This window comes from Streptomyces sp. NPDC048442, from assembly GCF_040651475.1.
GTDB lineage: Bacteria > Actinomycetota > Actinomycetes > Streptomycetales > Streptomycetaceae > Streptomyces.
The window spans coordinates 114,088-163,596 of sequence record NZ_JBEZKB010000024.1; the positions used below are offsets into that span (position 1 = coordinate 114,088).

Genomic DNA, 49,509 nt, shown 5'->3' on the forward strand with positions numbered 1-49,509 from the left:
GCTGCCCAAGGAGGCTAGGGGGTAAGGGGCAGGCTTTTAGGGGCGCGGGGAACTGCGCGACCAGCCACGACGCACCCGCACATCCCACCCGCCAGCAAGCTTCCTACCGCCGCCCCCGCAGCCACATCAGCCCGGTGACCGGCAGGATCACGGGGATCAGCAGGTATCCCGCCCCGTACTTCGACCACACCGTCGCATCCGGGAACGCCCCCGGTGCCACCAGCGTCCACGTCCCCACCACCAGCACCCCCAAAAGCTCCACCGCACAGCAGGCCAGCGCCACCCGACGGGCCGTCTCCCCGCCCCGTACCAGCGTGTACGTGATGAATGCGTAGACCGCCGCCGCCACCGCCGACAGCGTGTACGCCAGCGGCGCCCGGTCGAACTCCGTCGCGATCTGGTACGCCGAGCGCGACACCGCGCCCACGGACATCACCCCGTACAGCCACACCAGCAGCAGTCCGGGCCCCTTGACCAGGCGCTTGCGCTCGCCCGGTGCCGTCTCGGCAGTCATCAGCCGCTCCAGATGTCGTACAGACGGACTTCGAGCACGGCCAGTACGACCGCGCCCGCCGCCACCGTGATCGAGCCCCACCTGGTCCGCTCGGCCAGCGACATGAACCCGGCGGCCGGTACCGCGGCGAACGCGCCGATCAGGTACGACACGAAGATCACGTTGCCCTCGGCGGGCTTCTCGCCGCGTGCCAGCTGCACGATGCCGATCACCAGCTGGGCGAGTGCGAGGACCGTCACCACGGCCATGCCGATGAAGTGCCAGTCCTTGGTGGGCTGGTCGCGGAAGGCGGCGTAACCGCACCACGCGGCGAGGGCGAGCGCGGCCACGGAGACCGCGACCGTCAGGGCGTCAAGCATGAGAAGGAGCGTACTGGGCGCTTCCGGGCACCCGTCGCGGGCCCCCGGCCCCACCGCGCGGCGTGGCGTTGGCCACAGCCGGTGCGCCGGAGGCCGCCCGAGGCACGGATCCCGGCCGCTCCCGTGTCCAGGGATGGACACTTTCTGTCCGCTATTCGGACAGGAGTGATCGGCTCGTACGCACTTCTGGTTTACTCGTTCCCATGACCACGACGAGCAGCCGCACCCTTGCGACCGAGGCGATGACGACGCCCGGTGCTCGTTGTATGTGTCGAATGTGCGACTTCTGAGGGCCCCCGCCTGAGCCTCGCGCCCCGAAGCGAGACCTGGTCCGGCCGCGTTCGTACGTATCCGCAATGCCTGCGGACGTACGCACCGCGCCGCCCGCCCCACGCGCCCCCGGTTCCCCGAGTTCCCCGAGCCGAGCTGTGGCGCGCCCCCGGACATCTGCCCCGTGCGCCCGGCGGAGAAGAACCGCCGCGCACTCGACAACAGTGATGGAAACCCTGTGATCACCACTACTGGCCTGACCAAGGTCTACGCCTCGCGCGGCCGTGAGGTCACCGCCCTCGACGGCGTCGACCTGCACGTCCGCGAGGGCGAGGTGTTCGGCGTGATCGGTCAGAGCGGCGCCGGCAAGTCCTCGCTCATCCGCTGCGTCAACCTGCTGGAGCGCCCCACCTCCGGCACCGTGACCGTCGACGGCACGGACCTCACCGCACTCGCCGGTCGCGGCCCGCGCGCCGGCAAGGAGCTGCGCGAGGCCCGCTCCCGCATCGGGATGGTCTTCCAGCACTTCAACCTGCTGTCCTCGCGCACCGTGCAGGGCAACATCGAGCTGCCGCTGGAGATCCTCGGCGTCTCCGGCAAGGAGCGCAGCCGCAAGGCTCTGGAACTGCTCGACCTGGTCGGTCTCGCCGACAAGGCGAAGTCCTACCCCGGTCAGCTGTCCGGCGGTCAGAAGCAGCGCGTCGGCATCGCCCGCGCCCTCGCAGGTGACCCGAAGGTGCTGCTCTCCGACGAGGCGACCAGCGCCCTCGACCCGGAGACCACCCGCTCGATCCTCCAGCTGCTGCGCGACCTCAACCGCCAGCTCGGCCTGACCGTCCTGCTCATCACGCACGAGATGGACGTCGTCAAGACGATCTGCGACTCGGCCGCCCTGATGAAGCGCGGACGTGTCGTCGAGACCGGCACGGTCTCCGAGCTGCTCGCCACCCCCGGCTCCGAGCTGGCCTCCGAGCTGTTCCCGGTGACCGGACGCGCGACCGGCCCCGGCCGCACCGTCATCGACGTGACCTTCCAGGGCGAGAGCGCCAGTCAGCCGGTCATCTCCCAGCTCTCCCGTACGTACAACATCGACATCTCGATCCTGGGCGCCGCGATGGACACCGTCGCCGGCAAGCAGATCGGCCGGATGCGCATCGAGCTCCCCGGCCAGTACGAGGAGAACGTCGTCCCGGTCGGCTTCCTGCGCGAGCAGGGCCTCCAGGTCGACGTCGTCGAGGACGACGGCGAGAGCGCCGACGTACCGGCGCAGATCCCCGCCCTGACGAAGCCCGCGGCCGAAGCCCTGGTCAAGGAGCCCGCCCTGGTCAAGGAGAACGTGAAGTGACCTGGTCCGAGATGCAGCCACTGCTGTCGCAGGGCATCATCGACACGCTGTACATGGTCCTGTGGGCCACCGTCGTCTCCGTCCTCGGAGGCCTGCCGCTGGGCCTGCTGCTCGTCCTCACGGACAAGGGCGGCCTGCTCCAGAACGCGGTCGTCAACAAGATCGTCGGCGTGATCGTGAACATCGGCCGGTCGCTGCCGTTCATCGTGCTGCTGATCGCGCTGATCCCCTTCACGACCCTCGTGGTCGGTACGTTCATCGGCCCCAGCGCCATGGTCGTCCCGCTCGCCATCGGCGCGATCCCCTTCTTCGCCCGGCTCGTCGAGACCGCCGTCCGCGAGGTCGACCACGGGCTCGTCGAGGCCGCCCAGGCCATGGGCGGGTCAGTGCCGACCGTCGTCTTCAAGGTGCTGCTCCCGCAGGCCCTGCCCTCACTGGTCTCCGCCGTCACCACCACGGTGATCGTCCTCGTCGGCTACTCGGCGATGGCCGGAGCGGTCGGCGGCGGCGGACTCGGCAGCGTGGCCGTCTCGTACGGCTACCAGCGCTTCGAGACCACCTTCATGCTCGCCACCGTCGTGATCCTGGTCCTCCTGGTCACGGTCGTCCAGCTGATCGGCGACGGCGCCGTACGCCTGCTCGCCCGCCGCGGCCGTACCGCCTAGGTCCTCTCCGTACCACCTGGGCCTCTCCGTACCGCCTAGGCCTCTCCGTACCGCAGAGGATCTCCCCGAACTTTCCTTCCGCAGAGCCCGCACTCCTTGTCCGGGCGAACCATCCACCAGATCAAGAAAGAGGCACTTTTCGTGCGCAAGAACATCAAGATCTCCGTCGCCGCCGCTGCCGTCACCGCGCTCGCCCTGGGCGCCACCGCCTGCGGCACCGCCTCCGACCCCGCCGCGAAGTCGGCGGACGGCAAGGTCGACACCAGCAAGCCGCTCGTCGTCGCCGCGTCCCCGACGCCGCACGCCGACATCCTCAACTACGTGAAGAAGGAACTTGCCGACAAGGCCGGACTCAAGCTGGAGGTGAAGGAGTTCACGGACTACGTCCTGCCGAACACCGCCACCCAGTCCGGCGAGGTCGACGCCAACTTCTTCCAGCACAAGCCCTACCTCGACGACTTCAACAAGAAGCAGAAGACCGACATCGTCCCGGTCGTCAACGTCGAGCTGGAGCCGCTGGCCCTTTACTCCAAGAAGGTCAAGGACCTCAAGGACCTCAAGGCCGGCCAGACCGTCGCCGTCCCCAACGACACCACCAACGAGGGCCGCGCGCTGCACCTGCTCGCGGACAACGGTGTGATCGTCCTGAAGGACGGCGTCGGCACCGACGCCAAGCTGTCCGACATCAAGGACAAGAAGGGCCTCAACTTCCAGGACCTGGAGGCGGCCACGCTGCCCCGCGCCCTGGACCAGGTGGACGCCGCCGTCATCAACGGCAACTACGCCATCGAGGCCGACCTCAAGCCGGCCAAGGACTCCCTGGTGATCGAGAAGGCAGACGGCAACCCGTACGCCAACTTCCTCGCCGTCAAGAAGGGCAACGAGAAGGACCCGCGCGTCGAGAAGCTCGCCAAGCTGCTCAACTCGGACGAGGTCAAGAAGTTCATCGCGGCCAAGTACAACGGCGCGGTCGTTCCCGCCTTCGGCGCCGTCAAGTAGTAGATTTCGTACGATACTTGTCGCCCTGCGGTGCTGAAGCCCCGTACTCCCGCGCGGAGTACGGGGCTTCGGTCCGTGGGACGGCCGTCACTCGCAGCACGGACCCGGTCATGCGCATCGCCCGCCCCATGCTGCATGCTGTGCGTTCACGCCCCTTCGGTATGGAGCAGCGCATGACTACCACCTTTCCGGACGTCTCGATCAGCACGGACCGGCTGGTGCTGCGCCCCTACGAGGAGGCGGACATCCCGGCGCACATCGAGATGATGAACGACGAGGCCGTCACCGCCTGGACGACCGCCCCGCACCCCTACACCGCGCGCGACGCGGAACGCTGGGTACGCCGCATCGCGCCCACCGAGCGCACCCAGGGGCGCGGCATCGTCTTCGCCGTCACCGAGTTCCTCACCCAGCGCCTCGTCGGTTTCGTGCACCTCTCCCGCACCGACTGGCACATCCAGGCCGCGGAGATCTCCTACGTCATTGCCCCGTGGGCGCGCGGCGAGGGGTACGCCACCGAGTCCGTGCTCGCCGTCGCCCAGTGGCTCTTCCGCGACCAGCGCTTCGAGCGCATCGAGGTACGCACGCCGGCCGACAACACCGCCGCCCAGCAGGTCGCCCAGAAGATGGGCTGCATCAGCGAGGGGGTCCTGCGCAACTCCTGGATAGCGCGTACGCGCACCGAGAACGGTACCGACGGCGGCTGGACGAACATCCGCACCGACCTGATCGTGTGGAGCCTGCTCCCCGAGGACCTCGAAGGCGCCGCCGACCAGATGGCGGACGCGGGCGGCTACGCGTCCGCCTACACCGACTGGAACTGACCTTCTCCCAGACCGCAGAAGTGGTCTGGACCAGGTAGTCTCAGCCTCCCCCGACCACTGATCGCTCCAGGAGACAAGCCACGATGGCCGACCGCGTCACGGTGATCGGCTGGGACGGCTCGCCCCTCACCGAGACGGCCAGGTCCGCCCTCTCGGCGGCCACCCTCGTCGCGGGCGCCCCGCACCACCTCGCCCTGGGCGAGGTGCCGCCGGGCGCCGAACGCATCCGGCTCGGCAGCGTCGACCTCGCCGCCCGCCGGATCGCGGGCCACCGCGGCACCGCCGTCGTCCTGGCCGACGGCGACCCCGGCTTCTTCGGCGTCGTACGGACCCTGCGCGCACCCGCGTTCGGACTGGAGGTCGAGGTCGTACCCGCCGTGTCGGCCGTCGCCGCAGCCTTCGCCCGTGCCGGAATGCCGTGGGACGACGCCCAGGTGGTCGCCGCCCACCGCCGCACGCTGCGCCGCGCGGTCAACGTCTGCCGGGCGCACACCAAGGTCGCCGTCCTCACCTCGCCGGGAGCGGGACCCGCCGAACTCGCGCTGCTCCTCGCCGGTGTGCACCGCACCTTCGTCATCTGCGAGGAACTCGGCACCGACCGCGAGAGCATCACCGTCCTCACCTCCGACCGGGTCGCCGACCACGTCTGGCGCGACCCCAACGTCGTCATCGTCATCGGCGGCAGCCAGGCCCCCGCCCAGGGCAGCGGCTGGCTGGCCGGCAGCGAGCCCGGCTACCCGCAGGAACTGCGCGGCTGGGCGCTGAGGTCGGACGAGTACGGCGAGGACCTGGCCGACGGCGAGACCCCCGGCCTGCGCGCCGCCCAGCTCGCCAGGCTCGGCCCGCGCACCGGGGACCTCGTGTGGGACATCGGCTCCGGCAGCGGCGCTCTCGCCGTCGAGGCCGCCCGGTTCGGTGCGGCGGTCATCGCCGTCGACGCGAGCGCGGACGCCTGCGTACGGACCGCGGCCGCCGCGCGGCGGTTCGGCGTACAGCTCCAGGTGGTGCAGGGCCACGCCCCGTACGTACTGGAAGACCTCCCCGAGCCGGATGTCGTACGCATCGGGGGCGGCGGCGCCCCCGTCGTCCAGGCCTGCGTCGACCGGCGGCCCGAGCGGATCGTCACGCACGCGCAGAACCGCGACGACGCCGAGGCGATCGCCCGCACCCTCGGCGAGGGCGGCTACGCCGTGGAGTGCACGCTGTTCCAGACGGTCGACCTCGACCCGGCGGAGGACTTCGAGGAGCGCAGGCGGTCGGTGGTGTTCCTGGTGGCGGGGCGCCGCAAGGAGCGCACGACGCGGGACGCCCGCACGTGACCGGGGTTGCCCACGTACCTGACCTGGGCTGTCCACGTACCTGACCTGGCCCCGCCCGTGTATCTGACCGAGGGCCGTCCGCGGGGCATTTCAGGGCCCTCGTACCTGATCCGGCGGGACCATGTCCCCTTCTTCGCACGGATGTTCTGCTGATCGCTCCCCAGGGCGAGCGCTGTCGGTGGCGCGGGGTAGGCTGGCCGATCGTTGTACCGCAGATGGGCGGTTGGTGGATCGTTCGCCAATGTCTGGAAAAGGGGCCCTCTTTGGGGTCGCGTGCGGTACGGCACACCCGGGACGTGCGCGACGTGGCGCAGCCCACAGCGGGCCGTGGCAGTTCTCCCTGCACCGGCTCCGAAGGGCCGCGACAATGCTTGGTGTCCGCGGAACCTTTCGTGCCGCGCGGCACCCCCGCTCGTTCAACCAGTGACGGGCGCGGTCGTGTCGAGTGGTCGTTCCGGGCGACGGGGTCCTGCCGGCGGAAGGTGGCCGGGCCGAAGAAGCGCTGGCGCTACAGATGGGCGAGGGGTACGCATGACTGACACCGGCCAGGTCCCGGGCGAGGGACTGCCGGAGAACGCAGGCATGGTGGAGCAGCCGGGCGTCCCCGCCCCAGGCGCCTACACCTTCCTCGACCCCTCCGATCCTTCAGGGAACGCCACGGAGTCCGCACTTGAGGACGACGACCTCCTGCTGATGCCTGCCTCGCAGGGTGCGTGGAGCGACCCGCAGGTGGTGCCCGCACAGGCGGCCCCCCTCGCGTCCGCCCCGCACCTCGCGGAAACGGCCGTGCACTTCGCCGATGCGGCACCGCAATACGCTCAGGCGGCTCAGCACCTTGCCGGGGCCGCTCCGCAGCTCGTGGAGTCCGGTGCGCACGAGGCCGGTGGCCGGGACTCCGGTTCGGTCGACTTCTCGGGCGTACGGATGCCTCCGCCGCCCGCGTCCACGGCTGCCCCGACACCTCCGCCGGCCCGTCGCCCGCTGCACATGGGCCCGCCCGTCCCGGACGCCTCGGGCGGTGTCGTACGGTCGCTGGCCGACCGCGGACCCGCGGCGGTGCAGAACCCGGCAGGTCCGGCGCAGAACCCGGTCCAGGCTCCGGTTCAGGGCTCTGCCCAGACCCCGGGCCAGTTCCCCACGCCGGTGCCGACGCGCCATGCGGGGCCGCCCACGACGGGCCCCGAGTACCTCGACATCCCGGGTGCGCAGACCGCGCTGCTGCCCGGCCCGCAGCTGGGCGAGATCCCCTCGCAGGGCCCGACGTCGTGGACGCCGCAGCCGCAGGCTCAGGCGGCTCCGGAGCAGGCTCCGACGCAGGCGCCGCAGGTTCAGACCGTGCCGGTGCCGGCACAGGTGGCCCAGGCCCCCGCTGCCCAGGTGGCTCAGGCCCCGGCTCCGGCTCCGGCGGCGGAGATCGTTTCGCCCCAGCCCCAGCCCCAGCCGTCGCAGTCACAGCAGCACCAGGGATCCCAGGGGAGCGTCGCAGAAACGGTCGTTCCGGAACAGATCATTCCGGAAGCCGTTGCTCCGGCTTCGGCCCCTGAGGCCGTCGCGCCGGAAGGTGCTGTTCCCGAGGTCGCTGCCCCGGACGGCATTGTTTCGGACGCCGTGGTCGTCCCGCCCGTGAGCGCGCCCGAAGGCGCTCCGGAATCAGCCGCTCCCGCCCCCGAGCAGACGGCCCCGGAGCAGACTGCCCCCGAGGCCCCGGCGGCCGACGGCCCGGCCCCGGACCAGGCGGCCGCTGAAGCCGCTGCCCCGGCCCCGGTCGCCGCTGTTGCTGCCGCTCCCGAACCCGTCGGTCCGGAGCCGGTGCTCCAGCCGGGCCCGGCTCACGCCACTCCGGCGGCTCCGGTCCCCGCCCAGGCTCCGGCCGGTCTGCAGGCGACGCCGCCCGTCGGGCAGTTCGTACAGGTGGAAGGCTCGGTGCCGGTCGGTGCGCAGTTGGCGCCGGCCCCGGCGCCGCCGGTGCCCGCCGTGACGGAGCCCGCCGCGGCCCCCGCCCAGGCAGCAGCGCCCGTCGTCGCAGTGGTCCCTGAGCAGGAGCTCGGTGCCGTACCCGTACCTGCGGAGCCCGCGCCTGCCACCCTGCCCGAGCCCGCAGCTGCCCCCACTGCCCCCGCCGAAGCGGCTCCCGGACCCGACGCCTCCGCACAGCCGGTGCCCGAGGCCGCCGCCGTACCGGAGGAGCCCGTTCAGTCTGCTCCCGCCGAGGCCGAGGCGGAAACCAGTCCCGAGCCGGTTGTCGCCCAGGCCGAGCCCGCGGCCGCCCCCGCCGCAACTACTCCCGCCGTACCGGCGGAGCAGCCCGCGACGGTCCCCGCACCGCGCGACAGCGGCCCGGCCGTGCCGGCGACCCCGCTGCCGCAGCAGGCGGCCGACGAGGCGGAGACGGCTGAAGTCATCGAGACAGCGGAAGTCACGGAGACGGCGGAGGTCATCGAGACGGCGGAAGCCGTCGCGACGCAGGCCGAGCCTGCGCAGACCGAGCCCGCGCAGGCCGAGCCGGTCCAGGCCGGTGCCGCGGACGCCGAGCCCGTACAGGAGGAGCCGGTGCAAGCAGAGACACCGGCCGCCGAAACCGACCCCGCGCCGGAGCAGCCCGCCCCCGAGACCGTCGCCGTCGAGGTTCCGGCGGCTCCCGCCGCCCCCGGCTACGACGACGCCGAGCGCGAAGCGGTCCTGCGCGTGATGCGCGAGCGCCGCGACATCCGCAACGGCTTCCGCAGCGACCCCATCCCGCACGAGGTCCTCCTCCGCGTCCTCGAAGCGGCGCACCACGCGCCGAGCGTCGGCCACTCCCAGCCCTGGGACTTCGTCGTCATCCGCTCGGCCGAGACCCGCCGCGCGATGCACGAACTGGCCGCCCGCCAGCGCGACGCGTACGCCAAGTCGCTGCCCAAGGCCCGTGCCAAGCAGTTCAAGGAACTGAAGATCGAGGCCATCCTCGACACCCCGGTCAACATCGTCGTCACCGCCGATCCGACCCGCGGCGGCCGCCACACCCTCGGCCGCCACACGCAGCCGCAGATGGCCCCGTACTCCTCGGCGCTCGCCGTCGAGAACCTCTGGCTCGCGGCCCGCGCCGAGGGCCTGGGCGTCGGCTGGGTCAGCTTCTTCGACGAGCGCGAGATGGTACGTGCGCTGGGCCTGCCCGAGCACCTCGAAGTCGTCGCGTACCTCTGTGTGGGTTACGTCGACGAGTTCCCGGAGGAGCCGGAACTGCTCCAGGCCGGCTGGTCGAAGCGCCGCCCGCTCTCCTGGGTCGTCCACGAGGAGACGTATGGCCGCCGCGCCCTGCCCGGCGAGGAGCCGCACGACCTCCTCCAGGAGACGATCACCAACATCCGCCCGCTGGACGCCAAGGCGCTCGGCGAGGCGTGGGAACGCCAGAAGCGGATGACCAAGCCCGCGGGCGCGCTCGGCATGCTGGAGATCATCTCCGCGCAGCTCAGCGGCCTGTCCAGGGCCTGCCCGCCGCCGATCCCGGAGCCTGCGGCCGTCGCGATCTTCGCGGGCGACCACGGTGTGCACGCCCAGGGCGTCACGGCGTGGCCCCAGGAGGTCACCATGCAGATGGTGGCCAACTTCCTCGGCGGGGGAGCGGTCTGCAACGCGTTCGCCAACCAGGTCGGCGCCGAGGTCTGCGTGATCGACGTGGGCGTCGCGGGCGAACTCCCCGCCACACCTGGCCTGTTGCCCCGCAAGGTGCGCGCGGGCACGGCCGACTTCACGACCGGTCCCGCACTCACCCGTGAAGAGGTACTTTCCGCGATCGAGGTCGGCATCGAGACCGCCCGCGACCTGGTCACGGCCGGCAACAAGGCCCTCCTCACCGGTGAGATGGGCATTGCCAACACCACCGTCTCCGCCGCCCTGATCTGCGTCTACACGGGTCAGGACCCGGCCGAGGTCACCGGTCGCGGCACCGGCATCAACGACGAGATGCACGCCCGCAAGGTCGACGTCGTCCGACGCGCCCTGGACCTCCACAAGCCGGACCCGGCCGACCCCATCGGCGTCCTCGCCGCCGTCGGCGGACTGGAGCACGCGGCCCTGGTCGGCTTCCTCCTCGGCGGCGCGTCCCTCCGTACTCCCGTCATCCTGGACGGCGTGAGCGCGGGAGCGGCTGCTCTGGTGGCCCGTGCGGTCGCCCCGGAGGCCCTGGCGGCCTGCATCGCCGGCCACCGCAGCGCGGAACCGGGTCACGTCGCGGCCCTCAACAAGCTGGGCCTGCGCCCGCTGGTCGACCTGGACCTCCGCCTCGGCGAGGGAACGGGCGCACTGCTCGCCCTCCCGGTGGTGCAGAGCGCGGCGCGGGCGATGCACGAGGTCGCGACATTCGACTCGGCGGGAGTCACCGAGAAGTAACCGGCTTCCGGGCGGCACGGGCCCGGTGGTCGTCGTGCGGGTGCGTCGTGGCTGATCGCGCAGTTCCCCGCGCCCCTATCGTCAGCCTCCTTGGGCAGCGGGGCCGCCCCCCGGGGGCGGGACGGGTGGGCAAGGGGGCGGCCCCACGCGGAGCGCACCCTCCCCCCGACCGCCCGCCCTCGCGCCCGCCCAGCGCCCCCCAACCCCCGCCCCGTAAAGTAAGGCTCTCAGGGCCCAAAACCCCGCCCCACCAGCGCCGCTCCACCGCCGCAGCGGCCCCCGACCCCTCCCGCGGGAATCGAGCCCGCCCCTCCCGAGGAGCCGCACCCATGACCGCGCACACCGCAGGCGACCCGCACACCCCCGAAACCCCGGCCGGAGAGGCGGAGGCCCCCGCCTACCCCGTCGGCCTCCGCCTCTCCGGCCGCCGCACCGTCGTCATCGGCGGCGGCCAGGTCGCCCAGCGCCGCCTCCCCGCCCTCATAGCGGCCGGCGCGGACATCACCCTGATCTCGCCCTCGGCGACCCCCTCCGTGGAGGCCATGGCCGAGGCCGGCGAGATCGCCTGGGAGCGCCGCCGCTACGAGGACGGCGACCTCGCCGACACCTGGTACGCGCTCGTCGCCTCCAGCGACCCCGCCGCCAACACCGCCGCCTCCGCCGAGGCCGAACGCACCCGCACCTGGTGTGTCCGCTCCGACGACGCCGAAGCCGCCACCGCCTGGACCCCCGCCACCGGCCGCTCCGACGGCGTCACCGTCGCGATCCTCACCGGCCACGACCCGCGCCGCTCCGCCGCGGTCCGCGACGCCGTCGTCGAGGGCCTGCGCGACGGCAGCCTGGCCGCCCCGCACCACCGCGCCCGTACGGTCGGTGAAGCGCCCCGCGTCCACCTGGTCGGCGGCGGCCCCGGCGACCCCGACCTGATCACCGTGCGCGGCCGCCGCCTCCTCGCCGAGGCCGACGTCGTCATCGCCGACCGTCTCGGCCCCCGCGACCTCCTCGACGAGCTCCCGCCGCACGTCGAGGTCATCGACGCGGCGAAGATCCCGTACGGCCGCTTCATGGCCCAGGAGGCCATCAACCAGGCCCTCATCGACCACGCCAAGCAGGGCAAGACGGTCGTACGCCTCAAGGGCGGCGACCCCTTCGTCTTCGGCCGCGGCATGGAAGAGGCCCAGGCGCTCGCCGCCGAGGGCATCGCCTGCACCGTCGTACCCGGCATCTCCAGCACCATCAGCGTCCCCGGGGCGGCCGGCATCCCGGTCACGCACCGCGGCGTCGCCCACGAGTTCACCGTGGTCAGCGGTCACGTCGCCCCCGACGACCCGCGCTCCCTCGTCGACTGGGAAGCCCTCGCACGTCTCCGCGGCACCCTGGTGCTGCTCATGGCGGTCGAGCGCATCGGCGCCATCGCCGAGGCCCTGGTCGCCCACGGCCGCGCCCCCGAGACCCCCGTCGCGATCATCCAGGAGGGCACGATGGCGACCCAGCGCCGCGTCGACGCCACCCTCGCCACGGTCGGTACGACGGCCAAGGCCGAGAACGTACGGCCGCCCGCGGTCATCGTCATCGGCGACGTGGTCTCGCTGAACGGCCCAGGCACGACGCTGAACCCCCTCAGCACCGCCGACCGGCCCCAGCAGCACTGAACGGCCCCGGCACCGCCGAACAGCCCGGGTAACCACGGGTAACAAACCGCTCCCGCCCCCTTGGGCACCGCACCCACGACAAGGCAGTATCACCCTGTGGCCGATCTCCTCACCATCGACGACCCCGACGACCCGCGCCTGAGCGACTACACGGGCCTGACCGACGTGGAGCTCCGGCGCCGCCGCGAGCCCGCCGAGGGCCTGTTCATCGCCGAGGGCGAGAAGGTCATCAGACGGGCCCGCCAGGCCGGTTACGAGATGCGGTCGATGCTGCTCTCCGCCAAGTGGGTCGACGTGATGCGCGACGTCATCGACGAGGTCCCGGCCCCGGTGTACGCGGTGAGCCCGGACCTCGCCGAGCGGGTCACCGGGTACCACGTGCACCGCGGCGCCCTCGCCTCCATGCAGCGCAAGCCACTCCCCACGGCCGCCGAACTCCTCACCACCGCCCGCCGGGTCGTGGTGATGGAGTCCGTGAACGACCACACCAACATCGGCGCGATCTTCCGCAGCGCCGCCGCTCTCGGCATGGACGCCGTCCTGCTCTCCCCGGACTGCGCGGACCCGCTCTACCGGCGATCCGTCAAGGTCTCGATGGGTGCGGTCTTCTCCGTACCGTACGCACGCCTGGAGAGCTGGCCCGGAGACCTGGAAACGGTCCGCGAGGCCGGTTTCACCCTCCTCGCACTCACCCCCGCCGACAAGGCGCGCTCCCTCGACGAGGTGGCCCCGCACACCATGGACCGGGTGGCCCTGATGCTGGGAGCCGAGGGCGACGGCCTGTCCACCCGCGCCCTGCGCGCGGCTGACGAGTGGGTGCGTATCCCCATGGCGCACGGCGTCGATTCGCTCAACGTCGGCGCGGCGGCCGCGGTCTCGTTCTACGCGGTGACCACGGGCCGCCCCCAGGCCTGAACCCGAACCTCCGGGGACCGCCGGGCCCGCCGCGCTACAGCCGCTGGGAGCCCTCGGCCGTCCCGACAGGCATGGCAGGCACGGCAGGCATGGCGTTCATGGCAGACACGGCCTTCACCGGTACGTCGTAACCCAGCCCGCGGGACGGCCCCTGGCACCCCTGTGCGGCGGCGATGCCCAGCGCGACCAGCAGTGTCACCACCACGAACACCACCAGCCGCTGCCGCAGCAGCCGCGGGTTCGCGGGCCGCAGCCTGCCGCCCGAAGTCGGCCTGGCCCCCGGCCGGGTGCCCTTGCGGGCGGCCCCGGACCGCGTGGTGTTCCGCGCGCCGGGCGCCGATCCGTTGCGTGACGAGGAAGGCCCCGTGGTACGGGAGGACGTGCCGCGGGGCGCCTGCGCGGCGGACCCCCGCGACTCCGGCTGGGGCGCACCCTCCGGCCGCTGCTGCTCGCCGGAACGACGCTGCTGGGTGGTCCGCTGGGTCCGCTGGTCGGCGCAGGAGTCGGTGGCCGGAGCGCGCTGGGCCGGAGGCCGCTTCTCCGGTCCGCCGCCCTGCGCCTCCCGCGCCGCGATCTCCTTGAGCCGCATCGACAGCTGGAGCGTGCTGGGACGTTCCTCCTGCTCCTTCGACAGACAGGCCCGGACCAGCGGAGCCAGCGCGTCCGGCACCCCGTCGAGGAGCGGCTCCTCGTGCACGACCCGGTAGAGCATGACCTCGGAACTGCCCTGCCCGAACGGCGAGTCGGCGGTCGCCGCGTACGCCAGCGTGGCGCCCAGCGCGAAGACGTCCGTCGCCGCGGTGACGGCGGCCCCGCGCACCTGCTCGGGTGCCAGGAAGCCGGGCGAGCCCACCGCGGTCCCGACGTGCGTCAGCGTGCTCGCACCCGTCGCCCACGCGATGCCGAAGTCGATGATGCGGGGGCCCTTGGGAGAGAGCAGGATGTTCGACGGCTTCAAGTCGCGGTGCACGACCCCCGCCTCGTGAACGGCCACCAGCCCCTCGGCCAGTGCGGCCCCGATCGACGCGACCTCGGCGGCGATCAGCGAACCTTCCTCGGCCACCCGGTCGTGCAGCGAGGGCCCCGGTACGTACTGCGTCGCGAACCACGGCCGGTCCGCGTCCAGATCGGCGGCCACCAGCCGCGCCGTGCACCCGCCCCTGATCCGCCGGGCGGCGGACACCTCGCGGGCGAAACGCGATCTGAATTCCTGATCCTCCGCCAGGTCCGGCCGGATCACCTTCAGCGCGACCCGCTGGCCCCGCCGGTCCGAGCCCAGGTAGACGACGCCCATGCCGCCCGCACCGAGCCGTCGGTGAATCCTGAACGAGCCGACGACACGCGGGTCCTCGCGCCGGAGCCGCATCATCGCCATGTCCGTCCCCTACCTCCGGTGGGGCCTCCCCCACCCCACTGCTGACCGGTCCGTTCGACGTGGCACAGCTTACGTACCCGTGGCGCGGTGTGCTCATAGGCCACACCCGCCCGAATCGATCGATTGTCAGTGCCGGGTGCGAAACTTGAAGAGTGGTCAGGGAACGTGCGTTCGCATCTTCCTGACCCCTGCTCAATCCCAACGGGCAACAGCAGAAGGGGGATTGGATCAATGAAGGGTGATCGGGTCGAGATAGTGGTGGACGCCGGAGACACCACTCGGACGTACGAAATGGTGGCCAGCAGGGCAGGCCGAAGGGTCGAGACGGCGGTCCGCAGGGGGGTGGTGGAAGTGAGTGAAGTCACCCGCAGCGGAGGCGTCGTGCGCACCGCACGCTTCATGGCCACCCGGGTGCTCGCCCTGGTCGAGCAGCCGGTCCCCAGGGAGGACGCCTCGGAACGGCGCACCACCGCGGAATGACGTCGGGGGAGTGCCCCCTGCCGACCCCTCGGGGAAGACCCCGACAGGTCCACCCCGCTCTCCACCCAGGGGAGTACGCCGTCACCCGGTAGGTCATCCTCCGGGAGGCCAGTCAATCGGTACGAGGGCATGACGACCGGGGCCGCACCCGCCCCTAATCTTGAAATCAAGCGGTGGGTGCAGCACTCGTCCCCCGAGGTCAGACACCCGCCGCTTACCAGACGACAGGAGAGGGACCATGGCGGACACGGCATCGAGGACGATGATTCGCTCGCATGCGATCCGTGTCCGCGGCCGCGCTTTCGCCGCGTTCGGCGGACGCCGCTCGGGCCCGCGCCACCCCCTGGTGGCAACGGCCATGGTCCTCCCCCTGGCGGCCCTGCTCCTCTTCCTCTTCGGAGGCTGGGAAGCGGTGGTCACACAAGCGTCGTCCGTGGGCATGTTGCTGGGGCGCTGAGCGGCGCCCCCGTCCCGGAAGAGCGGTCCGGGACGGGACAACACCAGGCCCATCAGCCCCGTGGGGACGGGGGTGCGGCGGACGGCTGAGTTTGCCCGGACAGCTGGGGAGCTGTCCGGGCAAACGTGTGTCCGGACCCTTCCACCCCAGCCCCGAACCCGGCCCCGCGGTCCCTCCGCGCCCCCGGCCGCCCCCGCGGTCCTCCCCCTGGCGCACCCCGCGGTCCCACCGAACCCGGTACGCACCCCGTTCCCCCAGGCCTACCGCACCCCCGCTCAGGTTCCCCACCCCCGGCCCCTGCCGTGCTCCACGCCCCGCATACGCTCCCGATCGCACCGCATCACCTCCCGGGGGACCCATGGCCACACCCGTCACAGCAACCCTTGCCGCCCTGGCTGCCGCCACCGCGCACCCCTCCGGCGAGGCACTCGCCCCCTGCCCTCACGCTCCCGAGACCCTTCGCGTCCTCGCCGACCGTCCCGACGGGAGCGTTGTCCGGCACGGCCCCCTCGTCGCCAAGGCGCACGCCCCGGACACCGACCCCGCCGCCCTGGCGGTACGTACGGCGGTGGCCGCCCACCCCCTGCTCGCCGGAGTCCTCCTGCCCCCGCTCCCCACCGGCACGGGCACCGGCACCGCACAGGCCGACGGCCGGCCTCTCACCGCGTGGCCCTACGGCGCCCCGGTCGACCCGGAGGATCCGGATGCCGCCCCCTGGGAGGAGACCGCCGCACTCCTCGCCCGCCTGCACCGCACCGACACCGCCGCGCTCCCCGCGCCGCTCCCACCCATGCGCGGCCCCGCCAAAGCGGCCCGTGCAGTGGCCCGCATGCTGGCCGTCCCGCACCCAGCGCCCGGGACAGTCACCCCGCACCAAGCGCCCGGAACAACCACCCCGCACCAAGCGCCCGGAACAACCACCCCGTGCCAGGCGTCCGGAGCAGCCACCCCGCCCGAAGCACCCGGAGCAATCACCCCGTGCCAAACCGTCCTGCACGCCTGGCACCGCCTCCCCGCCTGGGCCAGGAACGAAGTCCCCGCCCCGCGGGGCCAGATGCATGCCGTCCTCTGCCACGGCGACCTCCACCTCGGCCAGCTCGTCCGCCACCCCGCCCCCGACGGTCCCTGGCACCTCATCGACATCGACGACCTCGGCCTCGGCGACCCCACTTGGGACCTGGCCCGTCCCGCCGCCTGGTACGCAGCCGGCCTGCTCCCCCCTGATGTCTGGCAGAGCTTCCTCGCCGCATATCGGGAGGCCGACGGCCCTGCCGTACCTCCGTACGGCGACCCGTGGCCGCAACTCGACGTCGCTGCGCGCGCACTGACGGTCCAGACGGCGGCCCTCGCCCTCGCCAAGTCGGCGGCCGAACAACGCCCCCTCGACGAGGTCGAGCAGCTGATGCTCGACTCCTGTGCCCGGATCGCGGCTCTCCCGCCCGAGTGGGACCGGCATCCTCCGTCGTAGGGTGAATCTCCTGCCGCCGGGCATGCATCCGGGCGGTGCACCAGAACCAGGACTCGCACCCGAGCCCCACCGCACCAACTCCGAGGAGTGAGGACGACCATGCACTGTCCCAAGTGTCACGCCCCCATGCACACGTACAACCGCAACGGCGTCCAGATCGAGCAGTGCAGCAACTGCCGCGGCATTTTCCTGGACTACGGCGAGCTGGAGTCACTGACCCGCATGGAGTCCCAGTGGTCCCAGCAGGCCCCGCCGCCGCCCGTACCCCCGCAGGCGTACCCCGCCGCCCCGGCCCCCGCCTGGGGCGCCCCGCAGCACGGCGGTCACGGCGGTCACGGGAGTCACGGCGGCCACTACGGCAGCCACCACCGCCAGAAGGGCTTCGGCCGGATGCTCTTCTCCTCCTGACGCCTGACGCCTGACGCCTGACGCCCTGACGTTTTGACGCGCTGAGACCCGCCCGCAGCCCGGCCGGGCCGGGGGAATCGTCATCGTCACGACCCCCGGTCCGGGCGCCTGGCCCAACCCCCCTTCTCCTCCCTAGGGTTCGGCCTCATGACCTTCCTCGACAGGGCCCGGACAGTCGCCCCGCCCGGCTGGAGCCGCTGGCTGGTGCCGCCCGCCGCCCTCTCCGTCCACCTCTCCATCGGCCAGGCCTACGCCTGGAGCGTGTTCAAGCCCCCGCTCGAATCGTCGCTCCACCTCTCCGGCACCCAGAGCGCCCTCCCCTTCCAGCTGGGCATCGTCATGCTCGGCCTGTCCGCCGCGTTCGGCGGCACGCTCGTCGAGCGCAACGGCCCCCGCTGGGCCATGTTCGTCTCCCTCGTCTGCTTCTCCTCCGGCTTCCTGATCTCCGCCCTCGGCGCAGCCACCCACCAGTACTGGCTGATCGTCCTCGGCTACGGCTTTGTCGGCGGCATCGGCCTGGGCATCGGTTACATCTCCCCGGTCTCCACCCTCATGAAGTGGTTCCCCGACAGGCCGGGCATGGCCACCGGCATCGCCATCATGGGCTTCGGCGGCGGCGCCCTCATCGCCTCGCCCTGGTCGTCCCAGCTGCTCGAATTCTTCGGCGGCGACAAGCCGGACGGCAGCTCCGGCATCGCCACCACCTTCCTCGTGATGGGCCTGGCGTACGCCGCCTTCATGTCGCTCGGCGTCCTGCTGGTCCGCGTCCCCGCCCCGGACTGGAAACCGGCGGGACGGCAGCCCAGTACCAAGGTCCGCACCCTGGTCACCACCGCCGACGTCTCGGCCCGCAACGCCCTGCGCACCCCGCAGTTCTGGTTCCTGTGGGTGGTCCTGTGCCTGAACGTCACCGCCGGCATCGGCATCCTCGAAAAAGCCGCCCCCATGATCAAGGACTATTTCGCGAGCACCCCCACCCCCGTCTCGGCCTCCGCGGCGGCGGGCTTCGTCGCCCTGCTCTCCCTCGCGAACATGACCGGCCGCATCCTCTGGGCCTCCACCTCCGACCTCATCGGCCGCAAGTCCATGTACCGCGTCTACCTCGGTGCCGGCGCGCTGATGTACCTCGCGCTCGCCCACTTCGGCAACGACTCCAAGCCCCTCTTCATCGTCTGCGCGCTGGTGATCCTGTCCTTCTACGGCGGCGGCTTCGCCACCATTCCCGCGTACCTCAAGGACCTCTTCGGCACCTACCAGGTCGGCGCGATCCACGGCCGCCTGCTCACCGCCTGGTCGACCGCCGGCGTCCTCGGCCCGCTGATCGTCAACCAGGTCGCCGACAGCCAGGAGAAGGCGGGCCACAGCGGCCCCGGCCTCTACACGACCTCGATGTACATCATGATCGGCCTGCTCCTGGTGGGCTTCGCCGCCAATGAGCTCGTACGCCCCGTCAACCCGCGATTCCACGAGCCGCAGCCGCAACCGCGGCCCTCCGAGGAAGGAACCCCCGCCCATGCAGCAGCCCCGCAGCCGTAGCCCCCGGGCCCTCGCCTTCACCGTCTGGCTGTGGGTCCTGCTGCCCTTCGCCTACGGCCTGTACGAACTCATCCGCAAGGCCACCCAGCTCTTCACCGGCTGACGGCGGGGGAGCGGCGCATACGAAGAAGCCCCCGACCGAATCCGGCCGGGGGCTTCAACTGCGGTGCGCGATACTGGGATTGAACCAGTGACCTCTTCCGTGTCAGGGAAGCGCTCTCCCGCTGAGCTAATCGCGCGGGACGGCCTGTGAAGACCTGATCTTGCCTCGTACTGCGTGCGCGATACTGGGATTGAACCAGTGACCTCTTCCGTGTCAGGGAAGCGCTCTCCCGCTGAGCTAATCGCGCGGGACGGCCCATGCGGGCCACATTTTCGGTTGTGCTGCGTGCGCGATACTGGGATTGAACCAGTGACCTCTTCCGTGTCAGGGAAGCGCTCTCCCGCTGAGCTAATCGCGCTTGGAGGTGGAGACGGGATTTGAACCCGTGTAGACGGCTTTGCAGGCCGTTGCCTCGCCTCTCGGCCACTCCACCAGGAGTGTGCAGCAAGGGTATCGGGATGATCCCCCCACTATCGAGCGGACGACGAGATTCGAACTCGCGACATCCACCTTGGCAAGGTGGTGCTCTACCAGCTGAGCTACGTCCGCCTGTCTTGTCCGTTTCACTTGCGTGTCCCGGCGACGTGTTGAACTCTAGCGGATTCCTGGGCCAGCACAAAAACGCGTTTGTGCAGCGTGCTGCGCTGTCTCCGGCGCTCTCGCGCCCGCAGGTGGCGGCTCTGTCCCCGCCATAGACTCGGAGTCGTGTCCGACCTCCCCTCTTTGGCCCGCTTCGGTGGCCTTGTCGCCTCCGATCTGCGTGATGTCACCAGCGATCCGGCGGCCCTCGACTCCACCGGCTTCTGGGCCGTCGCCGCCGACTTCGAAGGCCGGCTCGTCTGTGCCCGCTTCGGCGACGTCCGGACGGAGCCGGTACCTGCCCCCGTCCCCGGCGCCTGGCGTGGCCCCGCCGTCACCGGCTGGACGACTTCCCTGGACCGCGCCTCCTACACCGCGGGCGTACGCCGCATCCGCGAGCACATCGCGAAGGGGGAGGTCTACCAGGCCAACCTCTGCCGGGTGCTGAGCGCGCCCGTCGACCCGGGCGCGGACGTCGACGCCCTGACCGCGCTGCTCGCCCGGGGCAATCCGGCGCCGTACGCAGGAACGATTCGGCTGCCCGCACACGGCGTAGAAATAGCCACCGCGTCCCCCGAGCTGTACCTGCGGCGCGAGGGCAATCTCGTGGAGTCCGGGCCCATCAAGGGGACGGGGAGGACGGCGGCGGACCTCCTGGAGAAGGACCACGCCGAGAACGTGATGATCGTCGACCTGGTCCGCAACGACCTGGGCCGCGTCGCCGTCACCGGATCCGTCACCGTCCCGCAACTCTGCGAGGTCGAGCCGCACCCCGGCCTTGTCCACCTCGTCTCCACCGTGCGCGCCGAGCTGGCCCCCGGGCAGGGCTGGGGCGCTCTGCTGGCCGCCACTTTCCCGCCCGGCTCCGTCACCGGCGCCCCCAAGGCCAGCGCGCTGAAGATCATCGAGGCGCTGGAGACCGCACCGCGCGGCCCCTACTGCGGCGGCATCGGCTGGGTCGACGCCGACCGCGGCACCGGCGCGCTGGCCGTCGGCATCCGTACCTTCTGGATCGACCGTACGGCGCCCGGCGGACCGTTCCTGCGCTTCGGTACGGGAGCGGGCATCACCTGGGGTTCCGACCCCGAGCGGGAGTGGGCGGAGACCGAACTCAAAGCGTCCAGACTGCTCGCGGTAGCGTCGGGTGCGTACGAGGTGACAGTGAGAGAGAAGGCCACGTCATGAAGGTTTGGGTCAATGGGGCACTGGTCGACGCCGACGCTGCCCGCGTTTCCGTCCTCGACCACGGGATGACCGTGGGCGACGGCGTCTTCGAGACGATGAAGGCGGTGGACGGGAAGGCCTTCGCGCTCACCCGCCACCTGAACCGCCTCACCACCTCCGCCCGCGGACTCGGCCTGCCCGACCCCGACCTCGACGAGGTCCGCCGCGCCTGCGCCGTCGTGCTGGACGCCAACCCGATGCCGCTGGGCCGGCTCCGTGTCACGTACACCGGAGGTGTCTCCCCGCTCGGTTCGGACCGCGGCGACGCCGTCCCGACGCTGATCGTCGCCCTCGGCGAGACCGTCCGCCGCCCCGACTCCACCGCCGTCGTCACCGTCCCCTGGACGCGCAACGAGCGCAGCGCCCTCGCCGGGCTCAAGACCACCTCGTACGCCGAAAACGTCGTCGCGCTCGCCCGCGCACGCGAACACGGCGCCTCCGAGGCCCTGTTCGCGAACACCGTCGGACGGCTCTGCGAGGGCACCGGATCCAATGTCTTCGTCGTCCTCGACGGACAGCTCCTCACCCCGCCGGTCGCCTCCGGCTGCCTGGCGGGCATCACCCGGGCGCTCGCCGTCGAATGGGCCGGCGCCCGGGAGGCCGACCTGCCGTTCGACGTGCTGGAACAGGCCGAGGAGATCTTCCTGACCTCCACCCTGCGTGACGTGCAGGCCGTCCACCGCGTCGACGGGCGTGAACTGCCGGGCGTGCCGGGACCGGTGACCGCCAAGGCGATGCGCGTCTTCGACGAGCGCGCGGGCGACGACCTCGACCCGTAAAAGGCGACGACTCCGACCCGTAAAACGTGATGACGAGCGGGCCCGGTAGGGGTACAACTCCCGTGATGACCACGACTCTACGGCCGACCGGGCCGCTCCGGACCAGCGCTGACGGTGCGCGCTCGCGCCACTACGAAGTGTGTGTGAACAGCCGTCCCGTCGGCACCGCGCACATCGAGACCGTGCCCGACTTCGGCACCAAGGTCGGCCGGATCACTTCGCTCCGAATCGACGAGGCGGACCGCCGCCGGGGCCGCGGCACGGTGGCCGCCCTCGCCGCGGAGGAGGTGCTGCGAGGGTGGGGATGCGACCAGGTCACCGTCTCGGTACCGGCGGACGCCGAGCCCGCACGGCAGTTGGTGACGGCCCTCGGCTACGTCGAACGCAGCCGCAACATGGTCAAGACCCTGCCCTCCCAGCCGCCCGCCCTGCCCGCGGACGTGACGGTCCGCCCCCTGTCGCAGGCCGAGTACGACGCCTGGCGGCAGAAGGAGTCGGTGAGCTTCGCGCAGAGCTGGCTCGACCGGGGCCTCTCCGCAGAACAGGCCCGTGCCAAGTCCGAGGCCAGCGAGCGCAAGTTCCTGCCCGGCGGCCTCGCCACCCCGCACACCTGGATCAGCCACCTCCTGCACGACGGCGAGAGCGTCGGCCTGCTGTGGGTCGGACGGCACGAGATCCAGCCAGGCGAGTGGGCCGCCTTCGTGTACGACGTCGAGGTCGTCGAGGAGCAGCGCGGCAGGGGGTACGGGCGAGCCCTGATGGCGCTGGCCGAGCGGATCGCCCTTCAGGTCGGCGAAACCCGGCTCGGCCTGCACGTCTTCACCGGAAACACCCCGGCCCTGCGCCTCTACGAATCCCTCGGATTCCGCACGACGTCCCTGTACACCTACAAGCAGCTGCTCTAGCCGCCGGCCGGGGCCCGTCAGCCGTCGCGTCAGCCGTTCTGCTCGGCCAGCAGCCGGTCGGCGATCTCCTCGATGCGCGTCCGCACACCGCTCTGGTCCTTGCTGGCGTCGAGGAGCTGCCCGCCGATCTCGTACGTCGGCGTGCCCGTCACCTTGATCGCCTTGCCCTCCGCCTGGTCGGCGTCCACGATCAGCATGTGCCGCCCGTCGATCAGGGCGGTGTCGAACTCCTCGGCGTCCAGGCCGAGTTCACGCGCCACGTCCAGCAGGAGCTGCTGCCCGCGTCCGCCCAGCTCTTCGGTGCGCGCGAGCACCGCTTCCACGTACGCCCAGCCCTTGCCCTGTGCGAACGCCTCCTCGGCGGCCTGCGCGGCGTCGTACGCGTGCGCGTGCTTCTCCAGCGGGAAGTGCCGCAGTCGAACGTCCAGCCGGTCGCCGTACCTGGCCCGCAGCGCGGCGAGGTCGGTGAGGGCGGTGTGGCAGTCGGGGCACTGGAGCTCGCACCAGACGTCGAGGACGACGGGGGAGACGGGAGCGGCGGGAGAGGGGGTGCTCATGGGGCCAGTCTCCCAGTCGTACGCCGGCGGCCCCAACCGGGACCTGGGGAGGAGCGCGCCCCGGAGATCTCCCTGAGACCGGGCCCGAGGATGGCCGCACCCGGCGATGGCGGTGCAGGATGGAGGGGACCGTACTTTCCACCGCTGGAGGACCGATGCTGCTGGTCGAGACAGTCTGCTCCGCGGTGTCCGCCGCCGGTCTGGGCATCGCCGCGATCACCGCGTACCGCAAGCGCTTCCTGGCCGCGACCAGGCTGGCCGCCTACTCGCTGGTCCCCGTCGGCCTGGTCATGACCGGGGCCGTGGGCTGGATCTCCGGCATGGTCTTCAAGCCGGTCGTGTGGGCGGGCTTCGGCGTGCTCGGCGTGGCCTGGCTGCTGTTCATGACGACCCGGGCCGTCGAGCGGCGCACCGGCGGCACCCGCAAGGAGCGCAAGGCCGCGAAGGCGGCGCAGCGCGAGGCGGTCGCCCCGGCCGCATCGGCACCCTCGCTGGGCACCGGCCGCCAGGCAGCGGCCCCCGCGGCGGCACCGGCACCGGCCGCCGCTGCCCAACAGCCGAAGAAGGCCGACGAGGACTTCTCCGACATCGAGGCGATCCTGAAGAAGCACGGGATCTGACGGGATCCGCCCGCGAGCCTGGCGGCTCGGACACCGGAGCGATTGTGGATTTACACGGAATCCAATGAACTGCCGCCGATAGTGGGCGTGTTGGTCATTCCGTACCACCGGGCTGCGCCATGATCGCCCGGAGATGCTCCAGACCTCCGCCGACGAAGGCGCCGCTCCCGCACCCGTCCCCGACGAAGAAGCGCGCGGGTGCCTCTTCGCGCTCTCCCAGCCGCCCCTGATGATCTTCCTCGCGCTGATCGGCACGCTGCTCATGATGGGAGCGGTCCATGACCTCTTCCTGGACTGACCCGCGCCTCGACCGACTCAGCCCTGACCGGCCCGGACCTTCGCGGCCCCGACCGGTGCCGTTCAGCCGGAGGCTTCCTTGCGCCGCGCCCGGTAGGCCGCCACGTGCAGCCGGTTCCCGCAGGTGCGGCTGTCGCAGTAGCGCCGCGAGCGGTTGCGCGACAGATCGACGAACGCGCGCCGGCAGTCCGGCGCCTCGCAGCGCCGCAGCCGCTCCTGCTCGCCCGAGACAACGATGAAGGCCAGCGCCATCCCGCAGTCCGCCGCGAGGTGGTCCGCCATGGAGGCGCCGGGCGCGAAGTAGTGCACGTGCCAGTCGAAGCCGTCGTGGTCGGTCAGCCGGGGCGTCGTGCCGGCCGCCGCCACCAGCTGGTTGATGAGTTCGGCGGCGGCCCGGGGGTCGGACGCCTCGAACACCTCCGCGAAGCGCCCCCGCACGTCCCGTACGGCCCGCAGATCGCTCTCGCCGAGTCTGCCCACGTCGCTGACGTCGTGGAGCCGTGCGAAGGCGCTCAGCGCCTCGACGTCCGTCAGGCGGTCGCCCTGTTCGCTCTCCGGCGCGGTGTTCACCAGGTCGACGACGACGTCGAGGGCTTTCCGGGTGTCGTGGGGGATCAGCACGTTGGGGCTCCCTGGCCTGCTGCGGGCCGGTGCCCGCCGATGCTGGCCGACTCTAGCCGCTCGTACCGGAAGCGCTACGGACAGTGTCCCGCGGGGGGAAGCAGGTAGAGGCAGGGGGGAAGCAGGGGGGAAGCAGGGGGAGCGGACGCAGCGGCGCCGCCGCCGCGGTGGATTCCGCGACGACGGCGCCGGTGCCTGACCTATGAAGTTGTCCCTATGAGGTTGTCCGTCCCGCGCCGTCGCCCCGAGTCGGACGGCGATGAACGACTCTCGACCTGGCTCAGCTTTCGGCCAGGATGTGAGAGAGCTCCGTGTCGAGGTCGAAGTGCCGGTGTTCAGTGCCGGGTGGCACTGCGGCATCCGTCCTCTTCAGGAACGACTCGAGGGCCCGCGCCGGGGCTTCGAGCAGGGCCTCGCCCTCCGGTGAGCTCAGGGCGATGCAGACAACGCCCTGACCGTGGCTCCGGGACGGCCAGACTCGGACGTCGCCGGTTCCGGTGGGCCGGTGCAGGCCCTCGGCGAGGAGATCGCGGGCGAAGACCCACTCGACCGTTTCCTCGGCTCCGGTGTGGAAGGTGGCATGCACGGCATAGGGATCGGCCGTGTCGTACCGCAGGCCCGCGGGTACAGGCAGTGATGACTCGCTCGACACAACGAGGCGCAGGTGCAGCTCGCAGCTGACCGTGGTGTTCATAAGCGCCAGGGCCTTTCGCTCAGTGTGCGCTCGGGGATTCGCACGTCGGCGAAATCGACATGCCACCTACAGTGCTGTTGTAAACCCTTATGAGTGTTTTGAGTCTCTTGAGGTCGCTCGTACGGCCGAGCCGGGGGTTGACCCTTACGGCTATTCCGGTGAAGGGGCGCGCTCGGGTAAGTTGGCGCCCATGAATGCGGAGAGTGACGGACGGGACAGGGATGTCGCAGCGGCGACGACCGACCCCGCTACGGGGGGCGCCACCGACGAGCGAGAGCTCGGATCGCGTGCGCCGCAGTACATCCAGGCACGCAGGACGCTGCACCTCAGCTGGCAGGTCGGCGTCTTCGTCGTCGGCCTCGCGGTCGTGGTCGCGGGCATCATCATGCTGCCGCTGCCGGGTCCCGGCTGGGTGGTGATCTTCGGCGGCATGGCGATCTGGGCGACCGAGTTCGTCTGGGCGCAGTTGGTGATGCGCTGGACGAAGCGGAAGCTCACCGAGGCCGCCCAGAAGGCGCTCGATCCCAAGGTGCGGAAGCGGAACATCATCCTCACCACGGTCGGGCTGGTGATCGTCGCCGTACTGGTCGGGATCTACGTCTGGAAGTTCGGCATCGTGATGCCCTGGAAGATCGACGAATGACGGTCCGCCAGTGACCTGAAAAGTGGTCGGGGGCACGCGCTGACATGCGGTAATGTTCTCTCTGTGCCCGGGCGATTAGCTCAGTGGGAGAGCACTTCGTTCACACCGAAGGGGTCACTGGTTCGAACCCAGTATCGCCCACCCGGGAGCAGAGGCCCGAGAGACTGATTCAGTCTCTCGGGCCTCTGCCGTTTCCCCGCCCGAGGCTCCGAGCCCCGGGCGGCAGGTCAGTGCAGCCGGCCCAGCCGCTCGCGCAGCCGGCGGGCGTCGCGCAGCCGCTGTTCGTACGTGGCGCCCACCGCGAGCAGCAGCAGGCCGGCCAGCGCAGGGGGCAGCCAGCGCGGCAGCGCCCCGACCACCTGGACGACGTACGGCGCGAGCTCGTGCAGCGCGACCAGGGACAGGACGGCGCCGCCGAGCAGCAGCGGGGCACCGAGCCGGTGCCGGGCGCCCAGCAGGGTCACCACGAGCGCCGCGAGGCCCAGCAGCAGCGGACGCAGCCAGTACGGGTCGACCCAGACAGCGGCGAGGCTCGGCAGCAGGGTCGCGGCCAGGCCGGGGCCGTACGCGGTCCAGGAGGACGCCTGCGGGTCGCGGCGGCGCCGCAGCACCCCCACGGCGAGCGCCAGGACCGTCACCGGCAGCGTGTACGCCTCGGGATCGCCGACGCCCCAGGCCGCGAGGCGTACCCAGGTGGCCAGCAGGAACAGGGCGCCGGCCGCCCAGCCGACCGCCCGGCGGTCCGGGCGGACCGCGGTCCCGGCGGCGATCACCCCGCACAGGGCGAGCACCAGCGACAGCATCGACGCATGACCTGCGGCCAGGCCCACGGCGAGCAGTGCGGGGATCGTGGCGGCGATCTCGGCCGGGACGCTGTGCACGCGCACCGCGAGCAGGGAGACCGCGGCGGGCACCGCGAGGACCAGCAGTGCGGCCTGCTGCGGCGGAAGGGCAAGAGCGGCGGCGCCCGCGCAGGCCAGACCGGTCGCGTACCCGACGGCGGCGACCGCGCCCACCGCCCGGACGGCCGGGTCCGGAGTACGTACGGCCAGGGCGGTGAACAGGACCAGCAGGGCGCCGAACACCGCAAAGGTGGTGCCCCGGGAGGCCAGCGCCAGGCACGACACCGCGCCCGCCGTGACGCCGCCGGCGCCCAGAGCCGCGTACGAGAAGGCGGTACGGACACCAGGAGCGCCGGCCGCAGGCGCGAGAGCCGAGGCGACGGTGGTCAGGGTCAGCGCGGCCGCGGTCAGGGCGACGTACAGGCACAGCGCGGCCACGTAGGGCAGGTCCAGGGAGGTCGGGAGCAGGAGGGCGGCTGCGGTGGCGAGCAGGACGGTGCCGACCGCTGTCGCCGGGTGCGGGGAGCGGCGGTGGAGCACGGCGAGGGCCGCCGCCGCGAGGAGCAGCACCAGAGGGGCGCTGGAGAGGACGTGCCAGGGCACGTCGAACTCCACCGTCCCGCGGAGGGTGGAAGGCAGGCCCTGCCACGGGGCGGCGACCCGGGAGGCGGGACCCGACAGCACGGTCAGGACCAGCGCGGGAACCGTCGAGAGGACCGCACCGGCGCCGACCACCGCGGCCGATGCGGCCAGGCCGTGCCGGACAGGACGGGGGAGACGGGGGAGGCGGGGAGTGCGAACCTCGGACAGTGCCAGGACGGCGAGTGCGCACAGGAGGTAGGCGGGAGCCGTCCAGGCGAGGGGCAGCGCGGGGCGCGCCGTGCCCGCCGCCGCGGCGACCAGCGCCAGGCCCGCCACCAGCGCGGTCGCGAGCTGCGGACGGCAGAAGGAGGCGGCCAGGGCGAGGGCGGCGCAGGCGAGGAGCAGGACGGACGACGGGAGGGCTTCGGCCGCCGTCGCCGCGTCCACGGACATGACGAGGGCGGACAGGAAGACGTAACTTCCGGCCGGCCAGGCGCAGACAGCCGCGAGAACGCCGACCGGGACGAGTCTGCGGGCGAGCTGGGCGGCGCGGCCGGCAGGGGGGACGGCGGCTGCGGGAGCTGCCGGGGTCGTCACCGACGGCGCGCCGGGGCTCGCGGGGGCGACGGGGGCCGCCCTGTGCCTGAGGGCCAGGACTGCTGCGGCCGTGTCCAGGGCTGCCGTCGCCAGCAGTGCCCAGGAGACCGGGAGCTCCGTCGCGGAGTGCGACAACACCCAGAGAGTGAGGGGGAGTTGAGCGACCAGGAGCGCCGCAGGGAGAGGTGTGCGCAGGCGGGGGAGGAAGAGGCCGTACGACGCCCAGAGGAGGGCGAGGAGGGCCGAGGCCACCGCACTGTACGCCGTGCTGTCGGCGTTCTCGAAGGCCACCTCGTGGAGTGCGTACGCGTCCAGGGCCGTCAGGAGGAGGGAGAGCACGCCGATCGATTCCGCCGTTGCCACCAGCCCGCGCCGGACCAGGAACGCGGGCGCGGACAGTGCGGCCAGCGTCACCAGGCCCAGTACGGCGGAACGTCCCGCGATGCCCAACTGCCCCCAGCCAACCAGGGTGAACGCCAGCGCCGCGACCGCGAGGAGGATCCCGCCGAGAGTCAGCAGCACGTTCTGGGCGCTCCGTGCGGGGGCGGAGGGGGAGCCGGCGGTGGAGGTCGCGGCGCGCGAGCGGGGTGCGTCCTGCCAGGGTGCGCGGGGCGGGTGTGCGGCCGGCGAATGCAGGATCCGCAGCAGCCAGGCGCGGCGGAGCAGCAACTGCTCCCTGCGCACGTCGAGTTGGACCAGCTCGCGGTCGAGGAGCACCAGCTCTTCGGCCGGTGCGAGAGGCGGAACGTTCATCATGCCGCGAGTCTGGGGGCCCGGAGCGCATCCCGCATGGGCGCGGATACTCAAAGTGGCTACTCAGGTGCGGCGAACACGGGGTGAGTACGCTCCGGTACCCGCAGACTTGCCCCATGGACTGGTGTCACTACCGCTTCCGCAGCGTCTGGGAACTGCCCGCCCCGCCCAAGGACGTCTACACACTCCTGGAACGCGCCGAGGACTACCCGAGGTGGTGGCCGCAGGTGCGGGAGGTCACCGCCGTCGACGACCGCACCGGCACCGCCCGCTTCCGGTCCTTCCTCCCGTACGACCTGCTGGTCACCGCACACGCACTGCGGCGCGACCCGGTCGCCTCAGTCCTGGAGATCGGCATGACGGGAGACCTGGAGGGCTGGGTGCGCTGGACGATCCTGCCGTACGGCACCGGAACCCGCGCCCACTACGAGCAAGTGGTCGACGTGCACAAGCCGCTGCTGCGCCGGCTCGCCGTCCCGGGGCGCCCCGTCTTCCTCGCCAACCACGCGCTGATGATGCGTGCGGGGCGCAGAGGGGCGGCCGCCGCGCTCGCGGTGTGAAACTCGCGGTGTGAAAGTCGCGGTGTGGGACTCGCGGTTTGAAACCAACCTGAAAAGCGCTGTATGGTTCAACCCGTTCCCGGGCGATTAGCTCAGTGGGAGAGCACTTCGTTCACACCGAAGGGGTCACTGGTTCGAACCCAGTATCGCCCACCTGGGAAAGGCCGGTCCGTCATTGACGGACCGGCTTTTCGCATTCCGGAAGTGCTCTTGGGGTGTGGCTGGCACCACCTCCGACATGGGGGCGGGCTCCCTGGTCCCGCGCCCGCGATGTTCCTAGCGTGGTCGGCACACGGACACCCCGTACCGACAGAGGAGCACTGCTCGATGGACAACACCATGGTCAAAGCGCTGCTGTGGATGCTGCTGGCGGCCTCCGTGGCCGCCAACGGCCTTCTCAGCTCCGCACTGGACGGCGTCTTCCAGGTCCTGCTCAGCGTGGTGGCGGGTGCCGTCGGCCTCACGGCGATAGCCGGACTCGTCGCCGTCAAACGCTCCGCCTCCTGAGCCATCGGCCCCGAGCGCTCCCGAACAGCCCCCGGCTTCAGGCCGCCTGGGCCCGCAGCTCCGGGCGCAGCGGCCACGCCGGGTCCACCGCCTCCTGAGAACCGTTGCGCGCGAACCACGCCTGCAGGCCACGCGCCTGGGCCGCGTGCCACACCGCCTGCAGAGTGTGCAGTTCGGCGGGCGACAATCGTTCGAGCCGGGACGCGAACCGCCTGCCCACGGCCCGTACCAGCTCCAGCGAGGCCGTCGCGTCCGCCGTCGCGTCGTGCGCCCCGTCCAGCTCCACGCCGTAGTGCGCGCACAGATCGCTCAGGGTGCGGCGGCCCTTGCGGTACCGGTCCAGGTGCTTGTCCAGGACCCGCGGGTCCAGTACGTACAGCGGCCTGGCCTCCAGATAGCGGGAGAGCGACGACGCCCGGTGCCGCCTCAACTCCCGGTCCAGCATGGTCAGATCGAACGGCGCGTTCATGATGACCAGCGGCCGGCCCGCCGAGCACTGCTCCGCCAGGGCCCGCGCGATCTCCTCCACCACGGGCGACGGCCACCGGCCGTTGCGCTGCAGGTGCTCGTCGGTCAGCCCGTGTATCTCGGTGGCCCCCGCAGGGACCGGGATGCCCGGGTTGATCAGCCATCGGGTGGCGCGAAACCGTGCTCCCGCCGTGTCCTGGACCACGAGGGCCGCCGAAACTATCCGGTCTCCCTCCACGTCCACACCCGTGGTCTCCGTGTCAAAGGCCGCCAGGGGCCCCTCGTACCAGCACGTCATGTCCCAACTCCTCTTGAGCTCCCGGCAGATGGCGTGCCTCGCGGATGGACCCGGTGCGCTTTCTGCCCGAAGCGGTGATACCCGGGCCGTTTACGCCATAAGCCGTACGGAGACAACACAGGTGACGGACCCGCAAGTTGACGGCCCGTGACACCCACCCTGATCGGCACGGCCCCGGAAGGCACACGTCAGCCATGGCGCTCACGCAGCCCGAACCGGGCGGGCTGCTGCCCGAGCGGATCTCCCACCAGGAGCACCCGCTGCGGGGCGCGCTCGCCACCACCGCCTGCATGGAGACACTCCAGGTGGGCTATCTGCACGCGGTCGCGGCAGCCGCCGGCTGCTCGCTCTCCCAGCCCTTTCCGGACAACGGAATCGACTGGCACGTCAGCCACGGATCCCCCGTGCACGCCATCGACGACGAAGTGACCATCAAGGTCCAGCTCAAGTGCACGTACCAGATCGCCCCGCACCCGCAGGGCTCCGCCTTCTCCTTCACCCTCGACAACGACCACCTGGTGAAGCTGGCGCGGACCCCCGTATCGGTGCACAAGATCCTGGTCGTGATGCTGGTGCCGAGGAGCCGGGACGACTGGCTGCGGGCCGGGCACGACCGGCTCGACCTGCGGCACTGCTGCTACTGGACCAACCTGGCCGGACACCCCGTGACCGGCCGGAACAGGACCAACGTGCGGGTCCCCACCTCGCGGATATTCGACGACCGAGCCCTCTGCGAGATCATGACCCGCGTCGGGGCGGGAGGGACACCCTGATGCACCGGTACCGGCCGATCGAGGATTCCGGACGACCGCACCCGAGCGAAACCGCAGGCAGCTGGGCCGGCGGCGGGCCCGAACCCGCCCAGGTCGACCCCGCCGTCCTCGGCGCGCTGCTCGCCCGGCACGGCTGGCGGCGGCGCGGCGGAGCCGCGGGACGCTACGCGCGTTGGACCCCACCGGGGCCCAGCGGCGGCGGAACCAGCCTCCTCGTACCGGAATCGCGGGCCTTCCCCGACAGCGACGACCTGCTCGGCGAGGCACTGACCGCCCTGGAGCGCTGCCCCGCGCCGTCCGCCCGCGAGGTGCTGGTGCAGCTCGCGGTGCCCAGCGACGAGGTCCGCTGGTCGCGGGACGTACCGGAGGACGTGGCAGGGGCCGCGGCCTGGCCCGCCCAGGAGAAACTGCGCGCGGCGGCCCGGCAGATGCTGCTCGCCGGGGCCCTCGCCGCACGGGGCCGGGCCGGGTACTACGGGGCGCGGCACCGGCGGCAGGCACAGTCGGCGCTGGACGGTGTGCTGGTGGGGGCGGGGACGGGCGGGCGCACCCTGACCGCCTTCGTGCCGGTCGCGACCGGGCGCTCCACCGTCGTACGGCTGCATCACGCGCTGCACGCGACCCGTGAGGCCGCCGACTACCAACGTGCGACCGGCGGCATGGAGGCCTTCGACGCGGCGGTGGAGGCCGGGGTCAGCCATGAACTGACCGATGCGGTCGTCGCGTTGGTGCAGGGCACCGAGGGCGCCCGGATCGCGCTGGCCTGGGCCCCGGCGGCCGGGGTGCCGCCCGGGTGCGCGGTGCGGCCGGAGGTGGTCGAGTTCTCACCGGGTGACCTGCCCGCGCTGCGCTCGGCGGGTGCCCGCTACCGGCGCGACGAGCCGTCCGTACCGGTGCGGATCACGGGCGCCGTCGTACGGATGCGCAGGTCGGCGCCGCGCGGTGGGGGGACGGTGCGGCTGCGGGTACTGGCGGGGGCCGAGGTGCCGTACATACGGACGGTGCTGGACGAGGAGGCGTACCGCATCGCCGGGCACGCGCACCTCGTCGGGCTGCCCGTCCAGGTCAGGGGCCGGCTGGAGAGCCGGGGCGGATTCCGGCGGCTGACCGGGGCGTCGGGGATCGCTCCCGTGCAGGTGGACGAGGCGGAGCGGGACCGGCTGATGAAGGCGCTGCACGAGAACCTGGACTTCTTCGAGGAGGCGTGCAGCGGGGAGGAATGAGGGGACCTGGTGGGGGAGCGGGCAAGGGGACCCGGTGGGGAGCGGATAACCGTTTCGCGTGCGGGCCCGGTCGCTCGGTACGATTCGGGTGCGTGCCGCTTCCACAGGTGCGCACCCCCCTCAGTCAGGAGAGACCGGTGTCAGATGTCCGTGTGTTCATCCAACGCGATTCCGAGCGGGAAGAGCGCGTGGTGACGACGGGCACTACGGCAGCCGAGCTCTTCGCCGGCGAGCGCTCGATCGTCGCCGCCCGTGTCGCGGGCGAGCTGAAGGACCTGTCGTACGAGGTCAAGGACGGCGAGGAGGTCGAGCCGGTCGAGATCACCTCCGAGGACGGCCTCAACATCCTTCGGCACTCGACCGCGCACGTGATGGCGCAGGCGGTGCAGGAGCTGTTCCCGGAGGCGAAGCTGGGGATCGGGCCGCCCATCAAGGACGGCTTCTACTACGACTTCGACGTCGCCGAGCCCTTCACCCCGGAGGACATCAAGCGCGTCGAGAAGAAAATGCAGGAAATCCAGAAGCGCGGGCAGCGGTTCTCGCGCCGGGTCACCACCGACGAAGCCGCCCAGGTGGAGCTGGCCGACGAGCCGTACAAGCTGGAGCTCATCGGCCTCAAGGGCAACGCGGCCCAGGCCGCCGACGGCGCGGACGCGGAGGTGGGCGCCGGCGAGCTGACCATCTACGACAACCTCGACGCGAAGACCGGCGAGCTGTGCTGGAAGGACCTCTGCCGGGGCCCGCACCTGCCGACCACCCGGAACATTCCCGCCTTCAAGCTGATGCGCTCGGCCGCCGCCTACTGGCGCGGCAGCGAGAAGAACAAGCAGCTCCAGCGCATCTACGGCACCGCGTGGCCGACCAAGGACGAGCTCAAGGCGTACCTGGAGTTCCTCGTCGAGGCGGAGAAGCGCGACCACCGCAAGCTGGGCGCGGAGCTGGACCTGTTCTCCTTCCCCGAGGAGATCGGCCCCGGCCTGGCCGTGTTCCATCCCAAGGGCGGCACCATCCGCAAGGAGATGGAGAACTACTCGCGGCGCCGCCACGAGGACGCGGGCTACGAGTTCGTGAACACCCCGCACCTCTCGAAGGAGAAGCTCTTCGAGACCTCGGGGCACCTGCCGAACTACGCGGACGGCATGTTCCCGCCGGTCCAGTTCGACGAGCAGAACTACCGCCTCAAGGCGATGAACTGCCCGATGCACAACCTGATCTTCAAGGCGCGCGGGCGTTCGTACCGTGAACTGCCGCTGCGCTTGTTCGAGTTCGGCACCGTCTACCGGTACGAGAAGTCGGGCGTCGTGCACGGGCTGACCCGCTCGCGCGGCTTCACCCAGGACGACTCGCACATCTACTGCACCAAGGAGCAGATGCCGGACGAGCTCGACTCGCTGCTGACCTTCGTGCTGGACCTGCTGCGCGACTACGGTCTGACCGACTTCGAGCTGGAGCTCTCCACCCGCGACCCCGAGTCCGACAAGTTCATCGGCGAGGACGCGGAGTGGGAGGAGGCCACCGAGGCACTGCGGATCGCCGCCGAGAAGCAGGGGCTTCCGCTGGTTCCGGACCCGGGCGGGGCCGCGTACTACGGGCCGAAGATCTCCGTGCAGGTGCGCGACGCGATCGGCCGGTCCTGGCAGATGTCGACCATCCAGGTCGACTTCCAGCAGCCGAAGCGGTTCGGCCTGGAGTACACGTCGGCGGACGGCACCAAGCAGCAGCCGGTGATGATCCACCGGGCGCTGTTCGGGTCGATCGAGCGTTTCTTCGGCGTGCTTCTTGAGCACTACGCGGGTGCGTTCCCGGTCTGGCTGGCTCCGGTGCAGGCGGTCGGGATTCCGATCGGCGACGCGCACGTCTCGTACCTTCAGGAGTTCGCCGCGGAGGCGAAGAAGAAGGGGCTGCGCATCGAGGTGGACTCCTCCTCCGACCGTATGCAGAAGAAGATCCGCAACCATCAGAAGGCCAAGGTTCCGTTCATGATCCTCGTCGGTGACGAGGACATGGCCGCCGGGACGGTTTCCTTCCGCTATCGCGACGGTTCGCAGGAGAACGGGATTCCGCGTGACCAGGCGGTCGCGAAGCTCGTCGATGTCGTAGAGCGCCGCGTGCAGGTCTAGCACCTGCAAAGGGTTCCGGGAGGGCAGTTCCGTCAGGGGCTGCCCTCTCTGCTGTCGCCCCAGGTCGTCCGCCTATGCTTTGCCCATGACGACAGAGCCGGAGCAGCAGAGTGGACCGGTGGGCGAGCCGGACGGGTTCGGGCGGCTGTGGACGCCCCACCGGATCGCGTACATCCAGGGTGAGAACAAGCCGACCGGACCCGGTTCCGACGACGGCTGCCCCTTCTGCGTGGCTCCCGCGCACAGCGACGAGGAGTCGCTGATCGTCGCGCGCGGCACGAGCGTCTACGCGATCATGAATCTGTACCCGTACAACGGCGGCCACATGATGGTCCTGCCGTACCGGCACGTCGCCGACTACACGGATCTCGACGACGCCGAGACCGCCGAGCTCGCGCTCTTCACCAAGAAGGCGATGATCGCGCTGCGCATGGCGTCCGGGGCGCACGGCTTCAATCTCGGGATGAACCAGGGCGCCGCGGCCGGTGCCGGGATCGCCGCGCACCTGCACCAGCACGTGGTGCCCCGCTGGGGCGGGGACACCAACTTCATGCCGGTCGTCGGGCACACCAAGGTGCTGCCGCAGCTTCTCGCCGATACGCGGAAGATGCTCGCCGACGTGTGGCCCGCATAGCTTCGCGCGTCGTATGCACGGCCTTCACGCGTCGTAGACGTCGGCCCTGCGCGGGGACGGGTCCTGGATCATGCCGCTGAGGAACATCGAACGGCCGTTGAAGCGTTCGGTGTCGACCCCGTGGTCCTCCAAAACCTTGATGGCGGCGGTGTGCACCACCCGCAGCACCGGCGCCGCCGCGCGCATCGCGTCGTCGGCCATGAAGCGGTGCCGCCAGGGCTTCTCCGCCCAGGCGTGCCGCAGGCCGAACGGCTCGGGCAGCGAGATCTTGCCGCCGAAGAAGTCCAGGACGTTCGGGAACCAGGTCAGCGGGGCACGGACGCTGAGCCGTACCACCTCGGTGGTGTCGATCAGCGGCAGCTCCCGGTCCTTGGTCTCCCAGAACCTGACCGTCTTGCTGACCGTCTCCGTCTTCGGTTTCGGCTTCGAGGTGAAGAGGGAGTGCACCGGGCCGAGTGCGTGGCCGGTGACCTCGATGCGCAGGGTTTCGTGCAGGACGGTCACCGTGATGAGCATGGTGATGACCAACTGGCCGTCCCACAGCGTGAATTGGACGCCCAGGTAGTGCCGGTTGCCGGCGCCGAACTGCTGCTCGTTGCAGATGCGCTGTATCTCGTGGTTCTTGATCTGGTACGCGTCGACGTCCTGGCCCTCGGGGCGGCTGACCTCGCCCGCGTTCTCGCCGACGGGGGCGACGATCCAGTGCTTGACCGAGGGGGTGGGGAAGCCGCCGGTGTGCAGGGGGCCGCGCTCCAGCATGCGGAGCTGGTCGTGGATGGCCCTGATGACGTCCCAGCTGCGGAAGCCGTGGATCTCCTTGGCGGGGTCGGCCCGGTTGAGTTCCTCGGCGAGCTGCCAGCTGCCCCAGCGGGTGCCCATGCCGAGTATGCCCTTGGGACCCGCGTAGAAGACCGAGTTGGACTGCTGCTCGGCGGTGAGACGGGCGAGGCCCTGGCGGAGGTTCTCCGCGTTGATCTCGCCGGGACTCTTGGGGACGGCCTCGGGGATCTTGGCGCCGATGCCGCCGCCGGAGAGGAGTGCGGACCAGCGCTCGCGGAGGTCCCTGGCGGTGGATTCGCAGATCTGCTTGGCCCAGAGCCAGCCGATGACGGGGGCGACGACCATGGCGCGCAGGTAGATGCCGAGGAAGCCGTTGAAGGGGAGCTTGATCAGGAAGATCACGACCAGGCCGCCGAAGGCGACGAGCAGGGCGGTGCCGAGGGCTCCGGCCTTCTTGTCCTTGGCCCCCGCGATGGTGCGGCGGAGCTGGAAGACGGCCAGCCAGAGGAGCAGTCCCGGCAGGAAGAGCAGGCCGAAGACGCCCATGACGAAGGTGAGTCTGGCGTCGCGGGCCTTGCGGATGTTGGTGGCGGCCAGGCAGTGCTCGACGACGGTCTGCGGTTCGGTGCCGAAGGACTGGATGAGGGCCTTGCGGGCGCCGCCGAGCATGCGGACCTGGACGGCGCGCGAGAAGGCCTCGCCGAGGTTCGGTTCGAAGAGGGAGAGCTTGCCCTTCTTCACCTCGGACTTGTGCCACTCGCTGTTCGCGTCGAGGAGGGCGGTCGCCGGGCTGTCGCGGTACGCCGCCGAGGCCAGTGCGTGGGTGGCCGCGGTCTGTCCTGCCGCGCCCTGCAGCGGTACCTGTGCACCGGGTGAGAAGTCGAATCCCGAGTCCGCCACTACCGCCCCCATCGACCGTCGCCGTACGACACTGCCCGGCGCCGCCGCTTGGCGCGGCCGACGCTTCCTGCACTGCGGCCTGTTCCCAACTGCCGCGCCCCGCACACCTTCTGAGCTGGGGTCACAGCGTATCGAGGCGATGACGTGTTCGTGTTCCTGTGGGTCATGGGAGCGCGGAATGCCGCCCACCGCAAGCGAATTGGGTGGAATTGGGGTGGGAGACATCACCGCAAATCGGTCAACTAGCTGTCTTTTTGCTCCTGTTCGCGGAATTTTGCCGCGACCTGGGGCGGCATCGGCTCGTGTCGTGCGTACGTACGGCTGAAGCTTCCGGTGCCGTGCGAGACGGAGCGGAGGTCGACGGCGTACCGGCCGATCTCGACCTCGGGGACCTCGGCGCGGACCCGGGTGCGGCCCTGGCCGGCCTGTTCGGTGCCCACCACGCGGCCGCGCCGGCCGGACAGGTCGCTCATGACGGGGCCGACGTAGTGGTCCGGGATCAGGACGGTGACCTGGGCGACCGGCTCCAGGAGGTCGATCCGGGCGTCGGCGGCCGCCTCCCGCAGGGCCAGCGCACCGGCGGTCTGGAACGCCGCGTCGGAGGAGTCCACCGAATGCGCCTTACCGTCCCGCAGGGTGATGCGTACGTCGACGAGCGGATACCCGGTGGCCAGACCGCGGGCGGCCTGGGCGCGTACGCCCTTCTCGACGGACGGGATGAACTGGCGCGGCACCGCCCCGCCGACCACCTTGTCCACGAACTCGACGCCCGTGCCCGGCGGCAGCGGCTCGACGTCGATCTCGCAGATGGCGTACTGGCCGTGGCCGCCGGACTGCTTGACGTGCCGGCCGCGCCCCGAGGTCTTCTCGCCGAAGGTCTCGCGCAGCGACACCTTGTGGCCGACGGCGTCGACCCTGACCCCGTACCGTGCGCGCAGCCGCTCCAGGGCGACGTCGCGGTGTGCCTCGCCCAGGCACCACAGGACGAGCTGGCGGGTGGACTGGTTCTGCTCCAGGCGCATCGTGGGGTCCTCGGCGACGAGCCGGGCCAGGCCCTGCGAGAGCTTGTCCTCGTCGGCCTTGCTGTGTGCCTGGATGGCGAGCGGGAGCAGCGGGTCGGGCATCGTCCACGGCTCCATGAGCAGCGGGTCGTCCTTGGCGGAGAGGGTGTCGCCGGTCTCGGCCCGGGTGAGTTTTGCCACGCAGGCGAGGTCGCCGGCGATGCAGTGGGAGAGGGGGCGCTGCTGTTTGCCGAAGGGCGAGGAGAGGGCGCCGACCCGCTCGTCGACATCGTGGTCGGCATGGCCCCGGTCGGCGAGGCCGTGCCCGGAGACGTGGACGGTCTCGTCGGGGTGCAGCGTGCCGGAGAAGACGCGTACGAGGGAGATCCGGCCGACGTACGGGTCGGATGCGGTCTTGACGACCTCGGCGACCAGCGGGCCCGCGGGGTCGCAGGTCAGCGGGGGAGCGGCCAGGCCCTGCGGGGTGGTGACGGCGGGGAGCTCGTGTTCGGCGGGGGTCGGGAAGCCGCCGGTGATCAGCTCCAGGAGCTCGACGGTGCCGAGTCCCTGACGGCTGCCCTCGGGGGCGGGTGCGGCGGCGAGCACGGGGTGGAACGTGCCGCGGGCGACGGCCCGTTCGAGATCGCCGACGAGGGTCTTCAGGTCGATGTCCTCGCCGTCGAGGTAGCGGTCCATCAGGGACTCGTCCTCGCTCTCGGCGATGATCCCCTCGATGAGCCGGGCGCGGGCGGCCTCGATGCGCGGGAGCTGGGTGGGGTCGGGGGAGAGTTCCCTGCGCTCGCCGGAGGAGTAGTCGTAGATCCTCTGCGAGAGCAGGCCGAGGAGGCCTGCGACCGGGGCGTGTCCGTCGGCGCCGTGGTCGCCGTACAGCGGGAGGTAGAGCGGGAGTACGGCGTCCGGGTCGTCGCCGCCGAAGGCGTCCGCGCAGAAGTCGGTCATGGACTCGAAGTTGGCGCGGGCCGCCTCCAGGTGGGTCACCACGATGGCGCGCGGCATGCCGACGGCGGCGCACTCCTCCCACACCATGCGGGTGGCGCCGTCGACGCCGTCGGAGGCCGAGACGACGAAGAGGGCCGCGTCGGCGGCCCGCAGGCCGGCCCGCAGCTCTCCGACGAAGTCCGCGTATCCGGGGGTGTCCAGCAGGTTGATCTTGATGCCGTCCCATTCGACGGGGACGAGGGAGAGCTGTACGGAGCGCTGTTGCCGGTGCTCGATGTCGTCGTGGTCGGAGACGGTGCTGCCGTCCTCGACGCGGCCCGCCCGGTTCACCGCCCCCGCGGCGAGCGCGAGGGCTTCCACCAGTGTGGTCTTGCCCGATCCGCTGTGGCCGACCAGCACCACGTTCCGTACGGATGCGGGGTGGTCGGCCGTTGTCGCCCTGCCGGCGGCTCCGGGGTGTGCGTTCGGATTGGTCTTGTCGCCCATGGTTTCCGGCCTCCCGAGGAAATGTGCACGGTGAGGAGAAGGGGCGCGGACATGAGGTCCCGCAGCGGCGTGGCGGCACCGATGACGCCCGCGGTAATTTCGAGCTTTCCACTCCGGTCACCGCGCGTCCATAGCCCGGTCCACCGTGTGTGCGGCGGCGCCTGGGCTCCGGTCGGCCGCCCGGGTGCCGCCATCTGTCGTACGGACACGGCGGTGGGCGGGTGCCCGGCGGTGGAGCCGGGTGGTCGTGGCTACGATGGGCCAGCCGGTTGCCATAGGGGCCGCTCGGCGATCCGACCCCTCGGGAAGGCCATGCTGAACAAGTACGCGCGTGCATTCTTCACGCGTGTCCTCACGCCGTTTGCCGCATTTCTGCTCCGTCGTGGAGTGAGTCCGGATGCGGTCACGCTCATCGGTACGGCCGGAGTGATGGCGGGTGCGCTGGTCTTCTTCCCTCGCGGGGAGTTCTTCTGGGGCACCATCGTCATCACCCTCTTCGTCTTCTCCGACCTCGTCGACGGCAACATGGCCCGGCAGGCAGGGGTGTCGAGCCGGTGGGGCGCGTTCCTCGACTCGACGCTGGACCGGGTCGCCGACGCGGGCATCTTCGGCGGGCTCGCCCTCTGGTACGCGGGCAACGGCAACGACAACGTGCTGTGCGCGGTCGCCATCTTCTGCCTCGCGAGCGGTCAGGTCGTCTCGTACACCAAGGCCCGCGGCGAGGCGATCGGGCTGCCGGTCGCGGTCAACGGCCTCGTCGAGAGGGCCGAGCGGCTCGTGATCACGCTGGTCGCGGCCGGGGTCGCCGGACTGCACAAGTTCGGGCTGCCGGGCGTCGACGTGCTGCTGCCGATCGCGCTGTGGGTCGTCGCGGTGGGCTCCCTGGTGACCCTGGGGCAGCGGGTCGTGACGGTGCGCCGGGAGTCGGCGGAGGCCGACGCGGCGACCGGGAACGGGGCCGCGTCGTGAGCAGCGGATCGCAGGACGAGCAGCCGAAGGCCGAGGACAGCGTGAAGACCGAGCAGCCGAAAGCCAAGGACGCATCGGAAGCCAAAAACGCGTCGGAAGCCAAGGCCGGATCGGAAGCCAAGGACGGATCGAAGGCCGGGGACAGCGTGCGGAGCGAGCGGCCGACCGCCAAGGACCGGCTGGTCGACGGGTTGTACGGGCTCGGCTGGGGCGGCGTCAAGAAGCTTCCCGAGCCGGTTGCCGCCGCCCTCGGCCGCACCGTCGCCGACCGGGCCTGGAAGCGGCGCGGCAAGAGCGTGCTGCGGCTGGAGTCCAACCTCGCCCGGGTCGTGCCCGACGCGAGTGCCCAGCGGCTCGCGGCCCTCTCGAAGGCCGGCATGCGTTCGTACATGCGGTACTGGATGGAGTCCTTCCGGCTGCCCGCGTGGAGCCCGGAGCGGATCGCCGCCGACGTCGACATCCAGGACTCGTACCGGATAACGGAGGCGCTCGACTCAGGCCGGGGCGTCGTCCTGGCGCTGCCGCACATGGCCAACTGGGACCTGGCCGGGGCGTGGGTCACCACCTTCCTCGGGCACCCCTTCACGACGGTCGCGGAACGGCTCAAGCCGGAGACGCTGTACGACAGGTTCGTCGCGTACCGCGAGAGCCTCGGCATGGAGGTCGTCCCGCACACGGGCGGCTCCGCCTTCGGGACGCTCGCCCGGCGGCTGCGGGCCGGCCGGCTGGTCTGTCTGGTCGCCGACCGGGACCTCTCGGCCTCGGGCATCGAGGTCAAGTTCTTCGGCGAGAGCGCGCGGATGCCGGCCGGGCCCGCGATCCTGGCACAGCAGACGGGAGCGCTGCTGCTGCCGGTGACGCTCTGGTACGACGGTCCGAAGATGATGCGGGGCCGGATCCATCCGCCCGTGGACGTACCCGAGACAGGCACACGGAACGACAAGACGTCAGAGATGACACAGGCGCTGGCCGACGCCTTCGCCACCGGGATCGCCGAGCATCCGGAGGACTGGCACATGCTGCAACGACTGTGGCTGGCGGATCTTCAGGCGCGGCCGGGGGAGAGCGCGTGAGGATCGGCATCGTCTGCCCCTACTCGTGGGACGTGCCGGGCGGCGTCCAGTTCCACATCAGGGACCTCGCCGAGCACCTGATCGGGCTCGGGCACGAGGTGTCGGTGCTGGCCCCGGCGGACGACGAGACTCCGCTGCCGCCGTACGTGGTGTCGGCGGGGCGGGCGGTTCCGGTGCGCTACAACGGGTCGGTGGCGCGGCTGAGCTTCGGTGTCCTGTCGGCGGCCCGAGTGCGGCGGTGGCTGCACGACGGGACCTTCGACGTGGTCCACATCCACGAGCCCGCGGCCCCGTCGCTCGGCCTGCTGACCTGCTGGGCCGCCCAGGGCCCGATCGTGGCGACCTTCCACACCTCCACGGCCCGCTCGCGCTTCATGCTCGCCGCGTACTCCATCCTGCAGCCCGCGCTGGAGAAGATCAGCGCGCGGATCGCGGTGAGCGAGTACGCGCGGCGGACGCTGGTGGAGCACCTGGGCGGGGACGCGGTCACGATCCCCAACGGGGTCGACGTCGACTTCTTCGCGAAGGCCGAGCCGAAGGAGGAGTGGCAGGGCCAGACCCTGGGCTTCATCGGCCGCATCGACGAACCGCGCAAGGGCCTGCCGGTACTGATGCGGGCCCTGCCCCGGATCCTGGCCGAGCGCCCCGGCACCCGGCTGCTGGTCGCGGGACGCGGCGACGAGAAGGAGGCGGTCGCCTCGCTGCCCGAGGAGATGCGCTCCCGGGTGGAGTTCCTCGGCATGGTCAGCGACGAGGACAAGGCACGGCTGCTGCGCAGCGTCGATGTGTACGTGGCCCCCAATACGGGCGGCGAGAGCTTCGGGATCATCCTGGTCGAGGCGCTGTCGGCGGGGGCGCCGGTACTGGCGAGCGACCTGGACGCGTTCGCGCAGGTGCTGGACCAGGGGGCGGCGGGCGACCTGTTCGCGAACGAGGACGCCGAGGCGCTGGCCGCTGCGGCGGTACGGCTCCTCGGCGACGCCGGACGACGCGCGGAGCTGAGCGAGCGCGGAGCGCTGCACGTACGGCGCTTCGACTGGTCGACGGTGGCGGCGGACATCCTGTCGGTGTACGAGACGGTGATGGACGGGGCGGCGTCGGTGGTACCGACGACGGAGGAGGAACGGCCGGGGAGGGTGGCGAGGGCGCGGGCGAGGATGGGCCGGGACTGAGCGGGGGCCGGTCCGGCATGTGAGGACGTGCCCCTCCAGCCCGTCCGCGCACCTTCAGCCTGGTCCAGCGACTTCAGCCCGTCCGGCGTTTGAGGACGCGCGGCGCAGCCGTGCACCGGGCGCAGCCCGGGACGCCCGCCCCCACCGGCGCCAGCCGTGATGCTTTTCCCGCCCCGCGGCGAGCGGTTTAGGTGGAGGGGTGGGGAGGGGCCGAATCCGCGAAGCGGCCCACCGGGCCGCACGGGGCGCGAGGGCGGAGCGGGTGCGGTCGAGGAGGGGGCGTGCTCTGCGTGGGGGCCGCCCCCTTGCCCACCCGTCCCGCCCCCGGGGGGCGGCCCCGCTGCCCAAGAGGGCTAGGGGGCTCGGGGGTCAGGGGCAGGCTTTTGGGGGCGCGGGGAACTGCGCGATCAGCCGCGACGCGCCCGCACGACGACCACCGGCCCCGTTGCCCAAGGGGGTGGGCACGCTGCCCAGAGGATGGTGGGGCGCCCGGCCCGTGGGTGGTGGCCCGGTAGCCTCGGCAGGTGACCGTTACCCTCATCTGGATCGTCGTTGCCCTCTTCGCGATCGGCCTCTATCTCAGCTGGACCGCAGGCCGGCTCGACCGGCTGCACGCCCGTATCGACGCCTCCCGTGCCGCCCTCGACGCGCAGCTGTTGCGAAGGGCTTCCGTGACACAGGAGTTGGCGACCTCGGGGGTGCTGGATCCCGCCTCGTCGATCGTGCTGTACCAGGCCGCGCACGACGCCCGGCAGGCCGAGGAGGAGCAGCGGGAGGTCGCGGAGAGCGAGCTCAGTCAGGCGCTGCGGGCCGTGTTCGGGGAGCCGGAGCAGGTGGAGGCGCTGAAGCTGGCCCCGGGCGGTGAAGAGGCGGCGGGGGAGCTGGCCGCTGCCGTACGCCGGGTGCCGATGGCGCGGCGGTTCCACAACGACTCGGTCCGGGCGGCCCGCGCCCTGCGCCGGCACCGCAAGGTCCGGTGGTTCCGGCTGGCCGGGCACGCCCCGTTCCCGATGGCCTTCGAGATGGACGACGAGCCTCCGGTGGCCCTCGCCGACCGCCCCGGCACCTGAGGGAGCCGCGAAAACGATCCACCGGCTACTCATTGGCTCTTGCAGTGGACTGGTCCAGGGCGTTTCCTCAGCGGTGCGGGTAGTTCGCGCGGATTCGGCGCGGGAACCCGCAGAAACGCTTTGCCTTCCGTCTTCGAGCGAGGTCGATCAGATGTCCAGCAACACCACCCCCCACACCCCCGCCACCGGCACCGACCGCGTCAAGCGCGGCATGGCCGAGCAGCTCAAGGGCGGTGTGATCATGGACGTCGTCAACGCCGAGCAGGCGAAGATCGCCGAGGACGCCGGTGCCGTCGCCGTCATGGCGCTGGAGCGGGTCCCCGCCGACATCCGCAAGGACGGCGGCGTGGCCCGGATGTCCGACCCCAACATGATCGAAGAGATCATCGAGGCCGTGTCGATCCCGGTCATGGCGAAGTCCCGCATCGGCCACTTCGTCGAGGCCCAGGTCCTCCAGTCGCTCGGTGTCGACTACATCGACGAGTCCGAGGTGCTGACCCCGGCCGACGAGGTCAACCACTCCGACAAGTGGGCGTTCACCACCCCCTTCGTCTGTGGCGCCACCAACCTGGGCGAGGCCCTGCGCCGTATCGCCGAGGGCGCGGCCATGATCCGCTCCAAGGGCGAGGCCGGCACCGGCAACGTCGTCGAGGCGGTCCGTCACCTCCGCCAGATCAAGAACGAGATCGCCAAGCTGCGCGGCTACGACAACAACGAGCTGTTCGCCGCCGCCAAGGACCTCCGCGCCCCGTACGAGCTGGTCAAGGAGGTCGCCGAGCTCGGCAAGCTCCCCGTGGTGCTGTTCTCCGCCGGTGGCGTCGCCACCCCCGCCGACGCCGCGCTGATGCGCCAGCTCGGTGCCGAGGGCGTCTTCGTCGGCTCCGGCATCTTCAAGTCCGGCGACCCGGCCAAGCGCGCCGCCGCCATCGTCCGCGCCACCACCTTCTTCGACGACCCGAAGATCATCGCGGATGCGTCGCGCAACCTGGGCGAGGCCATGGTCGGCATCAACTGCGACACCCTCCCCGAGTCCGAGCGCTACGCCAACCGGGGCTGGTAACAAGCATGAAGAGCAACCCCGTTGTCGGCGTCCTGGCCCTCCAGGGCGACGTACGGGAGCACTTGATCGCCCTGGCCGTGGCCGACGCCACGGCCAGGGAGGTCCGGCGCCCCGAGGAGCTCGCCGAGGTCGACGGGCTGGTCGTCCCCGGTGGGGAGTCCACCACCATCTCCAAACTGGCGACGCTCTTCGGCCTGCTGGAGCCGCTGCGCGAGCGCATCGCCGACGGCATGCCCGTGTACGGCACCTGCGCCGGCATGATCCTGCTCGCGGACAAGATCCTCGATCCGCGGTCCGGCCAGGAGACCCTGGGCGGCATCGACATGATCGTGCGCCGCAACGCCTTCGGACGGCAGAACGAGTCCTTCGAGACCACCGTCCACGTCGACGGCGTCGAAGACGGCCCCGTCGAGGGCGTCTTCATCCGGGCGCCGTGGGTGGAGTCGGTGGGCGCCGAGGTCGAGGTGCTCGCCGAGCACGGCGGTCACATCGTGGCCGTACGACAGAAAAACGCGCTCGCCACGTCCTTCCATCCGGAGCTCACCGGCGACCACCGGGTGCACGCGATGTTCGTGGACATGGTGCGCGCTGCCTCCTGAGCGCAGCCGCCTGCCTCCTGAGCGCAGTCAGCCGAGCAGATCCCGGTAGGATCTCTGCCGAACGCAGCAGAATTGGTTACGCGAAGGAGACAGGCAGATGTCCGGCCACTCTAAATGGGCTACGACGAAGCACAAGAAGGCCGTGATTGACGCCAAGCGCGGCAAGCTCTTCGCGAAGCTGATCAAGAACATCGAAGTCGCGGCCCGCACGGGCGGCATCGACCCCGAGGGCAACCCCACGCTGGTCGACGCCATCCAGAAGGCGAAGAAGAGCTCCGTCCCCAACAAGAACATCGACTCCGCGGTCAAGCGCGGCGGTGGCCTTGAGGCGGGCGGCGCCGACTACGAGACGATCATGTACGAGGGTTACGGCCCGAACGGTGTCGCGGTGCTCATCGAGTGCCTCACCGACAACCGCAACCGTGCCGCCTCGGACGTGCGCGTCGCGATGACCCGCAACGGCGGCTCGATGGCCGACCCGGGTTCCGTCTCGTACCTCTTCCACCGCAAGGGCGTCGTCATCGTCCCCAAGGGCGAGCTCTCCGAGGACGACGTGCTGGGTGCGGTGCTCGACGCGGGTGCCGAAGAGGTCAACGACCTCGGCGACACCTTCGAGGTGATCAGCGAGGCGACCGACCTGGTCGCGGTCCGCACCGCGCTTCAGACGGAGGGCATCGACTACGACTCGGCGGACGCCAACTTCGTGCCGACCATGCAGGTCGAGTTGGAGGAAGAGGGCGCGCGCAAGATCTTCAAGCTGATCGACGCGCTGGAGGACAGCGACGACGTGCAGAACGTCTTCGCCAACTTCGACGTCAGCGACAAGGTCATGGCCGCGCTCGACGAAGAGTAGTCAGCAGTCGGAGCAGTCAGCATTGCCAGTACGACGACGGGCCGACGGGGACATCCCCGTCGGCCCGTCGCGTTGCCGGACCTGATTGTCAGTGCGAGCCGATAGCCTGCACAAACAGGTGAGCGAAGAGGCGAAGAGGGGGCGGCATGCGGGTACTGGGCGTGGACCCGGGGCTGACCCGGTGCGGTGTCGGTGTGGTCGAGGGGGTGGCCGGGCGCCCACTGACCATGTGCGGGGTGGGGGTCGTACGGACGCCTGCCGACGTCGAGTTGGGGCTGCGCCTCGTCGCCATCGAGCAGGGCATCGAGCAGTGGCTCGACGACTACCGGCCCGAAGTCCTCGCCGTGGAGCGGGTGTTCAGCCAGCACAACGTGAGTACGGTGATGGGCACCGCCCAGGCCAGCGCCGTCGCCATGCTCTGCGCCTCCCGCCGCGGCATCCCCGTCGCCCTGCACACCCCCAGCGAGGTCAAGGCCGCCGTCAGCGGCAGCGGCCGCGCGGACAAGGCGCAGGTCGGGGCGATGGTGACCCGGCTGCTGCGGCTCGACGCCCCGCCGAAACCGGCCGACGCGGCCGACGCCCTCGCCCTCGCCATCTGCCACATCTGGCGGGCCCCCGCACAGAACCGGCTCCAGCAGGCGGTAGCCGCGCACAAGTCCCGTACCCCACAGACCCGTACCCCACAGACCCGTTCAGTACAGACCCGTTCAGTACAGAGAGGCCGCACCTCATGATCGCCTTCGTCAGTGGCCCGGTGGCCGCCCTCGCTCCGAACACCGCGGTCATCGAGGTCGGCGGCGTCGGCATGGCCGTCCAGTGCACGCCGAACACGCTGTCCACCCTCCGGATGGGCAAAGCGGCCAAGCTCGCCACGTCCCTGGTCGTACGGGAGGACTCGCTCACGCTGTACGGCTTCGCGGACGACGACGAACGGCAGGTCTTCGAGCTGCTCCAGACCGCCAGCGGCGTCGGCCCCCGCCTCGCCCAGGCCATGCTCGCCGTGCACAGCCCCGACGCACTGCGGCTCGCGGTGTCCACCGGGGACGAGAAGGCGCTCACCGCCGTCCCCGGCATCGGCAAGAAGGGCGCACAGAAACTACTCCTCGAACTGAAGGACAGGCTCGGCGCCCCGCTCGGCACCGGCGGACAGCTCGGCGCCCAGCGCGCCGCATCGGGCCCTGCCCCCTGGAGCGAGCAGCTCGGCGCCGCGCTGATCGGCCTCGGATACGCCTCCCGCGAGGCGGAGGAAGCAGTGGCGGCCGTCACCCCGCAGGCCGAGGCCGCCCTCGCCGAGGGTGCCCAGCCGCCGGTGCCGCAGCTGCTGCGCGCGGCCCTCCAGACCCTCAACCGTGCCCGCTGACCGCAGCAGTCCTGACACCTCGCAGCACGTACCGCAGCCGACCCGAGAGATCCGCACATGAACTGGGACGAGACCGCACCCGACACCGACCCGAGGCTGGTCGACTCCTCCGCCGACGGCGAGGACCAGGCGGTCGAGGCAGCGCTGCGCCCCAAGGACCTGGAGGAGTTCGTCGGTCAGGAGAAGGTGCGTGAGCAGCTCGACCTGGTGCTGCGCGCGGCCCGAGCCCGTGGCGCCACCGCCGACCACGTCCTGCTCTCCGGCGCCCCCGGCCTCGGCAAGACCACCCTCTCCATGATCATCGCCGCCGAGATGAACGCCCCGATCCGCATCACCAGCGGCCCGGCCATCCAGCACGCCGGCGACCTCGCCGCGATCCTCTCCTCGCTCCAGGAGGGAGAGGTCCTCTTCCTCGACGAGATCCACCGGATGTCCCGCCCGGCGGAGGAGATGCTCTACATGGCGATGGAGGACTTCCGCGTCGACGTCATCGTCGGCAAGGGCCCCGGCGCCACCGCCATCCCCCTCGAACTGCCCCCCTTCACCCTGGTCGGTGCCACCACCCGGGCCGGACTGCTGCCGCCGCCGCTGCGCGACCGCTTCGGCTTCACCGGGCACATGGAGTTCTACGAACCCTCCGAGCTTGAGCGCGTCATCCACCGCTCGGCCCGCCTCCTGGACGTCGAGATCGGCGTGGACGGGGCCGCCGAGATCGCGGGCCGCTCCCGCGGCACCCCCCGCATCGCCAACCGGCTGCTGCGCCGGGTCCGCGACTACTCCCAGGTCAAGACGGAGGGCGGGATCATCGACAAGGAGATCGCGTCCGCCGCCCTCAAGGTGTACGAGGTGGACCCGCGCGGTCTCGACCGCCTCGACCGCGCCGTCCTGGGCGCGCTCCTCAAGCTCTTCGGCGGCGGACCGGTCGGCCTGTCCACCCTCGCCGTCGCCGTGGGGGAGGAGCGCGAGACCGTCGAGGAGGTCGCCGAACCCTTCCTCGTACGAGAAGGACTCCTGGCCAGGACACCGCGGGGCCGGGTCGCCACCCCCGCCGCCTGGGCCCACCTGGGGCTGGTGCCGCCGCAGCAGGGCGCCACGAAAGGCGGACAACCGGGTCTGTTCGGGGCCTGACGGTGTGGAGCCTCGCCGGGTCAGGAACCACGGTGCGATCCTGGACGTTGTTCCATTGATGCGGACTCGCTTAGACTCCGCCGATGCCGACCCTCCGGGTCTGCATGCCCACCCCCGTATATACAGGCCGCCTTCGGTGCGGTCGTGCGAAGGAAGTTCCGTCCCGTGAGTGTTGTGACCCTCCTCCCCTTCATCGTGCTCATCGGGGCCATGTTCCTGATGACCCGGTCCGCCAAGAAGAAGCAGCAGGCCGCTGCGCAGATGCGCAACGAAATGCAGCCCGGCACCGGCGTGCGCACCATCGGCGGCATGTACGCCACGGTCAAGGAGGTTCACGACGACACGGTCCTTCTTGAGGTCGCCCCGGGCGTCCACGCCGTCTACGCGAAGAACTCCATCGGTGCGGTCCTCTCCGACGAGGAGTACAACCGCATCGTGCACGGCGAGGACGCCGCCGAGATCGACTCCGACGCTCCCGTCGTCCCGGACGACGCCTCGTCGCTGACCGGGTCGGACGACGACGCGGACGTGGCCCGCATCGACCTCGGCAAGAAGCCCGAGACGGACGAGCCGGCCGCCGACGCCGCTGCCGACGCCGAGCCGAAGGACAAGAAGGCCGACGGCGAGGGCGACGCGAAGTAGCCACCCCCGCGGACCGCGGCGTCGCCCACGAGGCGCGCCGCGGGCGGGCGCGCCGCGCCCCGCCGGTGGGGGGGGGGGGTGGATGACACCCAGTGACAGCACAAAACCACACACGTAGATGCG

The 49,509-nt window shown here is 71.3% G+C and carries 47 protein-coding genes and 7 tRNA genes; 39 read left to right on the forward strand and 15 right to left on the reverse strand.

All coding sequences use genetic code 11. The features are described 5' to 3' along the window. Nucleotides 1–103 precede the first annotated feature (103 nt). Nucleotides 104–514, reverse strand: coding sequence for a hypothetical protein (locus AB0D18_RS29925; RefSeq protein WP_362425309.1), 411 nt, complete (start codon nucleotides 512–514; stop codon nucleotides 104–106). Further along, the gene (locus AB0D18_RS29930) at nucleotides 514–873 is read right to left on the reverse strand and encodes a hypothetical protein (RefSeq protein ID WP_362425312.1); all 360 of its coding nucleotides are present in this window, start codon (nucleotides 871–873) and stop codon (nucleotides 514–516) included. The genes AB0D18_RS29925 and AB0D18_RS29930 overlap by 1 nt, the downstream gene beginning before the upstream one ends. A gap of 508 nt (nucleotides 874–1,381) precedes the next feature. Between AB0D18_RS29930 and AB0D18_RS29935 the strand changes: the two genes are divergently transcribed. The 8 genes from AB0D18_RS29935 (at nucleotide 1,382) to AB0D18_RS29970 (ending at nucleotide 13,230) form a co-directional block, all read left to right on the forward strand. Continuing rightward, a complete protein-coding gene (locus AB0D18_RS29935) occupies nucleotides 1,382–2,488 on the forward strand; it encodes an ATP-binding cassette domain-containing protein (protein ID WP_362425315.1) in 1,107 nt (368 codons plus the stop codon). Next, entirely contained in the window at nucleotides 2,485–3,153 is a 669-nt protein-coding gene (locus tag AB0D18_RS29940; RefSeq protein ID WP_362425318.1) for a methionine ABC transporter permease, read from the forward strand. Before AB0D18_RS29935 ends, AB0D18_RS29940 begins: the two co-directional genes overlap by 4 nt. Before the next feature lie 141 nt (nucleotides 3,154–3,294). Beyond that, nucleotides 3,295–4,152 carry a MetQ/NlpA family ABC transporter substrate-binding protein gene (locus AB0D18_RS29945; RefSeq protein ID WP_362425321.1) on the forward strand — a complete coding sequence of 286 codons (858 nt, stop codon included), beginning with the start codon at nucleotides 3,295–3,297 and terminating at the stop codon, nucleotides 4,150–4,152. Between the two features lie 173 nt (nucleotides 4,153–4,325). Continuing rightward, complete coding sequence (locus AB0D18_RS29950) at nucleotides 4,326–4,976, forward strand: GNAT family N-acetyltransferase (RefSeq protein ID WP_362425324.1); 651 nt, start codon at nucleotides 4,326–4,328, stop codon at nucleotides 4,974–4,976. 83 nt (nucleotides 4,977–5,059) lie between these two features. Next, nucleotides 5,060–6,295, forward strand: coding sequence for a precorrin-6y C5,15-methyltransferase (decarboxylating) subunit CbiE (cbiE, locus tag AB0D18_RS29955; protein ID WP_362425326.1), 1,236 nt, complete (start codon nucleotides 5,060–5,062; stop codon nucleotides 6,293–6,295). Between the two features lie 531 nt (nucleotides 6,296–6,826). Then, the gene (gene cobT, locus AB0D18_RS29960; protein ID WP_362425329.1) at nucleotides 6,827–10,663 is read left to right on the forward strand and encodes a nicotinate-nucleotide--dimethylbenzimidazole phosphoribosyltransferase; all 3,837 of its coding nucleotides are present in this window, start codon (nucleotides 6,827–6,829) and stop codon (nucleotides 10,661–10,663) included. Between the two features lie 329 nt (nucleotides 10,664–10,992). Then, a complete protein-coding gene (gene cobA, locus AB0D18_RS29965) occupies nucleotides 10,993–12,315 on the forward strand; it encodes a uroporphyrinogen-III C-methyltransferase (protein ID WP_362425332.1) in 1,323 nt (440 codons plus the stop codon). Nucleotides 12,316–12,411: 96 nt separating this feature from the next. Further along, on the forward strand, nucleotides 12,412–13,230 hold the full coding sequence (locus AB0D18_RS29970; protein ID WP_362425335.1) for an RNA methyltransferase: 819 nt from the start codon (nucleotides 12,412–12,414) through the stop codon (nucleotides 13,228–13,230). A 34-nt stretch (nucleotides 13,231–13,264) separates the two neighbouring features. Here the strand turns inward: AB0D18_RS29970 and AB0D18_RS29975 are convergent, their stop codons facing one another. Beyond that, nucleotides 13,265–14,605, reverse strand: coding sequence for a protein kinase (locus AB0D18_RS29975; protein WP_362425338.1), 1,341 nt, complete (start codon nucleotides 14,603–14,605; stop codon nucleotides 13,265–13,267). A 231-nt stretch (nucleotides 14,606–14,836) separates the two neighbouring features. On the opposite strand from AB0D18_RS29975, the gene AB0D18_RS29980 reads away from it, so the two are divergent. From AB0D18_RS29980 to AB0D18_RS30005, 6 genes are all read left to right on the forward strand, one after another. Then, on the forward strand, nucleotides 14,837–15,085 hold the full coding sequence (locus tag AB0D18_RS29980) for a hypothetical protein (RefSeq protein ID WP_362425341.1): 249 nt from the start codon (nucleotides 14,837–14,839) through the stop codon (nucleotides 15,083–15,085). Nucleotides 15,086–15,323: 238 nt separating this feature from the next. Continuing rightward, entirely contained in the window at nucleotides 15,324–15,542 is a 219-nt protein-coding gene (locus AB0D18_RS29985; protein WP_362425344.1) for a hypothetical protein, read from the forward strand. Between the two features lie 358 nt (nucleotides 15,543–15,900). Then, the gene (locus AB0D18_RS29990) at nucleotides 15,901–17,010 is read left to right on the forward strand and encodes an aminoglycoside phosphotransferase family protein (RefSeq protein ID WP_362425347.1); all 1,110 of its coding nucleotides are present in this window, start codon (nucleotides 15,901–15,903) and stop codon (nucleotides 17,008–17,010) included. 99 nt (nucleotides 17,011–17,109) lie between these two features. Further along, nucleotides 17,110–17,418, forward strand: coding sequence for a zf-TFIIB domain-containing protein (locus AB0D18_RS29995; protein ID WP_362425350.1), 309 nt, complete (start codon nucleotides 17,110–17,112; stop codon nucleotides 17,416–17,418). A gap of 147 nt (nucleotides 17,419–17,565) precedes the next feature. Further along, nucleotides 17,566–18,954 carry an OFA family MFS transporter gene (locus tag AB0D18_RS30000; RefSeq protein ID WP_362425353.1) on the forward strand — a complete coding sequence of 463 codons (1,389 nt, stop codon included), beginning with the start codon at nucleotides 17,566–17,568 and terminating at the stop codon, nucleotides 18,952–18,954. Further along, nucleotides 18,932–19,057 carry a hypothetical protein gene (locus AB0D18_RS30005; RefSeq protein ID WP_362425356.1) on the forward strand — a complete coding sequence of 42 codons (126 nt, stop codon included), beginning with the start codon at nucleotides 18,932–18,934 and terminating at the stop codon, nucleotides 19,055–19,057. Before AB0D18_RS30000 ends, AB0D18_RS30005 begins: the two co-directional genes overlap by 23 nt. A gap of 64 nt (nucleotides 19,058–19,121) precedes the next feature. On the opposite strand, the gene AB0D18_RS30010 is transcribed toward AB0D18_RS30005, so the two are convergent. The 5 genes from AB0D18_RS30010 to AB0D18_RS30030 form a co-directional block, all read right to left on the reverse strand. Next, nucleotides 19,122–19,193, reverse strand: a tRNA-Val gene (locus AB0D18_RS30010). Nucleotides 19,194–19,232: 39 nt separating this feature from the next. Next, nucleotides 19,233–19,304, reverse strand: a tRNA-Val gene (locus AB0D18_RS30015). 39 nt (nucleotides 19,305–19,343) lie between these two features. Beyond that, nucleotides 19,344–19,415: transfer RNA gene (locus AB0D18_RS30020), tRNA-Val, on the reverse strand. A 1-nt stretch (nucleotide 19,416) separates the two neighbouring features. Continuing rightward, nucleotides 19,417–19,490 (reverse strand) — tRNA-Cys (locus AB0D18_RS30025). Nucleotides 19,491–19,533: 43 nt separating this feature from the next. Further along, nucleotides 19,534–19,606 (reverse strand) — tRNA-Gly (locus AB0D18_RS30030). A gap of 156 nt (nucleotides 19,607–19,762) precedes the next feature. Here AB0D18_RS30030 and AB0D18_RS30035 point away from each other — a divergent pair. The 3 genes from AB0D18_RS30035 (at nucleotide 19,763) to AB0D18_RS30045 (ending at nucleotide 22,544) form a co-directional block, all read left to right on the forward strand. Next, nucleotides 19,763–20,821 carry a chorismate-binding protein gene (locus AB0D18_RS30035; protein ID WP_362425359.1) on the forward strand — a complete coding sequence of 353 codons (1,059 nt, stop codon included), beginning with the start codon at nucleotides 19,763–19,765 and terminating at the stop codon, nucleotides 20,819–20,821. Next, a complete protein-coding gene (locus AB0D18_RS30040) occupies nucleotides 20,818–21,639 on the forward strand; it encodes an aminodeoxychorismate lyase (RefSeq protein ID WP_362425361.1) in 822 nt (273 codons plus the stop codon). The genes AB0D18_RS30035 and AB0D18_RS30040 overlap by 4 nt, the downstream gene beginning before the upstream one ends. Before the next feature lie 65 nt (nucleotides 21,640–21,704). Then, the gene (locus AB0D18_RS30045) at nucleotides 21,705–22,544 is read left to right on the forward strand and encodes a GNAT family N-acetyltransferase (protein WP_362425364.1); all 840 of its coding nucleotides are present in this window, start codon (nucleotides 21,705–21,707) and stop codon (nucleotides 22,542–22,544) included. Between the two features lie 29 nt (nucleotides 22,545–22,573). On the opposite strand, the gene AB0D18_RS30050 is transcribed toward AB0D18_RS30045, so the two are convergent. Continuing rightward, entirely contained in the window at nucleotides 22,574–23,101 is a 528-nt protein-coding gene (locus AB0D18_RS30050) for a DsbA family protein (RefSeq protein ID WP_362425367.1), read from the reverse strand. Between the two features lie 158 nt (nucleotides 23,102–23,259). Between AB0D18_RS30050 and AB0D18_RS30055 the strand changes: the two genes are divergently transcribed. Further along, nucleotides 23,260–23,721 carry a hypothetical protein gene (locus tag AB0D18_RS30055; RefSeq protein WP_362425464.1) on the forward strand — a complete coding sequence of 154 codons (462 nt, stop codon included), beginning with the start codon at nucleotides 23,260–23,262 and terminating at the stop codon, nucleotides 23,719–23,721. Between the two features lie 133 nt (nucleotides 23,722–23,854). Continuing rightward, nucleotides 23,855–24,019, forward strand: coding sequence for a hypothetical protein (locus AB0D18_RS30060; RefSeq protein WP_362425370.1), 165 nt, complete (start codon nucleotides 23,855–23,857; stop codon nucleotides 24,017–24,019). A 62-nt stretch (nucleotides 24,020–24,081) separates the two neighbouring features. Here AB0D18_RS30060 and AB0D18_RS30065 read toward each other — a convergent pair whose 3' ends face one another. After that, a complete protein-coding gene (locus AB0D18_RS30065) occupies nucleotides 24,082–24,639 on the reverse strand; it encodes a CGNR zinc finger domain-containing protein (protein ID WP_362425373.1) in 558 nt (185 codons plus the stop codon). Nucleotides 24,640–24,919: 280 nt separating this feature from the next. Continuing rightward, the gene (locus tag AB0D18_RS30070; RefSeq protein WP_003959770.1) at nucleotides 24,920–25,333 is read right to left on the reverse strand and encodes an SsgA family sporulation/cell division regulator; all 414 of its coding nucleotides are present in this window, start codon (nucleotides 25,331–25,333) and stop codon (nucleotides 24,920–24,922) included. A 190-nt stretch (nucleotides 25,334–25,523) separates the two neighbouring features. Here AB0D18_RS30070 and AB0D18_RS30075 point away from each other — a divergent pair, with 190 nt between their 5' ends. Together AB0D18_RS30075 and AB0D18_RS30080 are read left to right on the forward strand one after the other, a co-directional pair. Further along, the gene (locus tag AB0D18_RS30075) at nucleotides 25,524–25,976 is read left to right on the forward strand and encodes a TIGR02611 family protein (protein WP_362425376.1); all 453 of its coding nucleotides are present in this window, start codon (nucleotides 25,524–25,526) and stop codon (nucleotides 25,974–25,976) included. Nucleotides 25,977–26,045: 69 nt separating this feature from the next. Further along, a tRNA-Val gene (locus AB0D18_RS30080) sits at nucleotides 26,046–26,117 on the forward strand. 86 nt (nucleotides 26,118–26,203) lie between these two features. Here the strand turns inward: AB0D18_RS30080 and AB0D18_RS30085 are convergent. Continuing rightward, nucleotides 26,204–28,753 carry a hypothetical protein gene (locus AB0D18_RS30085; RefSeq protein WP_362425379.1) on the reverse strand — a complete coding sequence of 850 codons (2,550 nt, stop codon included), beginning with the start codon at nucleotides 28,751–28,753 and terminating at the stop codon, nucleotides 26,204–26,206. Between the two features lie 113 nt (nucleotides 28,754–28,866). Between AB0D18_RS30085 and AB0D18_RS30090 the strand changes: the two genes are divergently transcribed. The 3 genes from AB0D18_RS30090 (at nucleotide 28,867) to AB0D18_RS30100 (ending at nucleotide 29,817) form a co-directional block, all read left to right on the forward strand. After that, a complete protein-coding gene (locus AB0D18_RS30090) occupies nucleotides 28,867–29,310 on the forward strand; it encodes an SRPBCC family protein (RefSeq protein WP_362425382.1) in 444 nt (147 codons plus the stop codon). 81 nt (nucleotides 29,311–29,391) lie between these two features. Then, nucleotides 29,392–29,463: transfer RNA gene (locus AB0D18_RS30095), tRNA-Val, on the forward strand. A 174-nt stretch (nucleotides 29,464–29,637) separates the two neighbouring features. Beyond that, nucleotides 29,638–29,817, forward strand: coding sequence for a hypothetical protein (locus AB0D18_RS30100; protein WP_362425385.1), 180 nt, complete (start codon nucleotides 29,638–29,640; stop codon nucleotides 29,815–29,817). Between the two features lie 37 nt (nucleotides 29,818–29,854). Here the strand turns inward: AB0D18_RS30100 and AB0D18_RS30105 are convergent, their stop codons facing one another. Next, entirely contained in the window at nucleotides 29,855–30,583 is a 729-nt protein-coding gene (locus tag AB0D18_RS30105; protein WP_362425388.1) for a 3'-5' exonuclease, read from the reverse strand. A 194-nt stretch (nucleotides 30,584–30,777) separates the two neighbouring features. Here AB0D18_RS30105 and AB0D18_RS30110 point away from each other — a divergent pair, with 194 nt between their 5' ends. From AB0D18_RS30110 to AB0D18_RS30125, 4 genes are all read left to right on the forward strand, one after another. Beyond that, a complete protein-coding gene (locus AB0D18_RS30110; RefSeq protein ID WP_362425391.1) occupies nucleotides 30,778–31,356 on the forward strand; it encodes a DUF4365 domain-containing protein in 579 nt (192 codons plus the stop codon). Then, nucleotides 31,356–32,579 carry a hypothetical protein gene (locus tag AB0D18_RS30115; protein WP_362425394.1) on the forward strand — a complete coding sequence of 408 codons (1,224 nt, stop codon included), beginning with the start codon at nucleotides 31,356–31,358 and terminating at the stop codon, nucleotides 32,577–32,579. Before AB0D18_RS30110 ends, AB0D18_RS30115 begins: the two co-directional genes overlap by 1 nt. A 137-nt stretch (nucleotides 32,580–32,716) precedes the next feature. Continuing rightward, the gene (gene thrS, locus AB0D18_RS30120; RefSeq protein WP_362425397.1) at nucleotides 32,717–34,699 is read left to right on the forward strand and encodes a threonine--tRNA ligase; all 1,983 of its coding nucleotides are present in this window, start codon (nucleotides 32,717–32,719) and stop codon (nucleotides 34,697–34,699) included. An 85-nt stretch (nucleotides 34,700–34,784) separates the two neighbouring features. After that, the gene (locus AB0D18_RS30125; RefSeq protein WP_362425400.1) at nucleotides 34,785–35,333 is read left to right on the forward strand and encodes an HIT domain-containing protein; all 549 of its coding nucleotides are present in this window, start codon (nucleotides 34,785–34,787) and stop codon (nucleotides 35,331–35,333) included. Nucleotides 35,334–35,357: 24 nt separating this feature from the next. Here AB0D18_RS30125 and AB0D18_RS30130 read toward each other — a convergent pair whose 3' ends face one another. Together AB0D18_RS30130 and AB0D18_RS30135 are read right to left on the reverse strand one after the other, a co-directional pair. Then, nucleotides 35,358–37,013 (reverse strand): hypothetical protein, encoded by a 1,656-nt coding sequence (locus tag AB0D18_RS30130; RefSeq protein WP_362425403.1) that lies wholly within the window; start codon nucleotides 37,011–37,013, stop codon nucleotides 35,358–35,360. 242 nt (nucleotides 37,014–37,255) lie between these two features. Continuing rightward, complete coding sequence (locus tag AB0D18_RS30135; protein ID WP_362425406.1) at nucleotides 37,256–39,460, reverse strand: elongation factor G-like protein EF-G2; 2,205 nt, start codon at nucleotides 39,458–39,460, stop codon at nucleotides 37,256–37,258. A 312-nt stretch (nucleotides 39,461–39,772) separates the two neighbouring features. Here AB0D18_RS30135 and pgsA point away from each other — a divergent pair, with 312 nt between their 5' ends. From pgsA to yajC, 11 genes are all read left to right on the forward strand, one after another. Further along, nucleotides 39,773–40,429 carry a phosphatidylinositol phosphate synthase gene (gene pgsA, locus AB0D18_RS30140; RefSeq protein WP_362425409.1) on the forward strand — a complete coding sequence of 219 codons (657 nt, stop codon included), beginning with the start codon at nucleotides 39,773–39,775 and terminating at the stop codon, nucleotides 40,427–40,429. A 146-nt stretch (nucleotides 40,430–40,575) separates the two neighbouring features. Beyond that, entirely contained in the window at nucleotides 40,576–41,502 is a 927-nt protein-coding gene (locus AB0D18_RS30145) for a phosphatidylinositol mannoside acyltransferase (RefSeq protein WP_362425466.1), read from the forward strand. Continuing rightward, nucleotides 41,499–42,674, forward strand: a complete 1,176-nt coding sequence (locus tag AB0D18_RS30150; protein ID WP_362425412.1) for a glycosyltransferase family 4 protein — start codon at nucleotides 41,499–41,501, stop codon at nucleotides 42,672–42,674. Before AB0D18_RS30145 ends, AB0D18_RS30150 begins: the two co-directional genes overlap by 4 nt. Nucleotides 42,675–43,198: 524 nt before the next feature. Further along, on the forward strand, nucleotides 43,199–43,744 hold the full coding sequence (locus AB0D18_RS30155) for a hypothetical protein (protein ID WP_362425415.1): 546 nt from the start codon (nucleotides 43,199–43,201) through the stop codon (nucleotides 43,742–43,744). 151 nt (nucleotides 43,745–43,895) lie between these two features. Beyond that, nucleotides 43,896–44,804, forward strand: a complete 909-nt coding sequence (gene pdxS, locus AB0D18_RS30160) for a pyridoxal 5'-phosphate synthase lyase subunit PdxS (RefSeq protein ID WP_362425418.1) — start codon at nucleotides 43,896–43,898, stop codon at nucleotides 44,802–44,804. Between the two features lie 5 nt (nucleotides 44,805–44,809). Continuing rightward, nucleotides 44,810–45,403 (forward strand): pyridoxal 5'-phosphate synthase glutaminase subunit PdxT, encoded by a 594-nt coding sequence (pdxT, locus tag AB0D18_RS30165; protein WP_362425421.1) that lies wholly within the window; start codon nucleotides 44,810–44,812, stop codon nucleotides 45,401–45,403. A 97-nt stretch (nucleotides 45,404–45,500) separates the two neighbouring features. Further along, entirely contained in the window at nucleotides 45,501–46,256 is a 756-nt protein-coding gene (locus AB0D18_RS30170; protein ID WP_362425424.1) for a YebC/PmpR family DNA-binding transcriptional regulator, read from the forward strand. 146 nt (nucleotides 46,257–46,402) lie between these two features. Further along, nucleotides 46,403–46,990 carry a crossover junction endodeoxyribonuclease RuvC gene (ruvC, locus tag AB0D18_RS30175; protein ID WP_362425427.1) on the forward strand — a complete coding sequence of 196 codons (588 nt, stop codon included), beginning with the start codon at nucleotides 46,403–46,405 and terminating at the stop codon, nucleotides 46,988–46,990. Then, nucleotides 46,987–47,616 carry a Holliday junction branch migration protein RuvA gene (gene ruvA, locus AB0D18_RS30180; RefSeq protein ID WP_362425430.1) on the forward strand — a complete coding sequence of 210 codons (630 nt, stop codon included), beginning with the start codon at nucleotides 46,987–46,989 and terminating at the stop codon, nucleotides 47,614–47,616. The genes ruvC and ruvA overlap by 4 nt, the downstream gene beginning before the upstream one ends. 57 nt (nucleotides 47,617–47,673) lie before the next feature. Continuing rightward, nucleotides 47,674–48,744, forward strand: a complete 1,071-nt coding sequence (gene ruvB, locus AB0D18_RS30185; RefSeq protein WP_362425433.1) for a Holliday junction branch migration DNA helicase RuvB — start codon at nucleotides 47,674–47,676, stop codon at nucleotides 48,742–48,744. A gap of 165 nt (nucleotides 48,745–48,909) precedes the next feature. After that, nucleotides 48,910–49,386 carry a preprotein translocase subunit YajC gene (gene yajC, locus AB0D18_RS30190; RefSeq protein WP_362425436.1) on the forward strand — a complete coding sequence of 159 codons (477 nt, stop codon included), beginning with the start codon at nucleotides 48,910–48,912 and terminating at the stop codon, nucleotides 49,384–49,386. Nucleotides 49,387–49,509 lie beyond the last annotated feature (123 nt).

Bases quoted from the DNA above. Each gene is read 5' to 3' on its own strand.
- AB0D18_RS29925 (WP_362425309.1), bottom strand. From the start codon at position 514: ATGACTGCCGAGACGGCACCGGGCGAGCGCAAGCGCCTGGTCAAGGGG.
- AB0D18_RS29930 (WP_362425312.1), bottom strand. From the start codon at position 873: ATGCTTGACGCCCTGACGGTCGCGGTCTCCGTGGCCGCGCTCGCCCTC.
- AB0D18_RS29950 (WP_362425324.1), top strand. From the start codon at position 4,326: ATGACTACCACCTTTCCGGACGTCTCGATCAGCACGGACCGGCTGGTG.
- cbiE (WP_362425326.1), top strand. From the start codon at position 5,060: ATGGCCGACCGCGTCACGGTGATCGGCTGGGACGGCTCGCCCCTCACC.
- cobT (WP_362425329.1), top strand. From the start codon at position 6,827: ATGACTGACACCGGCCAGGTCCCGGGCGAGGGACTGCCGGAGAACGCA.
- cobA (WP_362425332.1), top strand. From the start codon at position 10,993: ATGACCGCGCACACCGCAGGCGACCCGCACACCCCCGAAACCCCGGCC.
- AB0D18_RS29975 (WP_362425338.1), bottom strand. From the start codon at position 14,605: ATGGCGATGATGCGGCTCCGGCGCGAGGACCCGCGTGTCGTCGGCTCG.
- AB0D18_RS29980 (WP_362425341.1), top strand. From the start codon at position 14,837: ATGAAGGGTGATCGGGTCGAGATAGTGGTGGACGCCGGAGACACCACT.
- AB0D18_RS29985 (WP_362425344.1), top strand. From the start codon at position 15,324: ATGGCGGACACGGCATCGAGGACGATGATTCGCTCGCATGCGATCCGT.
- AB0D18_RS29990 (WP_362425347.1), top strand. From the start codon at position 15,901: ATGGCCACACCCGTCACAGCAACCCTTGCCGCCCTGGCTGCCGCCACC.
- AB0D18_RS29995 (WP_362425350.1), top strand. From the start codon at position 17,110: ATGCACTGTCCCAAGTGTCACGCCCCCATGCACACGTACAACCGCAAC.
- AB0D18_RS30000 (WP_362425353.1), top strand. From the start codon at position 17,566: ATGACCTTCCTCGACAGGGCCCGGACAGTCGCCCCGCCCGGCTGGAGC.
- AB0D18_RS30005 (WP_362425356.1), top strand. From the start codon at position 18,932: ATGCAGCAGCCCCGCAGCCGTAGCCCCCGGGCCCTCGCCTTCACCGTC.
- AB0D18_RS30040 (WP_362425361.1), top strand. From the start codon at position 20,818: ATGAAGGTTTGGGTCAATGGGGCACTGGTCGACGCCGACGCTGCCCGC.
- AB0D18_RS30045 (WP_362425364.1), top strand. From the start codon at position 21,705: ATGACCACGACTCTACGGCCGACCGGGCCGCTCCGGACCAGCGCTGAC.
- AB0D18_RS30050 (WP_362425367.1), bottom strand. From the start codon at position 23,101: ATGAGCACCCCCTCTCCCGCCGCTCCCGTCTCCCCCGTCGTCCTCGAC.
- AB0D18_RS30060 (WP_362425370.1), top strand. From the start codon at position 23,855: ATGCTCCAGACCTCCGCCGACGAAGGCGCCGCTCCCGCACCCGTCCCC.
- AB0D18_RS30070 (WP_003959770.1), bottom strand. From the start codon at position 25,333: ATGAACACCACGGTCAGCTGCGAGCTGCACCTGCGCCTCGTTGTGTCG.
- AB0D18_RS30075 (WP_362425376.1), top strand. From the start codon at position 25,524: ATGAATGCGGAGAGTGACGGACGGGACAGGGATGTCGCAGCGGCGACG.
- AB0D18_RS30085 (WP_362425379.1), bottom strand. From the start codon at position 28,753: ATGATGAACGTTCCGCCTCTCGCACCGGCCGAAGAGCTGGTGCTCCTC.
- AB0D18_RS30090 (WP_362425382.1), top strand. From the start codon at position 28,867: ATGGACTGGTGTCACTACCGCTTCCGCAGCGTCTGGGAACTGCCCGCC.
- AB0D18_RS30100 (WP_362425385.1), top strand. From the start codon at position 29,638: ATGGACAACACCATGGTCAAAGCGCTGCTGTGGATGCTGCTGGCGGCC.
- AB0D18_RS30105 (WP_362425388.1), bottom strand. From the start codon at position 30,583: ATGACGTGCTGGTACGAGGGGCCCCTGGCGGCCTTTGACACGGAGACC.
- AB0D18_RS30110 (WP_362425391.1), top strand. From the start codon at position 30,778: ATGGCGCTCACGCAGCCCGAACCGGGCGGGCTGCTGCCCGAGCGGATC.
- AB0D18_RS30115 (WP_362425394.1), top strand. From the start codon at position 31,356: ATGCACCGGTACCGGCCGATCGAGGATTCCGGACGACCGCACCCGAGC.
- AB0D18_RS30125 (WP_362425400.1), top strand. From the start codon at position 34,785: ATGACGACAGAGCCGGAGCAGCAGAGTGGACCGGTGGGCGAGCCGGAC.
- AB0D18_RS30135 (WP_362425406.1), bottom strand. From the start codon at position 39,460: ATGGGCGACAAGACCAATCCGAACGCACACCCCGGAGCCGCCGGCAGG.
- pgsA (WP_362425409.1), top strand. From the start codon at position 39,773: ATGCTGAACAAGTACGCGCGTGCATTCTTCACGCGTGTCCTCACGCCG.
- pdxS (WP_362425418.1), top strand. From the start codon at position 43,896: ATGTCCAGCAACACCACCCCCCACACCCCCGCCACCGGCACCGACCGC.
- pdxT (WP_362425421.1), top strand. From the start codon at position 44,810: ATGAAGAGCAACCCCGTTGTCGGCGTCCTGGCCCTCCAGGGCGACGTA.
- AB0D18_RS30170 (WP_362425424.1), top strand. From the start codon at position 45,501: ATGTCCGGCCACTCTAAATGGGCTACGACGAAGCACAAGAAGGCCGTG.
- ruvC (WP_362425427.1), top strand. From the start codon at position 46,403: ATGCGGGTACTGGGCGTGGACCCGGGGCTGACCCGGTGCGGTGTCGGT.
- ruvA (WP_362425430.1), top strand. From the start codon at position 46,987: ATGATCGCCTTCGTCAGTGGCCCGGTGGCCGCCCTCGCTCCGAACACC.
- ruvB (WP_362425433.1), top strand. From the start codon at position 47,674: ATGAACTGGGACGAGACCGCACCCGACACCGACCCGAGGCTGGTCGAC.